General features: G+C 28.0%; 64 protein-coding genes. 35 read left to right on the plus strand and 29 right to left on the minus strand.

The window, feature by feature from the left end; genetic code table 11:
• On the minus strand, positions 1-734 hold a 734-nt coding region (locus ACTTA4_RS00005), incomplete at its 3' end, for an A/G-specific adenine glycosylase (protein ID WP_440632992.1).
• Between ACTTA4_RS00005 and ACTTA4_RS00010 the strand changes: the two genes are divergently transcribed.
• The 15 genes from ACTTA4_RS00010 (at position 735) to rnhA (ending at position 13,404) form a co-directional block, all read left to right on the plus strand.
• Entirely contained in the window at positions 735-1,223 is a 489-nt protein-coding gene (locus tag ACTTA4_RS00010; RefSeq protein WP_440632993.1) for a DUF721 domain-containing protein, read from the plus strand.
• A complete protein-coding gene (locus tag ACTTA4_RS00015; RefSeq protein ID WP_440632994.1) occupies positions 1,220-1,798 on the plus strand; it encodes a thioredoxin domain-containing protein in 579 nt (192 codons plus the stop codon). The genes ACTTA4_RS00010 and ACTTA4_RS00015 overlap by 4 nt, the downstream gene beginning before the upstream one ends.
• 8 nt (positions 1,799-1,806) lie before the next feature.
• A complete protein-coding gene (locus tag ACTTA4_RS00020) occupies positions 1,807-4,380 on the plus strand; it encodes a chromosome segregation SMC family protein (RefSeq protein ID WP_440632995.1) in 2,574 nt (857 codons plus the stop codon).
• 9 nt (positions 4,381-4,389) lie between these two features.
• Entirely contained in the window at positions 4,390-4,665 is a 276-nt protein-coding gene (locus ACTTA4_RS00025; protein WP_075506407.1) for an AtpZ/AtpI family protein, read from the plus strand.
• 9 nt (positions 4,666-4,674) lie between these two features.
• On the plus strand, positions 4,675-5,409 hold the full coding sequence (locus tag ACTTA4_RS00030) for a F0F1 ATP synthase subunit A (RefSeq protein WP_440632996.1): 735 nt from the start codon (positions 4,675-4,677) through the stop codon (positions 5,407-5,409).
• Positions 5,410-5,426: 17 nt separating this feature from the next.
• Positions 5,427-5,654, plus strand: a complete 228-nt coding sequence (locus ACTTA4_RS00035) for a F0F1 ATP synthase subunit C (protein WP_006997791.1) — start codon at positions 5,427-5,429, stop codon at positions 5,652-5,654.
• Positions 5,655-5,658: 4 nt separating this feature from the next.
• Complete coding sequence (locus ACTTA4_RS00040) at positions 5,659-6,249, plus strand: F0F1 ATP synthase subunit B family protein (RefSeq protein ID WP_440632997.1); 591 nt, start codon at positions 5,659-5,661, stop codon at positions 6,247-6,249.
• Positions 6,224-6,736: a F0F1 ATP synthase subunit B family protein gene (locus ACTTA4_RS00045; RefSeq protein WP_428080956.1), complete on the plus strand. Its 513-nt coding sequence runs from the start codon at positions 6,224-6,226 to the stop codon at positions 6,734-6,736. The genes ACTTA4_RS00040 and ACTTA4_RS00045 overlap by 26 nt, the downstream gene beginning before the upstream one ends.
• 39 nt (positions 6,737-6,775) lie before the next feature.
• Positions 6,776-8,236 carry a phytoene desaturase family protein gene (crtI, locus tag ACTTA4_RS00050; protein WP_440632998.1) on the plus strand — a complete coding sequence of 487 codons (1,461 nt, stop codon included), beginning with the start codon at positions 6,776-6,778 and terminating at the stop codon, positions 8,234-8,236.
• A 1-nt stretch (position 8,237) separates the two neighbouring features.
• Positions 8,238-9,089 carry a phytoene/squalene synthase family protein gene (locus ACTTA4_RS00055; RefSeq protein ID WP_440632999.1) on the plus strand — a complete coding sequence of 284 codons (852 nt, stop codon included), beginning with the start codon at positions 8,238-8,240 and terminating at the stop codon, positions 9,087-9,089.
• A complete protein-coding gene (locus ACTTA4_RS00060) occupies positions 9,076-10,140 on the plus strand; it encodes a lycopene cyclase family protein (RefSeq protein WP_440633000.1) in 1,065 nt (354 codons plus the stop codon). The genes ACTTA4_RS00055 and ACTTA4_RS00060 overlap by 14 nt, the downstream gene beginning before the upstream one ends.
• 81 nt (positions 10,141-10,221) lie before the next feature.
• Positions 10,222-11,088: a Brp/Blh family beta-carotene 15,15'-dioxygenase gene (locus tag ACTTA4_RS00065; protein ID WP_440633001.1), complete on the plus strand. Its 867-nt coding sequence runs from the start codon at positions 10,222-10,224 to the stop codon at positions 11,086-11,088.
• On the plus strand, positions 11,069-12,013 hold the full coding sequence (gene ispH, locus ACTTA4_RS00070; RefSeq protein ID WP_440633002.1) for a 4-hydroxy-3-methylbut-2-enyl diphosphate reductase: 945 nt from the start codon (positions 11,069-11,071) through the stop codon (positions 12,011-12,013). Before ACTTA4_RS00065 ends, ispH begins: the two co-directional genes overlap by 20 nt.
• Positions 12,014-12,979 (plus strand): homoserine kinase, encoded by a 966-nt coding sequence (locus ACTTA4_RS00075; RefSeq protein ID WP_440633003.1) that lies wholly within the window; start codon positions 12,014-12,016, stop codon positions 12,977-12,979.
• Positions 12,979-13,404 (plus strand): ribonuclease HI, encoded by a 426-nt coding sequence (gene rnhA / locus ACTTA4_RS00080; RefSeq protein WP_440633004.1) that lies wholly within the window; start codon positions 12,979-12,981, stop codon positions 13,402-13,404. The genes ACTTA4_RS00075 and rnhA overlap by 1 nt, the downstream gene beginning before the upstream one ends.
• Here rnhA and ACTTA4_RS00085 read toward each other — a convergent pair.
• From ACTTA4_RS00085 to ACTTA4_RS00125, 9 genes are all read right to left on the minus strand, one after another.
• Complete coding sequence (locus ACTTA4_RS00085) at positions 13,396-13,881, minus strand: peroxiredoxin (protein ID WP_440633005.1); 486 nt, start codon at positions 13,879-13,881, stop codon at positions 13,396-13,398. The genes rnhA and ACTTA4_RS00085 overlap by 9 nt on opposite strands.
• On the minus strand, positions 13,878-15,260 hold the full coding sequence (gene thrC, locus ACTTA4_RS00090; RefSeq protein ID WP_440633006.1) for a threonine synthase: 1,383 nt from the start codon (positions 15,258-15,260) through the stop codon (positions 13,878-13,880). The genes ACTTA4_RS00085 and thrC overlap by 4 nt, the downstream gene beginning before the upstream one ends.
• Entirely contained in the window at positions 15,260-15,913 is a 654-nt protein-coding gene (locus ACTTA4_RS00095; RefSeq protein WP_440633007.1) for an SURF1 family protein, read from the minus strand. The genes thrC and ACTTA4_RS00095 overlap by 1 nt, the downstream gene beginning before the upstream one ends.
• Positions 15,914-15,923: 10 nt before the next feature.
• A complete protein-coding gene (locus tag ACTTA4_RS00100) occupies positions 15,924-16,712 on the minus strand; it encodes a cytochrome c oxidase subunit 3 (protein ID WP_440633008.1) in 789 nt (262 codons plus the stop codon).
• Between the two features lie 9 nt (positions 16,713-16,721).
• Complete coding sequence (locus ACTTA4_RS00105; RefSeq protein WP_256998103.1) at positions 16,722-17,255, minus strand: cytochrome c oxidase assembly protein; 534 nt, start codon at positions 17,253-17,255, stop codon at positions 16,722-16,724.
• 118 nt (positions 17,256-17,373) lie between these two features.
• Positions 17,374-18,285: a heme o synthase gene (gene cyoE, locus ACTTA4_RS00110; RefSeq protein ID WP_440633009.1), complete on the minus strand. Its 912-nt coding sequence runs from the start codon at positions 18,283-18,285 to the stop codon at positions 17,374-17,376.
• Between the two features lie 30 nt (positions 18,286-18,315).
• Positions 18,316-19,950, minus strand: a complete 1,635-nt coding sequence (gene ctaD / locus ACTTA4_RS00115) for a cytochrome c oxidase subunit I (protein WP_075506423.1) — start codon at positions 19,948-19,950, stop codon at positions 18,316-18,318.
• A gap of 1 nt (position 19,951) precedes the next feature.
• The gene (gene coxB / locus ACTTA4_RS00120) at positions 19,952-20,767 is read right to left on the minus strand and encodes a cytochrome c oxidase subunit II (RefSeq protein ID WP_428080982.1); all 816 of its coding nucleotides are present in this window, start codon (positions 20,765-20,767) and stop codon (positions 19,952-19,954) included.
• Between the two features lie 60 nt (positions 20,768-20,827).
• Positions 20,828-21,529, minus strand: a complete 702-nt coding sequence (locus ACTTA4_RS00125; protein WP_440633010.1) for an RsmE family RNA methyltransferase — start codon at positions 21,527-21,529, stop codon at positions 20,828-20,830.
• A gap of 16 nt (positions 21,530-21,545) precedes the next feature.
• Between ACTTA4_RS00125 and ACTTA4_RS00130 the strand changes: the two genes are divergently transcribed.
• Entirely contained in the window at positions 21,546-22,208 is a 663-nt protein-coding gene (locus ACTTA4_RS00130) for a haloacid dehalogenase type II (protein WP_440633011.1), read from the plus strand.
• On the opposite strand, the gene ACTTA4_RS00135 is transcribed toward ACTTA4_RS00130, so the two are convergent.
• A complete protein-coding gene (locus ACTTA4_RS00135; protein ID WP_440633012.1) occupies positions 22,201-22,560 on the minus strand; it encodes a winged helix-turn-helix transcriptional regulator in 360 nt (119 codons plus the stop codon). The genes ACTTA4_RS00130 and ACTTA4_RS00135 overlap by 8 nt on opposite strands.
• A 126-nt stretch (positions 22,561-22,686) precedes the next feature.
• Here ACTTA4_RS00135 and ACTTA4_RS00140 point away from each other — a divergent pair, with 126 nt between their 5' ends.
• From ACTTA4_RS00140 to ACTTA4_RS00155, 4 genes are read left to right on the plus strand one after another with little or no spacing between them, the layout of a single operon-like run.
• The gene (locus ACTTA4_RS00140) at positions 22,687-22,923 is read left to right on the plus strand and encodes a CDGSH iron-sulfur domain-containing protein (protein ID WP_262589802.1); all 237 of its coding nucleotides are present in this window, start codon (positions 22,687-22,689) and stop codon (positions 22,921-22,923) included.
• A gap of 3 nt (positions 22,924-22,926) precedes the next feature.
• Positions 22,927-23,304: a DoxX family protein gene (locus ACTTA4_RS00145; protein ID WP_440633013.1), complete on the plus strand. Its 378-nt coding sequence runs from the start codon at positions 22,927-22,929 to the stop codon at positions 23,302-23,304.
• A complete protein-coding gene (locus ACTTA4_RS00150; protein WP_440633014.1) occupies positions 23,305-24,141 on the plus strand; it encodes a pirin family protein in 837 nt (278 codons plus the stop codon).
• Positions 24,142-24,144: 3 nt separating this feature from the next.
• Positions 24,145-25,116: a quinone oxidoreductase family protein gene (locus tag ACTTA4_RS00155; RefSeq protein WP_440633015.1), complete on the plus strand. Its 972-nt coding sequence runs from the start codon at positions 24,145-24,147 to the stop codon at positions 25,114-25,116.
• Here the strand turns inward: ACTTA4_RS00155 and ACTTA4_RS00160 are convergent.
• The gene (locus ACTTA4_RS00160; RefSeq protein ID WP_075506429.1) at positions 25,113-25,517 is read right to left on the minus strand and encodes a DUF2721 domain-containing protein; all 405 of its coding nucleotides are present in this window, start codon (positions 25,515-25,517) and stop codon (positions 25,113-25,115) included. The genes ACTTA4_RS00155 and ACTTA4_RS00160 overlap by 4 nt on opposite strands.
• A gap of 49 nt (positions 25,518-25,566) precedes the next feature.
• Here ACTTA4_RS00160 and ubiA point away from each other — a divergent pair, with 49 nt between their 5' ends.
• The 5 genes from ubiA to ACTTA4_RS00185 are packed head-to-tail and all read left to right on the plus strand — an operon-like array spanning position 25,567 to position 31,187.
• On the plus strand, positions 25,567-26,433 hold the full coding sequence (ubiA, locus tag ACTTA4_RS00165) for a 4-hydroxybenzoate octaprenyltransferase (protein WP_440633016.1): 867 nt from the start codon (positions 25,567-25,569) through the stop codon (positions 26,431-26,433).
• On the plus strand, positions 26,433-28,175 hold the full coding sequence (locus tag ACTTA4_RS00170) for an ABC transporter ATP-binding protein (protein WP_440633017.1): 1,743 nt from the start codon (positions 26,433-26,435) through the stop codon (positions 28,173-28,175). Before ubiA ends, ACTTA4_RS00170 begins: the two co-directional genes overlap by 1 nt.
• A complete protein-coding gene (locus ACTTA4_RS00175; protein WP_440633018.1) occupies positions 28,175-29,413 on the plus strand; it encodes a 3-deoxy-D-manno-octulosonic acid transferase in 1,239 nt (412 codons plus the stop codon). The genes ACTTA4_RS00170 and ACTTA4_RS00175 overlap by 1 nt, the downstream gene beginning before the upstream one ends.
• On the plus strand, positions 29,410-30,330 hold the full coding sequence (lpxK, locus tag ACTTA4_RS00180; RefSeq protein ID WP_440633019.1) for a tetraacyldisaccharide 4'-kinase: 921 nt from the start codon (positions 29,410-29,412) through the stop codon (positions 30,328-30,330). The genes ACTTA4_RS00175 and lpxK overlap by 4 nt, the downstream gene beginning before the upstream one ends.
• Positions 30,327-31,187 carry a lysophospholipid acyltransferase family protein gene (locus ACTTA4_RS00185; protein ID WP_440633020.1) on the plus strand — a complete coding sequence of 287 codons (861 nt, stop codon included), beginning with the start codon at positions 30,327-30,329 and terminating at the stop codon, positions 31,185-31,187. Before lpxK ends, ACTTA4_RS00185 begins: the two co-directional genes overlap by 4 nt.
• Here the strand turns inward: ACTTA4_RS00185 and ACTTA4_RS00190 are convergent, their stop codons facing one another.
• Positions 31,188-31,382, minus strand: a complete 195-nt coding sequence (locus ACTTA4_RS00190) for a DUF2093 domain-containing protein (RefSeq protein WP_440633021.1) — start codon at positions 31,380-31,382, stop codon at positions 31,188-31,190.
• A 23-nt stretch (positions 31,383-31,405) separates the two neighbouring features.
• On the opposite strand from ACTTA4_RS00190, the gene purD reads away from it, so the two are divergent.
• Together purD and rsmD are read left to right on the plus strand one after the other, a co-directional pair.
• A complete protein-coding gene (gene purD / locus ACTTA4_RS00195) occupies positions 31,406-32,671 on the plus strand; it encodes a phosphoribosylamine--glycine ligase (RefSeq protein ID WP_440633022.1) in 1,266 nt (421 codons plus the stop codon).
• Entirely contained in the window at positions 32,668-33,231 is a 564-nt protein-coding gene (gene rsmD / locus ACTTA4_RS00200) for a 16S rRNA (guanine(966)-N(2))-methyltransferase RsmD (protein ID WP_440633023.1), read from the plus strand. Before purD ends, rsmD begins: the two co-directional genes overlap by 4 nt.
• On the opposite strand, the gene ACTTA4_RS00205 is transcribed toward rsmD, so the two are convergent.
• Genes ACTTA4_RS00205 through ACTTA4_RS00230 form a run of 6 tightly spaced genes read right to left on the minus strand, consistent with a single transcriptional unit; the run spans position 33,228 to position 39,647 of the window.
• Positions 33,228-34,382, minus strand: coding sequence for a glucose-6-phosphate isomerase (locus tag ACTTA4_RS00205; protein ID WP_440633024.1), 1,155 nt, complete (start codon positions 34,380-34,382; stop codon positions 33,228-33,230). The genes rsmD and ACTTA4_RS00205 overlap by 4 nt on opposite strands.
• Entirely contained in the window at positions 34,382-34,693 is a 312-nt protein-coding gene (locus ACTTA4_RS00210; RefSeq protein ID WP_440633025.1) for a DUF3035 domain-containing protein, read from the minus strand. Before ACTTA4_RS00210 ends, ACTTA4_RS00205 begins: the two co-directional genes overlap by 1 nt.
• Complete coding sequence (lspA, locus tag ACTTA4_RS00215; protein WP_440633026.1) at positions 34,680-35,186, minus strand: signal peptidase II; 507 nt, start codon at positions 35,184-35,186, stop codon at positions 34,680-34,682. Before lspA ends, ACTTA4_RS00210 begins: the two co-directional genes overlap by 14 nt.
• Positions 35,186-37,915 (minus strand): isoleucine--tRNA ligase, encoded by a 2,730-nt coding sequence (gene ileS, locus ACTTA4_RS00220; protein ID WP_440633027.1) that lies wholly within the window; start codon positions 37,913-37,915, stop codon positions 35,186-35,188. Before ileS ends, lspA begins: the two co-directional genes overlap by 1 nt.
• Positions 37,912-38,835 (minus strand): bifunctional riboflavin kinase/FAD synthetase, encoded by a 924-nt coding sequence (locus ACTTA4_RS00225; protein WP_440633028.1) that lies wholly within the window; start codon positions 38,833-38,835, stop codon positions 37,912-37,914. Before ACTTA4_RS00225 ends, ileS begins: the two co-directional genes overlap by 4 nt.
• The gene (locus tag ACTTA4_RS00230) at positions 38,829-39,647 is read right to left on the minus strand and encodes a TIGR01459 family HAD-type hydrolase (RefSeq protein WP_440633029.1); all 819 of its coding nucleotides are present in this window, start codon (positions 39,645-39,647) and stop codon (positions 38,829-38,831) included. The genes ACTTA4_RS00225 and ACTTA4_RS00230 overlap by 7 nt, the downstream gene beginning before the upstream one ends.
• Before the next feature lie 130 nt (positions 39,648-39,777).
• Between ACTTA4_RS00230 and groES the strand changes: the two genes are divergently transcribed.
• Complete coding sequence (groES, locus tag ACTTA4_RS00235) at positions 39,778-40,068, plus strand: co-chaperone GroES (RefSeq protein WP_440633030.1); 291 nt, start codon at positions 39,778-39,780, stop codon at positions 40,066-40,068.
• A gap of 24 nt (positions 40,069-40,092) precedes the next feature.
• Positions 40,093-41,757: a chaperonin GroEL gene (gene groL, locus ACTTA4_RS00240; protein ID WP_075506444.1), complete on the plus strand. Its 1,665-nt coding sequence runs from the start codon at positions 40,093-40,095 to the stop codon at positions 41,755-41,757.
• A 65-nt stretch (positions 41,758-41,822) separates the two neighbouring features.
• On the opposite strand, the gene ACTTA4_RS00245 is transcribed toward groL, so the two are convergent.
• A complete protein-coding gene (locus ACTTA4_RS00245) occupies positions 41,823-42,419 on the minus strand; it encodes a class I SAM-dependent methyltransferase (protein WP_440633031.1) in 597 nt (198 codons plus the stop codon).
• Between the two features lie 53 nt (positions 42,420-42,472).
• On the opposite strand from ACTTA4_RS00245, the gene ACTTA4_RS00250 reads away from it, so the two are divergent.
• Both ACTTA4_RS00250 and typA read left to right on the plus strand, forming a co-directional pair.
• Complete coding sequence (locus ACTTA4_RS00250; protein WP_440633032.1) at positions 42,473-43,291, plus strand: hypothetical protein; 819 nt, start codon at positions 42,473-42,475, stop codon at positions 43,289-43,291.
• Positions 43,292-43,501: 210 nt separating this feature from the next.
• Positions 43,502-45,328 (plus strand): translational GTPase TypA, encoded by a 1,827-nt coding sequence (gene typA / locus ACTTA4_RS00255; RefSeq protein WP_440633033.1) that lies wholly within the window; start codon positions 43,502-43,504, stop codon positions 45,326-45,328.
• Here typA and yczE read toward each other — a convergent pair.
• A complete protein-coding gene (gene yczE, locus ACTTA4_RS00260) occupies positions 45,325-45,972 on the minus strand; it encodes a membrane protein YczE (protein WP_440633034.1) in 648 nt (215 codons plus the stop codon). The two genes, typA and yczE, sit on opposite strands and share 4 nt — an antisense overlap.
• Positions 45,973-46,016: 44 nt before the next feature.
• Here yczE and ACTTA4_RS00265 point away from each other — a divergent pair, with 44 nt between their 5' ends.
• Complete coding sequence (locus ACTTA4_RS00265; RefSeq protein WP_440633035.1) at positions 46,017-46,697, plus strand: DUF6134 family protein; 681 nt, start codon at positions 46,017-46,019, stop codon at positions 46,695-46,697.
• A 2-nt stretch (positions 46,698-46,699) separates the two neighbouring features.
• Here the strand turns inward: ACTTA4_RS00265 and ACTTA4_RS00270 are convergent, their stop codons facing one another.
• The 3 genes from ACTTA4_RS00270 to tldD are packed head-to-tail and all read right to left on the minus strand — an operon-like array spanning position 46,700 to position 50,400.
• Positions 46,700-47,671: an NAD(P)-binding protein gene (locus ACTTA4_RS00270; protein ID WP_440633036.1), complete on the minus strand. Its 972-nt coding sequence runs from the start codon at positions 47,669-47,671 to the stop codon at positions 46,700-46,702.
• Positions 47,668-48,984: a TldD/PmbA family protein gene (locus ACTTA4_RS00275; RefSeq protein WP_440633037.1), complete on the minus strand. Its 1,317-nt coding sequence runs from the start codon at positions 48,982-48,984 to the stop codon at positions 47,668-47,670. Before ACTTA4_RS00275 ends, ACTTA4_RS00270 begins: the two co-directional genes overlap by 4 nt.
• A gap of 3 nt (positions 48,985-48,987) precedes the next feature.
• Positions 48,988-50,400, minus strand: a complete 1,413-nt coding sequence (gene tldD / locus ACTTA4_RS00280; RefSeq protein WP_440633038.1) for a metalloprotease TldD — start codon at positions 50,398-50,400, stop codon at positions 48,988-48,990.
• A gap of 86 nt (positions 50,401-50,486) precedes the next feature.
• Here tldD and ACTTA4_RS00285 point away from each other — a divergent pair, with 86 nt between their 5' ends.
• Complete coding sequence (locus ACTTA4_RS00285; protein WP_440633039.1) at positions 50,487-50,834, plus strand: DCC1-like thiol-disulfide oxidoreductase family protein; 348 nt, start codon at positions 50,487-50,489, stop codon at positions 50,832-50,834.
• Here ACTTA4_RS00285 and ACTTA4_RS00290 read toward each other — a convergent pair.
• From ACTTA4_RS00290 to ACTTA4_RS00310, 5 genes are read right to left on the minus strand one after another with little or no spacing between them, the layout of a single operon-like run.
• The gene (locus tag ACTTA4_RS00290; protein ID WP_440618995.1) at positions 50,831-51,124 is read right to left on the minus strand and encodes a hypothetical protein; all 294 of its coding nucleotides are present in this window, start codon (positions 51,122-51,124) and stop codon (positions 50,831-50,833) included. The genes ACTTA4_RS00285 and ACTTA4_RS00290 overlap by 4 nt on opposite strands.
• Before the next feature lie 30 nt (positions 51,125-51,154).
• Complete coding sequence (locus ACTTA4_RS00295; RefSeq protein WP_440633040.1) at positions 51,155-52,357, minus strand: hypothetical protein; 1,203 nt, start codon at positions 52,355-52,357, stop codon at positions 51,155-51,157.
• 28 nt (positions 52,358-52,385) lie between these two features.
• Complete coding sequence (locus ACTTA4_RS00300) at positions 52,386-53,576, minus strand: class I SAM-dependent methyltransferase (RefSeq protein ID WP_440633041.1); 1,191 nt, start codon at positions 53,574-53,576, stop codon at positions 52,386-52,388.
• 1 nt (position 53,577) lies between these two features.
• Positions 53,578-54,462 carry a dihydrodipicolinate synthase family protein gene (locus ACTTA4_RS00305; RefSeq protein ID WP_440633042.1) on the minus strand — a complete coding sequence of 295 codons (885 nt, stop codon included), beginning with the start codon at positions 54,460-54,462 and terminating at the stop codon, positions 53,578-53,580.
• A gap of 45 nt (positions 54,463-54,507) precedes the next feature.
• Positions 54,508-55,008 carry a J domain-containing protein gene (locus tag ACTTA4_RS00310; protein ID WP_440633043.1) on the minus strand — a complete coding sequence of 167 codons (501 nt, stop codon included), beginning with the start codon at positions 55,006-55,008 and terminating at the stop codon, positions 54,508-54,510.
• A gap of 16 nt (positions 55,009-55,024) precedes the next feature.
• Here ACTTA4_RS00310 and ACTTA4_RS00315 point away from each other — a divergent pair, with 16 nt between their 5' ends.
• Together ACTTA4_RS00315 and ACTTA4_RS00320 are read left to right on the plus strand one after the other, a co-directional pair.
• Entirely contained in the window at positions 55,025-57,100 is a 2,076-nt protein-coding gene (locus ACTTA4_RS00315; protein WP_440633044.1) for a S9 family peptidase, read from the plus strand.
• A 100-nt stretch (positions 57,101-57,200) separates the two neighbouring features.
• Positions 57,201-57,647, plus strand: a complete 447-nt coding sequence (locus tag ACTTA4_RS00320; RefSeq protein ID WP_440633045.1) for an Hsp20 family protein — start codon at positions 57,201-57,203, stop codon at positions 57,645-57,647.
• The last annotated feature ends 24 nt before the right edge of the window (positions 57,648-57,671 follow it).

Genomic DNA, 57,671 nt, shown 5'->3' on the forward strand with positions numbered 1-57,671 from the left:
AATAAATATTGATTATTTTTTTTATAAACATTTAATTTATAATATGTTTCCTTGTTAATTTTCTTAAATTTCACTAAATCAAAATTTTTATTTTTAAAAGCTTTGCAATTATTAGATAATGGACATTTATTGCATGTAGGGTTTGTAGGTTTGCAAATTAATGCACCCAGTTCCATCAAAGCTTGAGCATAATCACTTGATCTTTTTGTCGATGTACCAAAAATTTTTTTTTGATCTTGTAAGAATTCTTTTTTAATTTGACTTTGTTTCTTTAAATATAAGTATCTTTTTAATACTCTTTCAATGTTTCCATCCAAAGGAATTATTGGTTTGTTAAATGCGATTGCTGAAATTGCACTTGCTGTATAATCACCAATACCTGGTAATGATTTTAATTCATAAAAATCTCTAGGTATTTTTTTATTGAATTTTTTAACAATTATTTGAGCAGTTTTTTTTAAATTTCTTACTCTTGAATAATACCCAAGACCTTCCCAAAGTTTGGTTAATTTTCTATCATTATATTTTGATAGCTTTTCAATATTAGGAATATTTTTAATAAATCTATTAAAATAAGGTATCACAGTAGCAACCTGAGTTTGTTGCAACATAAACTCGCTAACCAATGTAAAGTATTGTTTCTTTTCTTGTGAAACCTTATTTCTCCAAGGTAAAGATCTCTTATTTATATCGTACCAATTGAGAATTTTATTTGTTATTATTAGATCTTTCATATGCAATTTAAAAATAATACTAAGCAGAGAAATACTAGCATTCAAGGATTAAGATCTTTCAAAGACACTTTGCCAAAAAATCTAAAAAAAATTATTAATAAAAAAGGTCATATATATTCAGAAACACTCAGTAATTGGAAGTATTTAGTTGGGAATGAATTGTTTAAAGTATGTTTCCCAAAAAAATTCAAAAACTCAAATCGATTTGGTGTCAGTACTTTAGTTGTAATGGTTAAAAGGGGCCATGAAGTAGATGTGGAATATTCAAAAAAAAACATTTTAGATAAAATGAATAATTTTTTTGGCTACGATGTTGTTGAAAAGCTCAAATTTATTAGCTTTGATGACGAACAAAAAACTAGCAGTTTGAATGAAATTAATTCTAATAATGTGGCAATTAGTAAATATCGAGATAAAATCAAAGATGTTAAAAACGATAAGATTAAAAAATCATTAACAGAATTAACAAAAGTTTATAAAGAAAAATGAAAAAAATTATATTACTTGCCATAATTGTTTTGGGAAGCTTTTCAAATTTAAATGCTGAAGAAATAAAAAGAATTATTGTTGGAAATAAAGAAGCAAAAATAACTATAATTGCGTTTGAGTCACTAACTTGCAGCCATTGTGCTAATTTTCATAAAAACGTTTATCCAGAACTTAAAAAAGAATATCTGGACACAGGTCTTGCTAAAATAGAATTTAGACATTTTCCTTTAGATATTGCCGCCTTCAACGCTTCAAAAGTTGCTCAATGTAAAAATGATGGTAATGTTGATATTTTGGAAAGTTTATATGCTAACCAACAAAAATGGGTAAAGGGAAGCTCTATTGAAGAAGCAAATAAAAATCTTCAAATATTTTTAAAAAATGAAGGTTTCTCTATCGATTTTGAATCTTGTGTGAATAACAAAAATATTGAGGATTTTGTGTTAAATGACCGAATAGAGGGTGCAAAAAATTTCAAAGTAAACGCAACCCCTACGATAATAATAAACAACGAAAAATTCGAAAAAAAACTTAATTATAAAAATTTGAAAAAAGCACTAGAAAAAATGATATAAGTTAGTGCATGGAGTTTAAAAAAATCCAATTAAATGGATTTAAATCATTTGCCGAAAAAACAAATTTCTTAATAGAAGAAGGCCTTACTGGAATAGTTGGTCCTAATGGCTGTGGAAAGTCTAACATAGTTGAATCTTTGAGATGGGTGATGGGAGAGACTTCTGCAAAAAGTATGAGAGGTTCAGGAATGGAAGATGTAATTTTTTCAGGTACATCAAATAAAGCATCAAAAAATATTGCTGAAGTTTCCATAGAAGTAGAGAACAAAGAAAAAGAAGGTCCCATTCAGTATCGTGAATTAGAAAACATTCAAGTTAGACGAAAAATTGAAAAAGATAAGGGTTCTAAATTTTATATTAATGACAAAGAGGTAAGAGCAAGAGATGCTCAAATGTTTTTTGCAGATCTTTCAACGGGTGCACATTCTCCTTCTATGATTAGTCAAGGAAGAATTGGAGCTTTAGTCACAGCAAAACCTACTGATAGAAGAGCAATACTTGAAGAGGCAGCTGGAATTTCTGGTTTACATGTAAGAAGACATGAAGCTGAACTTAGACTTGGCGCGGCTGAAAATAATTTAAAAAGAGCTGATGAATTACGAAGGCAGCAAGAAAAACAATTGGCAAATCTTCAAAAGCAAGCAGAAGAAGCTACAAAATACAAATTAATTTCAGAAGAAATAAAAAAAATAGAGGCTGGTCTATATTATCTAAGATTATTGGATATCGATAAGGAGATAAGAATAGAAAATGAAATTAATACAGAGGCAGGAGGTGAAGTTGAAAGTTTCAACAATCAGATATCTGAACTTGAAAACTTAATAAAAACTTCAACCGATAAAGTTGCTCCACTTAGAGAAAAAAATATTGAGAATTTATCAAGAATACAGAGACTTAATTTGGAACTACAGAACCTAGATGAGGAAAATACTAGAATTCAAGATGAAATTGAAACAATTAAGAAATCAATAAAGACTTTAGACGAAGACATATCAAGAGAAAATGGAATTATTATTGATGCTAACTCTAATGAAAAAAGATTAAAGGAAGAAAAGTCAGACTTAATTGAAGTAGATTCAAAATATTTTGAAACAGAAAAGTTATCAAACGAAGATCTAGAAAATGCAAAAAATGAACTTGAAAGAGAGCAAAAAGAAGTTGACGAAGTTGTTAATAATTTAGCCGACGATACAATTAAAATAAGCATTGGTCCTATAAAGAATGTAAAAAATTCAATTACTAGAGCAAAAGAATTAATTGATAGTAATGAGATAAATCAAGCAGTTACATTACTAGATAGATGTAATATGGAATTAGACAATTTTATTAATGATTTAAAAAATGAAAAATCAAGAACAGAGCTATTAAGTGTAAATGAGAAATCTCAAAATATAAAAATACTTCAAGAAAAATATGCTGATGCATATAGTAAAAATCAGTCAATAAAGAATGAATCAGTAAAAAGAAATGAAAGAATAAAAACAATAGAGACTGAAATAGAAAGCTGGAAAAATCTTTTATCTAATTCAGAAAAGATGGTAAATGAATTAACTGAAAGAAAAAATAAATTATCTAAACAATTAAATGATTTAGAAAATCAGCCAAGAGTACAAGCAGAAAGAAAAGGTCAAATTACAGAAAATTTAAGAATTTCTGATGAAGAAAAAATAGAGAACGAAAAAATTATAGAAGAAACTGATAAAAAAATTGAAACTTTAAGAGTTCAACTAAATGAAATACAAGAGCAATCAATTCAAATTAGAGAGCGAAAAGCTAGCTCAGGTGCAACCATAGAAGGTTTACAAAAAAGAAAAAATGATTTGCTTGATAGGGTTAATACAGAATTAAATTTAACAGAAGAAAATATTTTAGAAAATTCAAATTTATTTGGAGTTGAAGAACTTCCAAATCATGTTGATCAAGAAGATGCATTAGATAAAAAAAAACAACAAAGAGATCAATTAGGTTCTGTAAATTTAAAAGCAGATGAGGAAACTAGTAAGTATGAAGAAGAAATAAAAAAAATGGAACAAGATCGTAGTGACCTAGTTACCGCAATTGTTAAACTTAAAGATAGTATTGATGAGCTAAATCAAAAAGGAAGGGAAAGACTTGTTGAGGCATTTGAAAAAGTTAACAGAAAATTTAATGAGGTTTATACAAAACTTTTTAATGGAGGAAATGCCAAGCTTGAATTAGTAGACTCTGATGATCCATTAGAAGCTGGTTTAGAAATGTTGGTCAGTCCACCAGGAAAAAGGCTTCAATCTATAACTTTATTATCTGGTGGTGAACAAGCACTAACTGCCCTATCTTTAATATTTGCAGTATTTTTAACTAACCCTTCTCCAATTTGTGTTTTAGATGAGGTGGATGCTCCTCTTGATGATGCTAACGTTACAAGATTTTGTAGCTTGCTAGAGGAGTTAATTAAAATTACTAACACTAAATTTATAATTGTTACTCACCACGCCTTAACAATGTCTAAAATGAACAGGCTATATGGAGTAACTATGCCGCAAAAAGGGATAAGCCAACTGGTAGCTGTAGACCTGCAAAAAGCAGAAAGTATGGTTGCTTAACCAAAATAAATGGCAAAAGACCCTTTTAAAACTCGCTTAGAGATTGCAAAAAGCAAGATTTCTAAGAAAAATCTTTATAACAAGAAGGATAATCCCTCACCTATTGGAACTGCATTCAAATTGAGCACAGAACTTGTTTCTGCAGTGGCTGTCGGGACAATTATTGGGTTTATTTTTGACAAGACCTTTGGTACTAAACCCTGGTTTATATTAATATTTTTTTTTGTTGGGGTGATCGCTGGAATAACAAACGTGATTAGATCAGCAAAAAAGATGCAAAAATAAGTTAGTACTATGGCAGCAAACCCGATGTCCCAATTCGATGTTTATAGAATTGGACCTGAAATTAAAGTTGGAGCATTTGATATATCTTTTACAAACGCAAGTTTGTTTATGATTATAAGTACAATTTCTATTTTATTAATTTTTAATTTAGGATCTAAGAAAAATTCAATCTTACCAAATAAAATTCAATTATTAGCAGAACTTAGCTACACCTTTGTTGCTAAAATGATTAGTGATACAGCTGGTTCTAAAGCAAAACCATATTTTGCATTTATTTTTTCATTGTTCATGTTTGTTTTATTTTGCAACATGTTTGGAATGATACCGTACACATTCACTGTAACTAGTCATATTATCGTTACATTTGTTCTTGCTGCATTTATCTTTATTGGCGTAACAGTAATTGGATTTATTAAACATGGTTTTGGATATTTAAAATTATTTGTACCAAGTGGAGTACCAGCAGTATTACTTCCTTTAATAGTAGTTATTGAAATTATTTCTTATTTAAGTAGACCAATAAGTCTATCAGTTAGATTATTTGCAAATATGATGGCCGGTCATACAATGATGAAAGTTTTCGGAGGCTTTGTAATTAGTCTTGGAATAGTTGGTGGATGGCTTCCACTAAGTTTTTCGGTTGCATTAACTGGTTTGGAGATATTAGTTGCTTTTCTTCAAGCATATGTTTTTGCAATTTTAACCTGCATCTATTTAAATGATGCATTAAATTTACACCATTAATAACAGAGGAGGATATAATGGAATTAGAAGCAGCAAAAATGATCGGAGCAGGTTTAGCAGCAATAGCTTTAGCTGGTGCCGGTGTTGGTATTGGAATAATTTTTGGAAATTATTTATCAGGTGCTATGAGAAACCCATCAGCAGCTCAGAAACAATTTCCTAACCTACTTTTAGGTTTTGCACTTGCTGAAGCAACAGGATTATTTGGATTAGTTGTTGCATTGATTATTTTATTTGCATTTTAAGTTAATGGTCAAAAAAATATATCTTCATCTAATATTTTTAAGCTTCTTTTTTATTAAAGAAGCTTTTGCCGCTGAAAGTGGAGGTATGCCTCAATTAAATCCAGAGTTTTGGGTTTCTCAGATTTTCTGGTTAGTACTTACTTTTGGGATAATGTATTTGGTTTTATCTAAATTAATTCTTCCAAAAATTAGTAACAACTTAGAGTCTAGAAAATCTCAAATTCTAGAAAATATTGAGGCAGCTGAAAAACAAAGAGAAGATAGTGAGACCAAACTTAAAGAATATGATCAAATAATTTTAAAAAGCAAAACTGAAGCTAATGCTATGTTTAATCAAGCAAGAGAAAAAGCAGTTAAAGATATAAACGCTAAAAGAGAAGTTCTTGATAAACAAATAGATGACGAAATAGCTAAAGCGGAAAAAGAAATCCAAGCTTTAAGAGATAATGCGCCTGATAAAATAAATAAAATTGCTATAGAAACGTCATCCGAGTTACTTCAAAAACTTATTGGTGCTGAAGTAAATAATAGCAGCATATCAGCAATTGTTGACGATCTATCTAGAAGAAATGGAGATAAATACTATGGCAATTGATGCAACTTTCTGGGTAGCAATATCATTTGTAATCTTCATCGGGGTTTTAGTTTACTTTAAAATTCCACAAAAAGTTTCTCAAATGCTTGACGGTATGATTTCTGATATCAAAAATGAGATAGATGAAAGTGAAAAATTGAGAACAGAAGCAAAAACTTTACTCGATAATGCTCAAAAAAAATTAGATACCGCTACTTCTGTAAGTAATGAAATTTTGGAAAATGCAAAAAAAGAGTCGGATAAATTAATAATAGATTTAAATGATAAATTTCATAAATCATCAGAAATTAAAAAAAGTTTGGCTGAAAATAAAATTAGCCAAATGAAAGAGGCTGCATTAAAAGAAATAAAAGATGCTTCAATCAAAATAGCGGTGGACTCAGTAAAAAAAATCATAACCACATCAGTTGATAAATCTAAACTGGATGCTGTATTTCAAAAAAATTTAGAAGAAACTAAAGAACAGCTAAAAAAAATAAACTCATAATACGGTTACAATTTCCTGAAAAAACTATAAATTACAGCAATGAATTCTATAGTTATTGGATCTGGATTTGGTGGTATTGCTGCAGCAATAAGACTAAGAGCCAAAGGACATAAAGTAAAATTAATAGAAAAACATTCAGATCTAGGTGGAAGAGCTAGAGTTTTCAAAAAAGATGGTTTTACCTATGATGCTGGGCCAACAGTAATAACAGCTCCATATTTAATTAACGAACTATTCAGTTTGTTTGATAAAAATCCTGAGGACTACATAAAACTAACCCCACTTAAAATTTGGTATCAATTTGTGTTTGAGGACCAAACTAAATTTAATTACTCAGGTGATGAAATAGAAATGAAAAAACAAATTGAAAATTTGAGTCAAGAAGATGTTAAGGGGTATGAAGATTTAGTAAATTTTACCAAAAAAATTTTTGAGAAAGGATTTTTAGAACTTGCAGATGTTCCATTTGATAGACCATTTTTTATGATGAAACAGTTGCCAGCATTATTAAAACTTAAGAGTTATAAATCAGTTTATTCATTAGTATCGTCTTATGTAAAAAATGAAAAATTAAGAAGGATGTTTAGTATGCATCCACTTTTGGTTGGTGGAAATCCGTTCACAACTACTTCCATTTATGGGCTAATTCTTTATTTAGAAAAAAAATGGGGCATTCATTATTCAATGGGTGGCACAGGAAATATAATTAAAGGATTTGAAAAGTTAATGAAGGAAATGGAAATCGAAATAATAAAAAATACTGAGGTAAGAGAAATTATTACTAAGAATAATAAAATTACTGGTGTTGTAGTCGACAATGAAGAGATTATCGAAGCTGATAACGTTATTTGTAATGCAGACCCTCCTGCTTTTTATGAAAAGATGACTAGTAAAAACTTAAAAAATTCAATGCTGTTTGATTGGAAACAAAAAAGGATGGATTACTCAATGGGTTTATTTGTTTATTATTTTGGAACCAAAAAAGTATATGAAAACGTTGAGCATCATACAATTAAATTTGGAAACAAATATAAAGAACATCTAGATGATATTTTTGATTATAAAAAATTAAATAACGATATTAGCTATTATCTCCATAGACCCTCTGCAACAGATAAGAGTATGGCTCCTGAGGGAAGTGATTGTTTTTATGTATTAGTGCCAGTTCCAAACAATCAATCAAATATAGATTGGCAAATAGAAGGAGAGAAAATGAAAAATCTTGTAGTTGATAAAATGGAAAATGATTTAATGCCAAATCTTAGAAATAATATTGTATCTGACTTTTATCTTACACCTGATTATTTTGAGAAAGAACTAAATACAAAATATGGATCAGGTTTTTCAATTCAGCCTAAATTCACTCAATCAGCTTATTTTAGATTTCATAATAAATCAGAAATTTATGACGGTTTATATTTTGTTGGTGCCGGAACTCACCCGGGTGCGGGCGTACCAGGAGTACTTTCATCTGCAAAAGTATTAGATAAATTGATTTAGAATGTTAACTAAAAATTATTTAGCAACCTATGCAAAATCATTTAATTGGGCTGGTTTTTTTTTGCCAAAAAAAACTTATGATAAATGTTCTGCGCTTTATGATTTTTGTAGAGAAGCAGATAATATTGCAGACGATCCAGGAAAATTAGAAGACAAAATAATTAAATTTGAAAACTTTAAGAAAGATTTTTTAAATAAAAACTATCAAAACATTGTCATTAAAAATATTTGGGAACTTATAGATGAATTTAACATTTCAACAAAAGTAATTAATGATTTATTTGATGGGATTAACTCAGATATAAAAGAAAGAGTAGAATTAAAATCAAAAAAAGAATTATTAATATACTCTTATAGAGTAGCAGGCACAGTTGGTTTAATGATGGCAAAAATTTTAAAAGTTAATAAGACAAATTCTTTAAGATCAGCTATCGATCTTGGAATAGCAATGCAGCTTACCAATATTTCAAGAGACGTAATTGAAGATAAAAATAATAAAAGAATTTATATCAATGAAAATTTCAACGACATCGTATCTACCATTTCTTTGTCTGAAAAATTTTATAAAAATTCTTTTTACTCAATTAAAGAAATACCTTTAAGTTTCAGATTCTCTATTTTAGTTGCAAGACGAGTCTACAGAAAAATTGGATACAAAATAATTAATAAAAATAATTTAGAAAATTATAAAAATTCTGGAAAAATTTATGTAACAAAAATTGAAAAAATCATTGAAACTTTTTTATCAATTTTTGATTTAATAATTTTAATATTTACAAATAAAAATGATAATAACATTGAACATGATCATTCATTAATTAATGAAGAGATAAATTTAAATGAAAGATTTTGATTACATAATTATCGGTGGTGGTTGTGCAGGCTTGTCTTTGGCTTATGAACTTGAAATTTCTGATAAATTAAAAAATAAATCTTTAGCTATAATTGAGCCTAGAGACCAATATAAAAGAGATAAAACTTGGTCATTTTGGAAAGTATTTCCACACAATTTTGATGATTGTGTCAAAAAAAGTTGGGATAATTTTTCCATAAACATTCCTAATGATACAAAGTTTATTGATTGTAAGCTAACACCTTATCAATCTATAGATAGTGGAAAATTTTATGACAAAATTCTTTCAAAGCTTAAATTAAATGAAAATATAAAATTTTTTAAAAATATTAATGATATTGAATTATCAAATTCAATAATTTTTAATAGCGTTCCAAATTATGAAAATAAGGCAAATAATTTGTGGCAACATTTTTGTGGTGTGGAAATAGAAACTGAAAAAGATTTTTTTGATGACCAAATATTTAACTTAATGGATTTTGCATGCGATCAAAAAAATGAGGTTCATTTTTTTTACACCTTACCTTTTTCAAAAAAAAGTGCACTTGTGGAAACTACCTGGATATCAAATTTAAGTAATGAAAATATAAAAGACTATGATAATCAAATAGATCAATACTTAAAAAACCATTTAAATATTAGAAATTATAAAATCAATTTTAAAGAAGAAGGCTCTATACCTTTATTTAGAAATAAAAATCTTAAAAAATTAAACGAAATATATATTGGATCAGCCGGTGATATGACAAGATTAAGCACAGGTTACACCTTTTTAAATATTCAGGAACACAGCAAATATATAGCAGAAAACATTGAAAATATTTCTAAAGCTAAATTGTTTAAAATTAAAAAAAAATATGATTTATTGGACAACATTTTTTTGAAAGTTTTAAGAAATAACTCTTCAGATATGGGGGAAATTTTCTTTAAAATGTTCAATAGTTCACCTAAGACTGCTATTAATTTCTTATCTAATAAAAGTAATTTTTTGGAAGATTTAGAAATAATTTTAAAAATGCCTAAATGGAAATTTTTAAAAGAATTATTTTAAATGACTAATCAATTAATAAAAAAAATTAACCTTAATCATTCATTTATATTTTTTTTGTTAATTAATTTATTTTCCGTCGTTATGTTTAAATTAAATTATTTAGATATTTCATCATCAATATGCTTATTTTTAATTTTAACTATTGGAGTTTCACACGGTGCATTAGATAATATTAAAGGTAAAAAACTTCTTAAATTATTTAATTTTGAAAAAATATATATTTTCTATATCTTTTATATTTTTATAGCAGTTTGCGTCATTATTTTTTGGTTACTCTTACCTGCAACCACACTGTTAGTTTTTCTTATAGTGGCAGCATTTCATTTTGGTAAAGAAGATACACAATTTTTAATAAACAAAAAATCGTACTTAATTCAATTATTATACCTTTTAAAAGGATCACTCATAATTCTTGCCCCGCTTTTTTTTCATTTTGATGATACTGTGAAAATATTCAAATCTTTACTTGTTGTTAATGAAAATTTTTATTTATTCTTAGAATTTTTAGAAGAAAAAAAGATAATCGAGATATCAATTATTTTGAGTTCATTATCAAGTATATTTTTATTTATTGATAAGTTTGAATTAAAAAAATTCACTATTTTTTTCGATTATTTCTCAATTATAATTTTAAATTACTACTTTACTCCTTTAACAGCTTTTACAATTTATTTTTGTTTTTTACATTCTGTGAGGCACTCTATTTCACTTGCGATAGACCTTGATGAAAACAATCTCCAAAATGGACTAAAATTATTTATTTTAAAGGCTTTACCACTTACTCTTTTAACAATCTTTATTTCAATAATTGTATTATTTTTATTAAATGACGTTAATTATATAGATGATGCAATCTTAAAACTAATTTTTATTGGTTTGGCGTCTTTAACCTTTCCACATATATTGCTGGAATATTTTTTAGAGAAAAATGAAAAACAAACAAATTAAAATTTTACTTTCTGCTCCAAGAGGTTTTTGTGCTGGTGTTGAGAGAGCTATAGAGATTGTAGAAAAATCTATTCAAAAATATGGATCGCCAGTTTATGTTAGACACGAAATCGTTCATAACAAGCATGTTGTTGATAATTTAAAAAATAAAGGTGCTATCTTTGTTGAAGAATTAGAGGAAATTAATGACAAATCTAGACCCGTTATTTTTTCTGCGCACGGTGTTCCAAAAAAAATACCAGAAGATGCTGAAAATTATAAAATGACTTATGTAGATGCTACTTGTCCACTAGTTTCTAAAGTTCATAGAGAAGCGGAAAACTTAAATAAAGCTGGTTATCATATTATTTTGATAGGTCATGAGAACCATCCAGAAGTAATAGGCACTATGGGCCAATTACCCAAAGGATCTATTGATTTAGTTCAAAATGAAGCTGAAGCAATGGAGTATAAAACCAATCCTAAAGAAAAATTGGCTTATATAACTCAAACAACACTATCTGTTGATGACACTAAAGAAATAATAAAAATTTTGAAAGATAGATATACAAACATTAAAGAGCCAGCAAAAGAGGATATTTGTTATGCAACAACTAATAGACAAATGGCAGTAAAAAATATTGCAAAAAAGTGTGATATGTTTTTTGTAATAGGTAGTAGAAACTCTTCAAATTCAGTTAGACTTGTTGAAGTAGCCAAAAAATCAGGTTGTCAAAATTCACAACTTTTTCATTCTGAAAGTGAAATTCCTTTTGATCAAATACAGAATTCAAATACTATTGGTATATCATCAGGAGCATCAGCACCCGAAATTCTTGTAAAAGATTTTATTAATGAATTAAAAAAAAAATTTTCTATAAATGTTGAAGAAGTAGAAATTATAAAAGAAAATGTAGTCTTTAAAGTTCCTAACAAATTAAATTAAATGGCTGTATATACAAAAATAAATCAGAGTGATATCAATATAATAAACAACAAGTTTAATATTGAAAAAATTTTAAGTTTCCAAGGAATTACTAAAGGAATTGAAAATACAAATTACATTTTAAAATCCAAAAATAAAAAGTTTATTCTCACAATTTTTGAGAAGAGAGTTCTTCCAAAAGAGATACCTTTTTTTATGAAATTAATGGATCAATTAAATGATTCAAAAATTAATTGCCCAAGACCACTTAAAACTAAAGACAAAAATTATTTAATTAAACTAAAAAATAAAACAGCCTGTATTGTCACTTTCTTAAGTGGAAAAGATAAAAAGAAAGTTAACGAAAGTGACTGCTATGCTATTGGAAAAGCAATAGCTAAAATGCATATGGTTACTAAGAAGATAAAATTTACTAGAAAAAATTCAATGGGTGTAAAATATTTAAAACCTTTACTCCAGAGTATTAAATTTAAATCAAATAAAGGATCAAATTTGAAAAAATTTTTATTTAATAATTTTAATGATATTAAAAAAAATTGGCCAAAAAAACTTCCTTCTGGGATTATACATGGTGATTTATTCGTAGATAATATTTTTTTTAATAAAAATAAGCTGTCAGGAATTATAGACTTTTACTTTGCTGCTAACGATTACTATATGTATGAAATAGCAATCTGTATTAATGCACTGTGTTTTGATGAAAAAAATAAAAAATTTGTAATTAATAAGAAGAAAGTTGATAAATTAATCAAGGGCTACAACAGTGTTAAGAAAATTAAATCAAATGAAAAAAACAATTTAAATATTTTGTGTAGAGGTGCTGCTCTTAGATATCTGCTAACTAGACTATATGATTATACAAATACTCCAAAAACAGCATTAATCAAAATTAAGGATCCAAACGAATATTATCAAAAACTTATTACCCACAACAATTTGAATAGTTTTAAAGATTATTTGATTTAATGATTAAAATTTATACTGATGGCTCATGTTTAAAAAATCCAGGAAATGGTGGATGGGCAGCAATAATATGTACTGATAATGAAGTGAAAAAAATAAGTGGAAGTGAAAAAGATACAACAAATAATAGAATGGAATTAATGGCGACAATCAATGCATTAAAAGAAGTAAATTCTGAAGATTTGATAGAAATCTACACAGATTCTAAATATGTTAAAAATGGAATTACTGATTGGATCCACAATTGGATTAAAAATAATTGGAAAACATCTAATAAAGAGGATGTTAAAAATAAAGATTTATGGGTTCAATTGCATGATTTGAATAATAATTCTAAAATTAAGTGGAACTGGGTTAAAGCTCATGCTGGAAATCCACTAAATGAAGAAGTTGATTTATTAGCTAAAAAAGCTGCAAGTCTAGATTAATTTAAAGAAATTTTCTGCTGCTGAGATTTCACAAGATCCTGTATCTGCTTCTTCCTGAAGTTTAACAACCTTCATGTTATCAACAAACATCGTGTATCTATTAGATCTAATTCCTAAACCTCTGCCACTTTTATCAACATCTGCACCAATTTCTTTTGTAAAATTAAGAAATGGGTCACCCATCATAAGAATTTTTTCACCTACATCATTTTGTTTACCCCAAGCATTCATCACAAAGGGATCATTTACTGAAATACAAATTATATGATCAATACCTTTTTCTTTATATTGATCATGCATCTTAATATATCCTGGCAAATGTTTGGCAGAACATACAGAAGTATATGCCCCAGGTAGTCCAAATATTACAACTTTTTTGTCTTTAAAAAAATCTTCTATATTTTTTTTTACAGGCTCTCCATCTTGAAGAACAAAAATTTCTGAATTTGGCAGGTTATCGTTTTCTTTTATTTTCATTTGGATCTATCTTTAATATGTTCTTTTACTTTTTCAATATCATTTTCAAGAATATCATAATTTTCTTTCTCATTTAATATAAATTGAAGTTCATTTGGTAACTCAGCTTTAATATTTATAGCACTTTGAATTGCATCAGGAAACTTACATGGATGTGCTGTTGCTAGCACAACATTATTACCATTGAGATTGTTTTTATCAAAAGCTCCATAACCAATTGCAGTATGAGGGTCTAAAACAATATTAAATTCTTGATAAACAGACTTAATAATATCAAGTGTTTCAGTCTCGCTCATTCTTGCTGATAAGAAATCTTGATTAATTAAATTTAACTTTTCTTTATCAATTGAATATTTTCCTTCTTCTTTAATTTTCATCATGTCTTTTGATGTTTGTTCTGAATTCTTATCATTCAAATCAAAAATAAGTCTCTCAAAGTTACTTGCAATCTGTATATCCATACTAGGAGAAATAGTTTCAGAAACAGTTTCAGCCTCGTAATTACCGTTTGAAATAGCTCTATGGAGAATGTCATTTTGATTTGTTGCAACAATCAATTTATTAATGGGCAAACCCATTTTTTTGGCTAAATAACCTGCGTATACATCTCCAAAATTCCCTGTGGGAACAGAAAAATTAGTGGGTTTAGTGTGATCTTCAATGAGATAATAGCTGTAAAAGTAATAAACACATTGAGCAATAATTCTTGCCCAGTTGATTGAATTTACACCTGACATATTAATATCTTGAGAAAATTTTGTGTCAGAAAACATTGATTTAACTAAGTTTTGGCAGTCATCAAAATTTCCTTTAATAGCGATATTAAATACATTTTCATGTTTTCCAGTAGTCATGATTTTTCGCTGAACAGAAGAAACTCGATTATCAGGATGTAGTACAAAAATATTTAAATTTTCTTTTCCTTTTATTGCATCTATAGCTGCTGCCCCTGTATCTCCAGATGTGGCAACTACAATATTAATTTTTTCTTTTTGCTTGCTTAAATAAAATTCATAAAAATTTCCAAGAAGTTGCATAGCAACATCCTTAAAGGCTAGTGTTGGGCCATGAAATAACTCTAAGACTGATCGATCTCCTATTTTTATGAAATCAATTACATTTTCTCTCCTAAAAACAGAATAAGATTTATCAATTATTTTAGACAATTCATCTTTATCCATAAAATTTCCTATAAAAGGGAAAATAATTTTTTTTGCTAAATCTGAATAATTAAGTGATCTCAATTCTTTAATTTCTTTTTCACTATAGTTTGGAAGTGAACTGGGAATAAACAAACCCCCATCATCAGCAAGACCTTTGATAAAAACATCCTTAAATTCGTAAGTTTTAGTAGTATCTCTAGTGCTGACGTATCTCATTAATAATTTTTTTTTCTAAAGTATAGATATATTAAAAGAATCGAAATCGCCATCGAAAACCAAGTAATTGCATACTTTTTATGATTGTTTGAAATTTTAGCAGTGATCACTCTTGGTCTTGGGTTTTCGTAGTTACCATTTAAATAAATAATATATTTTGAAAAGTTTTTTCCTGTAAATTTTAAAATATCTTCCCGATCTAGTGTAAACCAATAATTTTTATCTATTTCATTCTTGGGTTTGAAAGAGCTTGATTTTGATTGAAGCATTAAAGTACCAATAATATTTTTTTGATCAACAACATTAATCTCTGGTTTGTTTTTTTGGTCAAAAGATATCCAGCCTCTATTAATTAAATAATCTTCATTTCCTATTTTAATTGGGTTAATAACTTCAAATCCAGGTTTACCAGTTTCGTTAAGATTATAGAGATAAATTTGTTTTTCAAAATCAATTTGTCCTGATGTTTTTATTCTTAAATAATTTTTTTTTTCTACATTTTGAAGCTCAACAGGATCAATCTTTAAAGAATTTTCAATTTGATTGATTAGATCTAATTTCCAACTCAATCTATACAATTGCCAAAAGCCTAATGACAACAAAACTAAAATTATAAAATAAACAAAAACTGAAAATAGAAGCTTATTCTTCAAGGATTAAATATTAACTTCCCCAAACGTAGATAGCTGCAAACAAGAATAACCAAACAACATCAACAAAGTGCCAGTACCAAGCAGCTGCCTCAAAACCAAAGTGGTGTTCTTTCGTAAAGTGACCCAATCTTCCTCTCCATAAACAAACAGCAAGAAAGATTGTTCCAACAATTACGTGGAAACCATGAAAACCTGTCGCCATATAAAATACTGCACCATAAATATGTCCTGAATAATCAAATGTAGCATGATGATATTCGTAAGCCTGTAATAAAGTAAAAAAGAAGCCAAGTGCAACAGTTGCTGTTAATCCTTGAATAAATCCCTTTCTATCGTCTTCTAATAAAGAGTGGTGAGCCCAAGTTACTGTGGTACCAGATAATAATAAAACCAGTGTATTAATTAATGGAATGTCCCATGGATCAAAAGTTTCTATGTCTTGTGGAGGCCAAACATTTCCAACAAATTCATTTGGGAACAAACTTATATCAAAATAAGCCCAAAACCATGCAACGAAAAACATAACTTCAGAGGCAATAAATAATGTCATTCCATATCTATGATGGATTTGAACAACTGGAGTATGGTGACCTTGATATTCAGCTTCAATCACAACATCTCTGAACCACATATAAGCTGCATAAATCACAAGAGCCAATCCTAAATACATTCCCCAAGATACATCATTGTGCATATAAAAAATTGCTCCAATAGCTAGTACCAAGCATGCAAAAGATGTAAATATAGGCCAAGGACTTGGGTCTACTAAGTGATAATCGTGTTTTTTTTCAGCTGACATATCTTTTAATTATGATTGTTTATAATAATCTGTCGAGAAAAAAGTATACGACATAGTTACATCCTGTAAGTTTTTAACTGTTGGATCATTTACCAGTTCTGGGTCCAAATAAAAAGTCATAATATAAGTTGCCTTCTCACCAGCTTTAAGTTCCTGTTTTTCAAAGCAAAAACAGCCTAATTTACTATAATATTTACCAAAACTTGCAGGCGAAACGTTGAAACTAGCAACTCCATAAGTTGTTTCGTCTCCATAGTTCTCAACCTCAAACTCAATTCTATTTACCTGACCAACCTTAACATCAATGACATTTGATTTAGCCTTAAAATCCCAAGTAAGATTGTTTACATTCGTATCAAATCTTACACTTACAACTTTATCTAAAACTATTTTCGGGGCTTCTTTAGATACTTGGGTTGTTCCTCCAAAGCCAGTTACACGACAAAAAAGATCATACAAGGGCACTGCCGCAAAAGATAAACCTAACATTAAACAAAAAATACCTGCTAGAAGTAATGGAGTTAATGTTTTGCTCTTAATCATATCTGCCTATCAAATACGCCAACGTTATACAATGTAAAAACAAACAAAAAAACCATAAAAGCTAAAATTAATAAAGCAGTTATAATATTTTTTTTCTTTGTTTTTTTATCAGGTGTTATCATAAAATTTTATCAATTAAGAAAAATACAAAAACTAAAAACAAATACAATATTGAGTATCCAAAAATCGTTTTTGCTTTTTTTGCATCAAACTTGTTCTTCTTAAATTTGTAAAGTTCGAAACATAAGTAATTATAATAAATTGTCAAAATTAATGATGGAATTAAAAATACTAGACCAACAAAACTAATTGCGTATGGAAAAACAATAACTGGAAGCATTATTAATGAATAAACAAATATATTTAATTTTGTGCTTTCAACACCATTAGTCAATGGAAGCATTGGAATATTTGCTTTTTTATAATCATCAGATTTGTACAAACTTAGCGCCCAAAAATGTGATGGTGTCCAAAAAAAGATAATTAGAAAGAAAGTTAATGGCTCGAGTGAAAGTGAATTAGTAGCTATAGTCCAACCAATTACAGGAGGTAAAGCTCCTGCAGCGCCTCCAATTACTATGTTTTGAGGCGTTTTTCTTTTAAGCCAAACAGTATAAACAAGCACGTAAAATAAAATTGTAAACAACAATAAAGCTGCTGAAACTGTATTTGCAAAATAATCTAAAGCAACAACGGAAAATATTGATAAAGCAATACCAAAAATCAAAGCTTGGTTTTTATTTACCTTACCAGTTGGTATAGGTCTTAAACAAGTCCTTGTCATTAATGCATCTAAATCAGACTCGTACCACATGTTTAAAGCTCCAGCGGCACCAGCTCCAATAGAAACTAAAATAATTCCAATTATTGCATCTTTTGTTGGAATGACGTTTGGCGCCATTAACAATCCAACTGCACAAGTAAAAATTACAAGAGACATTACTCTTGGCTTCATAAGTTTAAATAACTCAGAGAAATTGAAAACGTATTCTTGACTTAAATTTCTATTTTTTAACTTAGACTTAATCATTTAATTTTAGACAAAAAATCTAAATACTTTTTAAGTAGTAGATTTTTCTGCACTCTCTTCATCTTCAAACTTCGGTAATTCATCAAAAGTATGAAAATTTGGAGGAGACGGTACTGTCCACTCTAAAGTTGTTGCTCCTTCACCCCAAGGGTTTTGAGCAGCAGCTTTTTTCTTATAAAATGCATAAATTAGATTTGCGAAAAATACTCCTAAACCAATTACAGAAATATATGATCCAATTGAAGATATATAATTCCAACCAGCAAATGCATCTGGATAATCTGCATATCTTCTAGGCATCCCCGCTAAACCTAAGAAGTGTTGAGGGAAGAAAATTAAGTTTACACCAATAAATGTTAACCAGAAGTGTAATTGACCTAACCATTCTGAATACTCGTAACCACTCATTTTTCCAAACCAGTAATAAAAGCCTGCAAAGATTGCGAACACCGCTCCTAAAGATAATACATAGTGGAAGTGGGCTACTACATAGTAAGTATCATGCATTGCTGTATCTACACCTGCATTTGCAAGAACAACACCTGTAACTCCACCAACTGTAAATAAAAATATAAACCCTAAAGCCCAGACCATAGGTGTCTTAAATGATATTGAACCACCCCACATAGTTGCTATCCAAGAAAATATTTTAATTCCCGTCGGAACGGCAATGATCATCGTCGCTGCTAAGAAGTAAGCTTTAGTATCTGTGCTTAAACCAACTGTATACATATGGTGAGCCCATACAACGAAACCAACTATTCCAATTGCTACCATTGCATATGCCATTCCTAAATATCCGAATACTGGTTTTCTAGAGAATGTTGAAACAATATGACTGATCATTCCAAAACCTGGCAAAATTAAAATGTATACTTCAGGATGACCAAAGAACCAGAATAAGTGTTGGAATAACACTGGGTCTCCACCTGTTTGAGCATCAAAGAATGCAGTTCCAAAATTTCTATCAGTTAATAGCATTGTGATTGCACCTGCTAATACTGGAAGTGATAAAAGCAATAAGAACGCTGTAACTAAAATTGACCAAGCGAATAAAGGCATTTTATGCAATGTCATACCTGGAGTTCTCATATTTAAAATTGTAGTAATAAAGTTTACTGCTCCTAGAATTGAAGACGCTCCTGCTAAGTGTAAACTTAAAATTGCAAAGTCCATTGCTGGACCAGGCTGCCCTGCTGTAGATGATAAAGGAGGATAGATTGTCCATCCACCACCAACTCCTGTTTGACCTGGAGGGCCATCCATAAATATAGACATGATCAATAAAATGAATGAAGTTGGTAGTAACCAAAATGAAATATTATTCATTCTTGGGAATGCCATATCAGGTGCACCAATCATGATTGGTACAAACCAATTTCCAAAACCACCAATCATTGCTGGCATAACCATAAAGAAGATCATGATTAAACCATGACCTGTTACTAAGACATTGTATAAATGATAGTTTCCACCCAAAATTCCATCACCTGGATGCATCAATTCCATTCTCATTAAAACTGAGAATGCAGTTCCGATCACACCTGCAACAATTGCAAATATAAGGTACATTGTACCGATATCTTTGTGATTAGTTGAATACGCCCAACGTTTCCAACCAGTTGGTGTATGATGATCGTCGTGTGATGCAGTTTGTGTATACATATTATTTACTCGCTAGTTTTTTAAATTGATCTTCTTCATTAATTTCTTTTGCAAATTTTATTTTAGCCCCAGTAAGCCATTCTTGATATTCTTCTTCGGAAACTACTCTTACTGTAATTGGCATAAAAGCATGTTTAATTCCACAAAGCTCAGAACACTGTCCATAATAAGTTCCAACTTCTTCTGCTTTAAACCATGTTTCATTTATTCTTCCAGGAACTGCATCTCTTTTAACTCCAAAAGATGGTAAAGCCCAAGCATGCAAAACATCATTTGCTGTAATTAAAACTTTAACTACTTTATTTACCGGAACAACTAATTCATTATCTACAGCTAATAATCTAGGCTGATTTTCTTTTAAGTCTTTATCTTCAATCATGTAAGAGTCGAAAATAATATTTTCATCTGGATATTCGTATCCCCAGTACCATTGATAACCAATTGCCTTAACTGTTACATCTGCTTTTGGTATTGAATCTTGTTTATATAGAATTTTAAATGATGGAACAGCCATCACGATTAAAATCAAACATGGAATTAAAGTCCATAAAACTTCAACAGCAACATTGTGAGTTCTTTTAGAAGGAACTGGATTTGCTGATGCTCTAAATCTGATACATGCATAGACCATCAAAAATAAAACGAAGACGCTTATTGCAATTATTATTGGTAGCAGTAATTTGTCATGAAAATTAACTATATCTCTCATAGACTCTGATGCTGCTTTTTGAAAACCTAATTGCCAATCTTTTGGCTGGTTAGCAAACGCAACTGCAGGAGTTAAAATTGAAAGAATTGTTATTAAAATTTTTTTCATTTTTTAACCCTATATAGAACGTCTTCAAAAAAATTACACTTTAGTTTTCGCGACAAAATATCAATTTATAGCGTATTTTATGATCGATATAGCTGAAATTACGGCTGTTTCAGATCTCAATATATTCTCATTAATTTTCAATGGTTGAACTCCACTAAATTTAAGAATCTTAGCCCTTTCCTGTTCAGAAAAATCTCCTTCTGGACCTATAATTATGCATGTTGGATTATCAGTGATCTTCTTTAAATCTATTTTAGTATTTTTAGAATTTAGATCAGTAAAAATTAAATCAACTTTGTTGTTATTTAAAAAATCATCTAATAATTTAGGATCCTCAATATCTGGAACATTAATTCTATTGGATTGTTCTGATGCCTCAATAATTACTTTCTCCAGTCGTTCTTTATTAATTTTACGAACAATCGTTCTATCAAATATTATTGGAATAAATTTTGTAACTCCTAACTCAGTTGCTTTTTGAATCATAAAATTAAAGTAATTTGATTTAATTGGAGAAAACGCAAGCCACAATTCTTTAGAATTTTCTTTTTGTCTTAATTGTTTTGTAACATTAAATTCAACAATACCTTTTGAGATATTTAAAATTTTTGCTTCCCATTCACCACTACTGTTAAATAAAGAAAAAATTTCATTTTCTTTAACTCTCATTACTTTGTTTACGTAATGCGATTGAGATTTATCAAGTGTATCAGTTAAATTATTAGATAAACTTTTAGAAAAATATAATCTAATGTTACTCATATTATTAAATTAGTTTATGAAAAATATTAAAGCAATAATTTTTGATGCTTACGGCACTTTATTCAATGTAAATTCAGCAGCAGAAAAATGTAAAGACAAAATTGGTGATAAGTGGGAAGCTTTTGCAAATTATTGGAGAACCACACAATTAGAATACACATGGCTTAGAAGTTTAATGAAAAGACATAAAGATTTTTGGCAAATCACTGAAGACAGTTTGGATAAATCAATGAGTGTATTTAAAATAGATAATTCAATGAGGGATGAATTATTAAATCTATATAAAATACTCTCTCCTTTTGAAGAAGTTCCAGAAGTATTAAAATCTTTAAAAGAAAAAAATTTCACACTAGCAATACTTTCTAACGGTACACCTTCTTTGTTAAATGAATTAGTACAAAGTAATAATTTAAATAATTTATTTGATGATATTTTTTCAATCGAAGAAGTTGGTGTTTTTAAGCCTGACTCTAAAGTTTATGATATGCCAATAAAAAAATATAAAATTGAAAAAAATGAAGTTGCTTTTTTAAGTGCAAATACTTGGGATGTATCTGGAGGAGGAAACTATGGATACAATTCTATATGGGTAAATAGAAATAATAATATCTTTGATAATCTAGATTATATTCCTAAAAATAAGATTACTAACCTTAACGAACTAATTAGTATTATCTAATTCTATTCTCTTCAAAATTTTTATTTAACTTCTGAGAAATAGTTCTGGTATTTTTTTTATTCCAATCAGAAAAAGATTTTAAAATTGGAATAACTGAAAGCCCAAATTCTGTCAGAGAATACTCAACTTTTGGAGGCACCACTTGGTAGACTTCTCTATTTATAATTCCATCAATCTCTAATTCTTTGAGTTGTTTTGATAACATTTGTTGTGTGATTGTTTTCAACTCTTTTTTAAGTTTATTAAATCTCACTATTTTATTGTTAAATAAGTAAAATAAAATTCTGATTTTCCATTTTCCACCAAGAAAATAAATTGCTCTTTCCGCTGGGCATTCAATATTGTTTTTCATTATACTCATCTAAACACCTAATTATATTTTTCAAGGTATGATTATACATACTAGTATGAAAATATTGCGTTCTTGCAGAATTTAACCAGATCATTATTTAGATTAAAAAATTAACAAAGGAGATTTGTGAGCAAAGGAATAAAAGCAGGAGATCAACCTATTTCTATTGATGTTGAAAAAGGAAAAAATTATTTATGGTGTTCTTGTGGACAAAGTAAGAGCCAACCATTTTGTGATATGTCACATAGGGGAACAGAATTTAAACCAGTTAAATTTGTAGCTGAAGAAAATAAAACTATTTATTTCTGCCATTGTAAACAAACTAACAATCAGCCATTTTGTGATGGTTCACACAACAAATAGATCATGACAAATATTTTAGATTTGGTTGGGAGAATATTTATCTCTTTAGTGTTTTTGTTAAGTGGAATTAATAAAATTGGAAATTATGAAGGAACCATTGGTTGGATGGAATCTTTGGGAATGCCGGGTATTTTTTTAATTCCAGCAATAATTCTTGAGATAGGTGCTCCAATATTAATAATGATTGGATATAAAGTAAAAATTTCTGCTGCTCTCTTAAGTTTATTTTGTATAGCAACTGCAATTATTTTTCACACAGATTTTAGTAATCAAATGCAATTTGTATCATTTATGAAAAATATAGCATTAGCTGGTGGATTTTTATTTTTGGTGATAAATGAGACAAAAGAGTTTAGTTTAGAAAGGAAATTAGCAAAATAAATGTCAAAAATTGAAGTAAGTAAAATTATAGATCCTATCCCAGCTTCGGATGGTGCAGGAGTAAAATTAAAAAGAAGTATTGGTGTTGAACCAAATTACTTTGATCCTTTCTTAATGCTAGATGAATTCGGATCTGAAAATAGTGAGGATTATATTGCTGGTTTTCCACCTCACCCTCATAGAGGAATTGAAACTGTTACTTATATGTTGGCAGGAGATTTTGAACACAAAGATAGCACTGGTGGTGAAGGAAGAATGACTGCAGGTGATGTTCAGTGGATGAAAACAGGAAGTGGAATTATTCATTCAGAAATGCCGGCAATGAAAGAAGGAAGACTTCATGGCTTTCAATTATGGATTAACATGCCTGCTAAATTGAAAATGAGTAAACCAGAATACATTTATATTGATGCAGACAAAATGAGTGTTCATAAAGATGATGAGAAACAAGTAAAAGTTATTGCTGGTAAATTTGAAAATGCTGAAGGACCTGTAAAAGGTCATAATGTGGAACCAGTTTATTTTGATGTGGAGTTAAACAAAGACAAACAATTTAATTTTAATATTCCATCAACTCACAATACATTTATTTACCTAATAGACGGTGAAATTGAAATTGGCAGTGAGAAACATAATAATGTTAAGGATAGTACTTTAATATTATTAACAAAAGGTGAAGAGCTTAAAGTAAAAGCAAAAACAGATGCTAAATTTCTTGTGATATCTGGAAAGCCAATAAATGAAGAAATTGCAAGAGGTGGGCCTTTTGTAATGAACACTAAAGCAGAAATCTTGCAAGCTGTACAAGATTATCATAATGGTACATTTGTAAAATAAATTATGAATTCAGTAATAATATCAAAAGCAGGTGGACCAGAAGTTTTAGAATATAAAGAACTTAAACTTGAAGATCCAAAAGCTGATGAGGTGACGATTAAAAACCATGCGATTGGTTTAAATTATATTGATACTTATCATCGATCAGGGCTTTATCCATTAACTCTGCCCTCTCAAATTGGCTTAGAGGGAGCTGGAGAAATAATTAAAGTCGGCTCAGATGTAAAAGATTTTAAAGTTGGAGATAAAGTTGCATACTGTGCGGCTCCTCTTGGTGCATACTCAACTCATAGAAACTATCCAACTAAAAACTTGGTAAAAGTTCCTGATAGTGTTGATTTGGAAACTGCGGCAACATTAATGACAAAAGGGATAACTACATTTTATCTTTTACATAAAACTTATCCTGTGAAATCTGGAGAAGATATTTTATTCCATGCAGCAGCTGGTGGTGTTGGTCAAATTTTTGGCCAGTGGGCTAAAAGTCTAGGATGCAATGTTATTGGTACTGTCGGTTCGGATGAAAAAATAGAAAATGCAAAACAAAATGGTTACGATCATGTAATCAATTACAACAAAGATAATTTTGCTGAAACAGTAAAAGAGATTACTGAAGGAAAAGGTTTATCTGTTGTTTATGATGGTGTTGGGAAAAATACTTTTGATGGTTCAATTGAATGTTTAAAATTAAGAGGAATGTTAGTTTCTTTTGGGAATGCATCAGGTCCTTTAGATCCTGTTAATGTTGCAAAATCAATTCAGCCAAAAGGACTTTATTTAACAAGACCAAGCATTATGCAATATACAACAACAAGAGAAGAGCTAGATGAGGCTGCAAATAAAGTATTTGAAATGGCTTCAAGTGGAAAAGTAAAAGTAAAAATTTCAAAAAAATATCCTCTAAAAGATATTGCAAAAGCACATAAAGATTTAGAGTCTAGAGTTCTTACTGGTCCTGCGGTTATACTTCCTTAGTTTACATCCACATCCATATCAGACATATGGAGTTTAAGGGCATTTGTTGAAATTTGAATTTCTCTTATAAAAAAAATAATTGATATGATCATGGATAAACAACATGAGCCAAAAATTACTCTCGCTGCAAATACCTCATCTAAGTAAAGTGCGAAAACTGTAAGCATGTTAAATAGAAAACCAAATGAGGCAAACAAAATTGTCCATCTAAGAAGTGTTATTCTGCCACTTAAATTAATAAACTGCTTCTTCCACTCTGGTGGAATATGTTTTTCATAAACATGCTCGTCATGAAGTTGACGAATTAAGATACTTAGAGAATGAAATCTGTTGCTATAAACACTCATAAGTAAAGGAATAGCTGGAAACATAAGTGCTGTGACTGTGTAATCTATATTCATACGAATCAAATTGATTATGAAACTAGCCTTTGTTATTTACAAGTAAATTATGAACCAATTAAACTTATTTATTGAATTAACGAGATTAAAAAAACCAATCGGTTTTATGTTGTTATTTTGGCCATGCATTTGGGGACTGACTTTGGTTTATGATTTTAATTCTTCTTTAAATAAATATTTTTTTTTTGGATCACTTTTTTTAGCTGGTTCAATTTTAATGCGGTCTGCGGGTTGCATAGTAAATGATATTGTTGATAAAAATTTTGATAAAAAAGTTGAGCGTACAAAAAATAGACCAATAGCATCTGGTAAAGTTTCTGTTAAGCTTGCTTTATTTTACTCAATTGTATTATGCGGATTAGCATTTTTAGTGTTAATTAATTTTAACAAATTTACTATTTACATGGCGCTACTATCAATGCCATTAGCATTTACCTATCCATTGATGAAAAGAATTACTTATTGGCCTCAATTATTTTTAGGAATTACTTTTAATTATGGCTTAGTTTTAGCCTGGATATCAATTTCAAATGAAGTCTCTTTGGTTGCTCTTGTCTTTTATACTGGAGCCATATTTTGGACACTCGGTTACGACACAATCTACGGATTTCAAGATATTAAAGATGACGAAATTATAGGTGTAAAATCAACTTCGATAAAATTTAAAAATGATCCAAAAAAATTTTTATTATTTTGTTATTTAATATTTGTTGTCTCATTAATATTTGTAGGAATAAATATGAATTTTAAATTATTTTATTTTATTTTTTTAGTTTTCCCAGCAACACATCTTATTTTTTTTCAAATTAAAAATTTAAACATATCAAACACCCTAGACTGTCTAAATAAATTTAAAAGTAATAACTTGTTAGGTTTAATTGTGTTAGTAAATATTTTTATAGGAAAATTTATTTAATGAAAAAATCAAAAATATTTGTAAGGCTTTACAACGACTATACTAGTAAATATATAAAAAAAATATTTTTAGCTGGAGCTTTCTCTATACTTGTTGCATTGAGTACTTCTGCAACTGCATGGCTATTAGACCCAGCAATTGAGAAAATATTTCTAAATAAAGATCAAACATTGATTATTATCATTCCTATAGCAATAATCTCAGCTTTTAGCATTAAAGGTATTTCCCTGTATTATGCAAAACTTCTAATGATTAAAGTATCAGAAGAAGTAAAAAAAATGATTCAGACTGATATGTTAAAATCATTCATAAGAGCTGATACTGAAATCATAGAAGATAAGCACTCAGGTAAATATGTCTCCAATATAAATTTTGACGCCACACTAATAACAAGAATGTTGGGTGAAGCATTTTTAAGTATTTTCAAAGATGGACTAACTTTAATTGGTTTACTCACAGTGATGTTTATGCAAAATTGGAAATTATCTCTAATTGCAATAATTATGATCCCATTGGCATCTTTAACTGCTAAAATTCTTGGGAAACGAATGGGTAAAGTTTCCACACAAGCTCAAGAGAAATCAGGAGATTTAAATAGATACTTAATCGACTTATTCAAAAATCACAAAGTTATTAAAATTTTTCAAAGAGAAAATTTTGAAAATATTAGATCTGAAAAATTTGTTAATGATTTAAAAGAAAAATCAGCAAAAATTTCTGCTGTTTACATCAGGTCAACCCCTATTATGGAAATTTTAACTGGTATCATGATTGCAATATTAATTTTTTACTCAGGAAAACTAATATTTAACGAAGAATTGGGGATAAATAATTTCTTTTCTTTTCTTGCTGCAATGATGTTGGCTTATCAACCAGTTAAAACTTTAACAAAAGTGAATGTTGCTATCAGCCAAGGTCTGTCAGCAGCGGAGAGAATAATTCCCATTATTGACTTAAAAAATAATATTGAATTAAATCCAGAGGCATCAAATTTAAATTTGATTAATGCTGATATAGTTTTTGACAAAGTTAATTTTGCTTACAAAGCAAACAACGAAAAACAGGTTTTAAAAAATATATCTTTAAATTTTAAAGGCGGTAAAATGACAGCACTTGTAGGATATAGCGGATCAGGGAAATCTACAATTCTAAATCTTATACCACGAATTTACTCTCCAAATGATGGCAAGATCGAAATAGATAATCAAAATATTTCAAAAATTAACTTATCCTCATTGAGAAAAGAAATATCTATAGTTGATCAAAATACTACATTATTTGATGATACAGTTTTAAATAATATCAAATATGCAAAACCAGACGCTAGTGATGAGGAAATATTTGAAGCATCTAAGCACGCTATGTGTGATGAATTCATTAAAAATCTAGAAAATGGATATAGTACTCTAATAGGAGAAAATGGTGTTAGGTTATCTGGTGGAGAAAAACAGAGACTGTCTATAGCTAGAGCATTTTTAAAAAAAAGCAAAATAATTTTACTTGATGAAGCTACCTCATCGTTAGATTCTAAAACTGAAGAAAAAATTCAAAATGCATTGAATAAACTGATATTAAATAAAACAACAATAGTTATAGCACATCGATTATCAACAATCCTTAATTCCGAAAAAATATATGTTGTTGATAAAGGTGAAATAAAGGACTCTGGAAATCATAAAGAACTTTTGTCAACCTCAAGTGTCTATAAAAACTTTTATGAAAGACAAATAAAACAAAATTAATGTTTTTTGTATACGGTATATTAACAAATGTTTTATTTTTATTATCACCTTTAATTTTTTTTTTTAGAATTTTAAAAAAAAAAGAAGATCTATATAGATTTCAAGAAAAATATTGTATTTATTCAAAAAGAAATTTTCAAAAAACGATATGGTTCCATGCTGTAAGTGTTGGGGAATTGATGAGTATAATTCCAGTTATAAATAAACTTGAAAAAAATAAAAAAATTAAAAAAATAATTGTAACCTCATCTACGACTAGTTCAGCAAAAGTTTTCAAAAGACAAAAATTTAAAAAAACAATACATAAGTTTTTTCCTTTAGATACTAATTTTTTAACTAAAAAATTTATCAATATTTGGAAACCTGAAGTAGCAATATTCGTAGACTCAGAGATTTGGCCAAACATGATTAAAAATTTAAATAAAAAGCAAATTCCAATAATTTTATTGAACGCAAGGTTGACAAAATCTAGTTTTGAGAAATGGTTGATTGTAAAAAGTTTTGCAAAAGAAATATTTGGCCAAATCTCAATTGCGCTTCCCCAAAATATTGAAACAAAAAAATATCTTAAAATTCTTGGTATTAAAAAAATGATTTCCGCAGGAAATATAAAATACTTTGGAGAAAAAATTCTGTTAGATAATAAAAGCTCAAAATTTTCGAAGCAGTTTAAAAAATTTAAAATTTTGTGCGCTGGTAGCACTCACAATTCTGAAGAAATATTAATAGCTAAATTACACATTGAATTAAAAAAAATTTTACCAAATTTACTCACAGTCTTAATTCCTCGACATATTAATCGATCAGAAAATATAATTAATGATTTAAATAAATTTAAACTTAATGTGGTGAAACACTCCACAAAACAAAAAATATCAAAAAAAACCGATATTTATTTAGTTGATACTTTTGGTGAAACAAAGAATTTTTATAATCTTTCTAACATTGCTTTTTTAGGCGGATCAATTGTAAATCATGGTGGACAAAATCCATTAGAGGCCGCTCGATTAGGTAATTATATTATTAATGGACCCAACATTGATAATTTTACAGAAATATACAACTATTTAAAAATAAATAAAATGTCCTATACAACCTCAAACATTTTAAAAATGAGAGATATAGTTTTATCAAAAATAAATAAAAAAAGGCCACTCAGTAAAAGAAAAAAAATTTTTGATAATGGAAATAAAATTTTAGATAACAACATACGTATTATCGAAAAATATATTCAATGATTTTACTAAAACCAAATTTTTGGCAAACAAAAAATTTTGTTTCTCTTTTACTATTTCCTTTAACATTAATTACTTTCAGTATTAATTTTTTGAAAAAATTTAATTTCAAAAAACATTTCAAAATAAAAACGATATGCATAGGAAATTTAACTGCAGGTGGTACAGGAAAAACATCTTTGGCGGTCGAGCTAAATGAATTACTTAGAGATAGATTTAAAATTGTATTTATTAAAAAAGAATACTCAAATCAAAAAGATGAATATAATTTGCTAAAAAAGAGAGGTAAAATTATATCATTAAAAAATAGAACAGATGCATTGAAGATAGCGGAAAAAAACTTTGATTTAGCTATTTTAGATGATGGTTTGCAACAAAAAAATATTGAGTATGATTTAAAAATCGTTTGTATTAATTCTTATGAAGGTTTTGGAAATAATTTTCTTTTACCAGCAGGTCCTTTAAGAGAAAATTCAAACGAATTGAAGCATTATGATATTGTTTTTATTAATGGTTTTAAACAAAATCGAAAAATAAAAAATAAAATTAAAAAAATAAACAGTAATTTAAAAATTTTTGATGCAATATATGAACCTATCAATCTTAAAGAATATAATTTAAACAACAGATTTTTATCTTTTTGCGGTATAGGAAACCCACATGAATTTGAAAATACGCTTAAAAAATTTAAATTTAAAATAAAAGAAAAATTTATTTTTCCTGATCACTTTAACATATCAGACAAAATAATTAATAATATGAAGGATATTGCTAATAAAAATAATTTAAAAATAATTACCACAGAAAAAGATTTTTTAAGATTAACTAAAAAACAACAAAAGGGTATTAATTTTTTAAAAGTTAAATTAAAAATTCAAAATATAAGTAAGTTAAAAAAATTTCTTACATCAAATATATGAAAAAAATTAACCATTTAATTCAATTCATTATTATAAAAATTTTTTTTACGATATTTGGAATAATTGGATACAAAGCATCTTCAAAGTTAGGATTTATAATAGGCAAATATCTTGGACCAATCTTTAGATCAAAAGAATTAATTATAAATAATCTTGAAAAAGCTAAAATTAATAAAAAAGATAACTTTGAAAAAATAGCTTCAAATGTTCTTGGAAATTATGGAAGAATATTTTCAGAATATGTACATTTAAAAAATTTTAAAAATGATAGTTTGCAAAAGTACTTTTCTATAGAGGGACTAGATCATTTAAAAAATATAAAAAAAAGTGGTGAAAAAGTTGTTTTTATTTCAGGTCATTTTAACAACTTTGAATTAATGGCAATGCAAATTGAAAAAGCTGGAGTTGATTGTGCTGCAATTTATCGGCCACTGAATAATCCTTATTTAAACTCAATTATGGAAACAATCAGAATTAGAGATATTTGTAAAAATCAAATTAAAAAAGGGAGAGCTGGCACTAGAGAAATTATACGTTTTTTATCAAAAGGTACCTCAATTGCTTTAATGATTGATCAAAGAGTGAGGGAAGGTGAAAAGATAGATTTTTTTGGAAATCCTGCAACCACAACAACAATTCCAGCGCAATTAATAAAAAAATATGGTTGTAGCGTTGTACCAATTTATATTGAAAGGAAAAAATCACATCATTTTAAAATGTATGTTTCAAAACCTATTAAGATAAACAGATCAAGAAGTATTTCTGAAATCACAAAACATTTGAATGATATTCTTGAAAAAATGATTTTGAAAAATATTGACCAGTGGATTTGGACGCACGATCGTTGGAAGGTATAATCAATTATTTTCTTTTTCTCGCTGTAATGAGGCCTCTATATATGAGTAATATGCTTCCTGTTTATCCACATTCCAATAAGTTAAATTTTCTAACATAATTTTTTTACCAGAGATAGCACATATTACATGATCACCTGGTTCCAACACATTGAAGTTGTTAGGTAGATATTTTAATTTAGCTAATTTATTTTTCATTTCTAAGATATATAAATAGTTATATGAAAATTGCAATTTTAGGTAGTGGAGGAAGAGAACATGCTCTTACGTTTTCAATATCTAAATCAAATAAAGTTAAAAAAATTTACTGTATACCAGGTAATGCTGGAACATCCTCACTAGCTGAAAACATTTCTATAGATATAAATAATTTTGAAACAGTATATGAGTTTTTAAAAAAAAATAATATCGATTTAGTTGTTGTTGGTCCTGAAGATCCGCTTGTAAATGGTATTGTGGACTATTTGGAAAAGTTAAATATAAAAGTTTTTGGACCAAATAAAGTTGCCTCACAACTAGAAGGTTCAAAAATTTTTACAAAAAATCTATGCAAAAAATATAAAATACCAACCGCAGAATTTGGTATTTTTAAAAATGCTGAAGAATCTTATGATTATATTGATAGTGCAAAGCACCCGTTAGTAATTAAAGCAGATAATTTAGCAGCTGGTAAAGGTGTTTATATTTGTAGGGAAAAAAAAGAATCATATTTAGCAGTAAAAGAGATATTTGACGGTAAGTTTGGAATTGCAAAAAATATTCTATTTGAAGAATTTTTAGAAGGTGAAGAAATGAGTTATTTCATAGTTAGTGATGGAAAAACATTCAAATATTTTGGATCAGCTCAAGACCATAAGAGAGTTGGCGAAGGAGACAAAGGTAAAAACACTGGGGGGATGGGTGCATACTCACCATCAAGATTATTTAATAAAGAATTAGAGCAAAAAATTTTAGAAAAAATAATAAAACCAACATTAAAAGGTATAAATGATTTAGGAACTAAATATAAAGGTTTTCTATATGCTGGATTGATGATTGTTAAAAATGAACCATTTTTAATTGAATACAATGTAAGAATGGGTGACCCTGAGTGCCAAACAATTCTGCCAACTTTAGACACTGATATTATTAAAATTTTTCAATCATGTATTAATGAAAAACTTAATGAAATAGAAATAAAATGGATAAATAAAAAAAGTCTGTGTGTCGTATTATGCTCAAATGGTTATCCAGACAAATATGAAAAAAATATAAAAATAGATAATTTTGAGAAGTTAAATCTAGACGAAAATAATTATTTATTTCATGCAGGAACAGAAATAAAGGACAACAAGATTTATGCTGTTGGAGGTAGAGTATTAAATTTCATATCACTTTCAAACACATACATTGAAGCCAAAAAAAATATCCACGAAAACTTAAAAAAATTGAATTGGGAAAAAGGTTTTTTTAGAAAAGATATTGGATACAAAGTTATTAATAAATGAGAATTATTGGTGGTAATTTTAAAGGTAAAAAAATCCTTGAACCTAAAGATAAAGAAACAAGACCTTTAAAAGATTTAACAAAAGAGTCTATTTTTAATATTATTAATCATTCAAATAAATTTTCTATAGAACTTGAAAAATCTTATGTCTTAGATTTATTTTCTGGAACAGGGTCTTTTGGTTTAGAATGTTTATCAAGAAAAGCAAAGCACGTGTGTTTTGTAGAAAACTATATAGGAATATTACCAATCTTAAAAAATAATTTATCGAATTTAAAAACAGTCAAAAATTATTCAATTATTGAGAAGAATATTTTAATTGATATTGAATTTTTAAAAAAAAAAGAAAAATTTGATATTATTTTTTTAGATCCTCCATACAAAGAAAAAGAAATTCATACTATTTTAAATAATCTTTATAAATTCAAAACTCTCAAACCAAATGGAATAATAATTATTCATAGACATAAAAAAGAAGAGGATAATTTTCCAGACAAATTTAAAATTATTGAAGAAAAAAAATATGGAATTTCTAAGATAATATTTGGAAAATTTATTTAAATTAAAATTTTCTTTGTTTCTGTTTTAATTAACTCTACAGCTGGTTGATCAAAAGGATTAATTTTAAGAGCTCTTCCCAATAAGATTGTTTCTAAAATAAAGAAAGTAAATAACTCACCTAGAGTATTTTCATCTCTTTTCAAAATCTCAAAACTCCTGAAAGGTATTTTCTTATTTTTAAAAACATTCTCTGAGGCTTGTTTTTGAGCATAAACGATATGATTAATATTTTTATTTTTTAAATAGCTTTGCATTTGTAAAATTTGACTATTATTTATCTTTAGAGAATTTTTTTCTTTAACATAAAAAAATGTAAAAAAATTATTCTTAAAACCATCTAAATATAATTGCATAACGCTATGATTATCTTTAGGCATATTTGAAACAATAGGAAGAATACCAAGACCTTTTTTACCTAAACTTTCAGCTACTAATTGTTGATACCAATTAAATAAATTAGAAGATTTTTCATCATAATTGATGATTATCGAATTAAATTTTTTTCTTTTTGCAAAGTATAGAATTTGATCAACATTATTAACTAAAGAATTTAAATAATTTTTATTTTTGATTAAATTGTTTAATTGTTTAAATTTACGTGAGTCTAAATCCATCAATTCTGCTGGTAACATTCCCACTTCTGATAAAACAGAATATCTTCCTCCTATAAAATTATTGTGATGAATTATCTCTGATTTAAATTTTTCAGCTAAAGTATGAAGATAATTTTTTTTATTTTCAGTAATAAAAATGTTTTTATTTTTTTTTTGAACAAAAATATTAGTATTAACAATTGTTTCAGTGGTATTACCAGATTTAGATATTATTAAATTTAAATATCTTTTTTTTTTGTCTTTTTTAGTATGTGATTTTAAATTATCTAAAAATTCAAATTTTTTTTTTATTTTATGTTCTAAAAAATCATATATTGCTTGAGTTCCTAATGAAGATCCTCCCATGCCTATAACTCTATAATTAATAAAATTTTTAAATTTAGAAATTGTCTTTTTATTAAAATTATTTTTGTATTCTTTTTTTAAAGATTTGATTACGAAATTCTCTTCATTAAGAAGGGTAATTAATTTTTTTTTTATATTTTTGTTTAATTTTTTTTTCTTAAAAAGCTTTAGTTTAATATTTTTTGTGAGCATTATTTATTTTTAATTTTGCTCAAAATAGATCCCTCTAGATCACTGTTAGATGCTTCTTGGTCAGTATTTCCATTATTGTCTGAAATTAAATTTTTAATATTATTCTCCTGTTTTTGGCTAGTATCTTCATTTTGATTAGGAATAGGAAGCTCATTAAATTCTGGAGGCATTACGAGTGGAGATTTTTTTTCTACCAAAAACTCATCGCTACTATTCTTTTTGGGATTTTTAAAACCTTTTTTAACTGTATTGCACCCAGACAAAATAATTAATGATATCCCTAAAATAAATAGTAAGTTAATTTTTTTCATTATTTGTCGCTTCAGGTTTGTTAATAATTTCAATTATTATCATTAAAATTATACCTATAGTTATAAATATATCTGATACATTAAAAATAAACCAATGAAAATTTCCCACATGAAAATCTATAAAATCTGGTACAGCTTTATAAATTATTCTATCAAAAAAATTTCCCAAAGCGCCACCCAGCACTAATAATAGTGCATATTTTCTTAATGGATCATTTTTTCTTATCATGAAAATAATAAAAATAATCACTAAAAATATTAAAAAAGTTAGACCATTGTATAAATAATCTTCATTAAATGAAAATAGTCCAAAAGCTATTCCTTCGTTCCAAATTAGATGAATGTTCAAAAATTTTGATGAGTATATTTCAGAATTGAAATTAAGCTTATCCTGATGAATTACAAATAGTTTTGATATTCTGTCTAAAAAAAAAATAATTAAAATTAAAATAGTTTCTAAATAATAATTTTTAAATATTTTATTTAAAGACATTAAGAATTTTGAGGACAATTAGATCTGGCACATCCTTTTTCATTTATTTTCCAACACATCGAGCATTTCGCTCCTTTCGCTTTTTCTGTAAGAACATTTGCGTCAATGTTATTTTCATAATTAACTTCAGCTTTAGAAGTTATGCAAAGCTCCGAAAAATCAATATCTTTTGTGATACTTTCTAAATTTTGATCCAAATGAATTTTAATCTCAGCTTCTAAACTTGATCCTATTACTTTGGCTGCTCTTTTTTCCTCTATACTTACATTGCATAAATTTCTAATTTTAATTAGCTCTATCCATTTCTGATTTAATTTTTCATTATAAAAATTTTTTGGAAAAGTTAAAAAGTTTTCTAAATGAATACTTTTTTGGTTTTTAAATAATAATTGATAAATTTCTTCAGTTGTGAAAGATAAAATTGGAGCAAACCATTTAAGTAAAGAGTTTAAAATTATGTTCAACAATAAAATAGTTGATTTTCGTTTAGGGTCATCTAAAGAGTCACAGTATAAAGTGTCTTTTCTTATATCAAAATAAAAAGCTGACAAATCTACAGTGCAAAAATTTAATAGTTCTTTATACAAATTGTGAAAATCATAATTCTCAAAATATTTTTTGAAATTATTATTTAAAGAATACAATTTATGTAGCATGTACTGCTCTAAATCAGGTAAATTATTTAATTCTATTTTTTCAAGATCAATTATCTCAAAATTGTCATTAAGATTTCCTAATAAATATCTAAATGTATTTCTAATCTTCCTATATGAATCTGCGTGTTGATCTAAAATTGAATAATCTATTCTTAAATCCTCCGAATAATTTGATGATGCTACCCAAATTCTTAAAATATCTGCTCCGTATTTTTTCAAAATATCTTCTGGAGCAATCACATTTCCTAATGATTTAGACATTTTTAAACCTTTTCCATCTACAACGAAACCGTGAGATAAAATTGAGTCAAAAGGAGCTCTACCCCTAGTTCCACATGACTCTAGTAATGATGAATGAAACCATCCTCTATGTTGATCTGAACCCTCTAAATACATAGATGCTGGCCACTTGAGATCATTTCTTTTCTCCAATACAAATGAATGAGTTGAGCCACTATCAAACCAAACTTCTACTATATCACTTAGTTTATCATAATCTTGGGCTTTGTACTTATCGCCTAAAAATCTTTGCGGATCGTCTGAAAACCAACAATCAGATCCCTCTTTTTCATAAATTGATGCAATATTTTCATTAACTTCATCATCAACTAAAATTTCTTTGGTTTTTTTATTTACAAAAATAGGTAGAGGCACACCCCATACCCTTTGTCTAGAAACACACCAGTCAGGTCTAGTTTCGATCATAGATTTTAATCTTTCTTTTCCCTTGCTTGGATAAAATGTTGTATCATCTATAGCTTTTAAAGCTTTGTCTCTTAATTTGTGACTTTCCATAGAAATAAACCACTGAGGTGTTGCTCTATGAACTAATGGTGCTTTTGATCTCCAAGAATGAGGATAAGAATGAACTAATTCACCATTTGATAATAAATTTTTTTGCTCTCTAAGTTTTTCAATTACTATTGGGTTAGCTTTAAAAATATGAATACCTTCAAATAATTTTACATTATTTGTATATTTCCCATCACCATCAACTGTCTCTATTGCTTTTATTCCATTATTCAAACATAAATTAAAATCATCAGGCCCATGACTTGGTGCACAATGAACTATTCCTGTACCCTGCTCTGTAGTCACAAATCTTGCTTCTAACATTGGGATTTCAGTTTCATAACCTAAGTTTAAAAAGGGATGGTTGCAAATAGTATCTTTAAACTCTTTTCCCTTAAACTTTTTAATCTCATTATAATTTTTAATTCCACATTCTTTTATGACTGACTCAAGTAAAGCTTGTGCAACAACTATTTTTCTGTTTTGAAAATCTCCTTCATCATTAACTTGCAATAAAACATAATCTAACGCTTCATTATAAGCTAATGCTTTATTAGCAGGAATTGTCCATGGTGTAGTTGTCCAAATTATAATTTCACTTTTTTCTAAATCTTTAATTTTAGACGACCTAACTGAAAACGATGTATATATAGTATCTGACTTATGGTCTTGGTATTCTACTTCTGCATCAGCAAGAGCAGTTTTTTCAACAGTTGACCATAAAACTGGTTTATATCCTCTGTATAAACTTCCTTCTTTAAGAAATTTTCCAAGTTCTCTTACTATTTGAGCCTCTGCATCAAAACTCATTGTAGAATAATAATTTTCCCAATCACCAACCACACCCAATCTTTTGAATTGGCCTTTGTGAATTTCGATCCATTTTTCAGCAAAAGATCTACACTCTTTTCTAAACTCAACTATAGGGACATCATTTTTATTTTTCTTATTTTTTTTATATTCCTCTTCTATTTTCCATTCGATCGGCAAACCATGACAATCCCATCCGGGTACATAAATTGAGTCTTTACCATCCATTTGATGAAATTTTACAATTATGTCTTTTAAAATTTTATTTAATGCTGTCCCCATATGAATATTGCCGTTTGCATATGGAGGGCCATCATGTAAGACAAATTTTTCTTTACCTTTGCTTGATTTTCTTAATTCATCATAAAGGTTTATTTTTTGCCAATAATTTAGAATTTCTGGTTCTCTAGTTGGCAGGTTCGCCTTCATTGAGAAAGCCGTTTTAGGTAGATTTATATCAGATTTACTCATTTAGTTTTTTTTGCAATATTTAAATCAGATTTAATTTGTTTTCTAAGTTGATCAACATTCTTAAATTTTTTTTCTTTTCTAATAAACTTTAAAAACTGCACTGATAAAAGCTTATTATAAAGATTTCCAGAAAAATTAAACAAATGAACCTCAAGTAAGATTTTTTTTTGATTAAATGTAGGTCTATAGCCAAGATTTGCTATACCACTCAATTTTTTCTGATTTTTTTTTCTTAATACTCTTACCGCATAAACTCCTGGCTGTGCTAAGACATAATCCTTAACATCTATGTTGCATGTTGGAAAACCAATTTTTTTTCCAACCTGTCTCCCCTTTTGAACTATTCCATCAATGGTCCACTCTCTTCCTAAAAATTTATTAGCTCTATTTAAATCACCTTTTTCCAGCAAGTTTCTTATTATCGTTGAAGATACTATTTTTTTACTTTTTAAAAGTGGCTTTGGTTTAATAACTTTATAATTATAATTTTTTTCATTTTGTATAAGTAATTTAACATCACCTTCTCTTTTGTTTCCAAATCTAAAATTATTACTTACAAATATAAACTTACAATTAAGTTTTTTATATAAAATTTCTTTTATAAATTTAATTGATTTTATTTTGGAAAAGTTTTTATCAAATTTTTTTGTAATTATAAAATCTACTTTTAATTCTTTAAGTAATTCTAATTTTTGATTTACAGATGAAATTTTAAAATTCTTTAATGAATTATTAAAATACATCTTGGGCATTGGATCAAAATTAATCACACCAATTTTTGAATTATATTTTTTTTTATATGATAAAGCTAATTTAAATAATTTTTGATGTCCTAAATGAAGACCATCAAAATTTCCAATTAATATAATTGAATTTTTGTGGTGATTATCAATATTGAAATTTTTATATAACTTTACCATTTTAATTCTGTTTGAGTAAAATTAACGATAGCTTCATACTCCTTTGAAACTTCAGTAACTCCTTTATTTTGTATCTCTTCTTTGTGAATTCCATTGCAAACCAACAAGGAATGGTAATTTAATAAGTTAGCACCCTTTATATCTGTATTTAAATTATCACCAATTGCCAAAACTTTCTTACCAATATTGTCTATAGACTGATTATAAACTTCCGCATGAGGTTTACCAAAATAAATTACTTCTCCACCCATTTTTTCAAAAACCATAGCAACTGAACCTGCGCATAATTCTCTAATATTTCCTCGATCAACAATTAAATCAGGGTTAGTACAAATCATTTTTTTTGTTGTGTGATTTTCAAGTAAGTTTTTGTAATAACTTAAATCATCCTCATGGTCATCGAACAAACCTGTGCAAAGTAAATATTCACTTTCTTTTAGTTCGGTTGATTTATTATTTTTAAATTCATTGAATAAATCAAAATCTCTAGGGGGACCTAAATGAAAAAAATTCTTAGATTTGAAAGATGTTTTTAAAAAATTTAAAGCTGCTTCACCCGAGGTATAAACATGTTTAGTCAAATCTTCGCTCATACCCATTTTTTCTAGAAATTTATTTACTGTAGTATTTGGTCTTGGAGCATTGGTTAATAGAACAAAACTTTTATTTTTCTTCTTAAGTTCATTTAAAGTTGCTATTGCTGAGTTATGCAATTTGACACCATTATGAATGACCCCCCACAAATCTATGTAAAAAAGGTCATAATTATCAGCAATTGACTGAAGGCCATCTAAGTCTAAATTTTTGGTCATTATTTTACCTATAAACCATAATATTTAGATTTTCCTAGCATAATTACTCTGAAAAGATTCTCTTATCTTGAAATAGGCTATGAAATATCTATATGAGGCTCATATTTATATAGAATTATAAAGGAGATTTATGAAGTTTAAACCGTTACATGACAGAGTACTAATCGAAGTTTTAGACAGTAGTGAAAAAACTGCTGGTGGAATAATTATACCAGATACAGCTCAAGAAAAGCCTCAAGAGGGAAAAGTTATTGCTGTTGGTGGTGGAGCTAAAACAGAAGATGGAAAAACAATTCCAATGGATGTTAAAGTTGGAGACAAAGTTTTATTTGGCAAATGGTCAGGGACTGAAGTCAAAATTGATGGCAAAGAATATAGCATAATGAAAGAGTCTGACATTATGGGTATTTCAAGTAAGTAATTTAATTTAAAAGGAGAAAACAAAATGGCAAAAGTTGTTAAATTTGATGCTGAAGCAAGAGCAGCTATGATTAGAGGAGTAAATATCTTAGCTGATACTGTTAAAGTAACTTTGGGTCCTAAAGGAAGAAACGTAGTAATGGATAAATCTTATGGTGCACCTAGAATTACTAAAGATGGTGTTTCTGTTGCTAAAGAAATTGATCTTGAAGATAAGTTTGAAAACATGGGCGCGCAGATGGTTAAAGAAGTTGCTAGCAAAACAAATGATGAAGCTGGTGATGGTACAACAACTGCAACTATTCTTGCACAAGCAATTGTTCGAGAAGGTGTAAAATACGTAACTGCTGGTATGAATCCTATGGATGTTAAGAGAGGAATTGATGCAGCGGTTGAAGTTGTAAAAGAAAACTTAGTAGCATCAGCTAAAAAAGTAAAAGACAGTGATGAAATTGCACAAGTTGGAACTATTTCTGCAAATGGTGATAAAGAAATTGGAACTATGATTGCAAAAGCAATGCAAAAAGTTGGAAACGAAGGTGTTATCACAGTTGAAGAAAATAAAGGAATTGAAACCGAACTAGACGTTGTTGAAGGTATGCAATTTGACAGAGGTTATTTATCACCATACTTTATTACTAATAGTGATAAAATGACTACTGAGTTAGATAATCCTTTCATTCTTTTACATGAAAAAAAATTAACAAACCTACAACCAATGGTTCCTCTATTAGAAGCTGTTGTTCAAGCAGGAAGACCGTTAATGATTATTTCTGAGGATGTTGAAGGTGAAGCTTTAGCAACTTTAGTGGTAAACAAACTTAGAGGTGGATTAAAAGTTGTTGCGGTAAAAGCACCAGGTTTTGGTGATAGAAGAAAAGCAATGCTTGAAGATATTGCTATTTTAACTGGAGGTCAGGTTATTTCTGAAGATTTAGGAATTAAGCTTGAGAATGTTAAACTTGATGACCTAGGTTCATGTAAGAAAGTTAAAGTGGATAAGGATAACAGCACAATAGTTAATGGAAGTGGTAAAAAATCTGATATCGAAGGCAGATGTGCTTCAATTAAACAACAAATTGACGAAACAACTTCTGACTATGACAGAGAGAAACTTCAAGAAAGACTAGCAAAACTAGCTGGTGGAGTTGCTGTAATCAAAGTTGGTGGTGCAACTGAAGTTGAAGTTAAAGAAAGAAAAGATAGAGTTGAAGATGCTTTAAACGCAACGAGAGCCGCAGTTGAAGAAGGTATTGTAACTGGTGGTGGTTGTGCATTACTTTATGCTGCTCAAGACCTTAATAAGGTTAAAGCAAAAGGTGATGATCAAAAGGCTGGTGTAGAACTTGTTAGAAAAGCACTTGAAGCTCCAATCAGACAAATTACTAAAAATGCTGGTGTAGATGGTTCAGTAGTTGTTGGTAAATTATTAGAGCAAAATAAAAAAACACATGGATACGATGCACAAAGCGAAGAATATTGCGATATGTTCGCTAAAGGAATTATAGATCCTGTTAAAGTTGTAAGAACTGCTCTACAAGATGCTGCTTCAATATCTGGATTATTAGTAACTACAGAAGCAATGATCGCTGATAAACCTGAGGAAAAAGATGCTGCTGGTGGTGGAATGCCTGGTGGTATGCCTGGTGGAATGGGCGGAATGGGCGGAATGGGCGGAATGGGCATGTAAACCTATTCAACCATTAAAATGATTTATAAAAAACCCGAGGTTGAAACTCGGGTTTTTTTTTACTTTCAAATTTTTTTTATTATGCACTGATGATGATAATTAAAAATATTATGTCTACTTATAATTCTTATAGTTTTCTCTTTCTCATAATATTTTACTGCTTTAGTTATACCATCTGACCACCATCCTTTTAGACCATAGTCATCAAGCACAATTAATCCATCAACATTAATAAATTTAAGAGAATTTTCTATATCTTTTTTAACAAATTCAAAAAGATGGTTTCCATCAATATAAATTAAATCAAATATATTTTTATTTTCTAAAAAAAATTCATCTGAAGTTTTTCTAAATATTTCTATTTTATTTTCCAATCTATCTTTCTCAAAACGTTTATTAACATCTAAGAAATATTGGTCTTGAATTTTTTGATTAGAGTTATTTGTATTACCATACCAAGATTTTTGATAAATTAAATCATTATAAGCAATCCAAGGGTCAACTAAAATTAATTTTTTTGGTTTAAGTTTTTCAAATAGTTTTTTTGAAAAATCTCCTTTATGAATACCTATCTCTAAAATGATAGGATTTTTTACAGAAAGATATTTTTGAATTAAATTTATTCTATTTTTTGAAAATAATTTCCTAAATATTTTTTTCATGATTAATATATATATAAAAGGTGTTATAATCTAATAAAGTAGTTTTTAAACAAATGATTATAGGTAAAAATTTTTTTATAGTTGAAATGCCAAAAGCAGGATCTTCTTTTCTAAGAAATTATTTTAAACAATATGAAAATATTGAACTTACTATTCATCATGAAACCATAAGTAATAATAAAAGACTTGAATTATTGAAATTAAAACAAAGGATAGGTTTAATTAGAAATCCCTATTCATGGTACATTTCATTGTGGAATTGGTCTTGTAAAAATAAAAAAGCTTCTCCATTGTATAGTGATTTAGTATCCAGAAGATTAAAGTTTAAAAGATTAATTTTTAATAGCAGAACTTTAAAATACATTATTGATCAAATATCAAAAGATACAAAAAATTTAGAAAATCTTTTTTTGAATCCAAAATCAAAAAAAAACTTTAATAAATTTGTTAATATTATGCTGAATTTAAAATTCAGAAATCTTGTAAGCTCAGATTATAGTTTTATCCCCCATAAAAACTTTGGATATATGACTTTTGTTTTTTTTTCTCATCATGTTCTTAAGAAAGATTATGAAGTACTTTTTGAGTCAAATAAAAAATTAGAAGATGTCATAAACTTTATTGATAGTAAAATTTATACTAATTTTTATTTCAAAACAGAAAAATTGAACGAAGATTTAAAAGGCTTTTTAAATAAAAATAAAATAAAAATTAAAAATTACAAAAATATAGATAAAAATAAAACTATAAAAATTTCAAATAAAATTTTGTTGAATTTTTACTCAAAAAGAAATTTAGATCTTATAGAAAAAAAAGAAGCTTTTATATTCAGAAAATTCAATTATAAAAAATTATCAAAGTTAAAAATTTAGAAAATTTTATGTCAAAGAGATATAGCGGAAAGTCATTCAAAGACTCGAGTGTAAAAAAGAAACCTAAATTAAACTTTAAAGAAAAAAGAAAACTTAAAAAAGATAAACAAAAAAAGCCTAATTAAACTTAAGTTATTTAAATTATTCAAGCCAGTCATGATTTTTTTTAAGTTTTAATATCAATTTAAATATGTATAAGAGCCACAATTTATGAGCAACAATATAAGAAACATCACAATCATAGCCCATGTAGATCATGGCAAAACTACTTTGATTGATAATTTAATGAAACAAAGTGGATCATTTAGAGAAAATGAGGTTGTTGATGAAAGAATGATGGATTCAGGGGAACTTGAAAAAGAAAGAGGAATTACAATTCTTGCAAAACCTGCATCTATAAACTGGAATAATTCAAGAATAAATATCATTGATACACCTGGCCACAGAGATTTTGCAGCAGAAGTTGAAAGAGTTTTGAGCATGGCTGACGGAGCTCTTTTATTAATTGACTCTGCAGAGGGAGTAATGCCTCAAACAAAATTTGTTTTATCGAAAGCATTAAAACAAGGTTTAAAACCAATTGTAGTTATCAATAAATTAGATAAAGCGGATCAAAGAGCTAATGAGGTATTAGACGAAACTTTTGATCTGTTTGTAAGTTTAGATGCTAATGAAGAACAACTAGATTTTCCTGTTCTTTATGCAAGTGGAAGATCTGGATGGGCAGATCATGAGCTAGATGGACCAAGAAAAAATTTAAATCCTTTATTAAACTTAATAGAGGAGCATGTTAAACCAGCTGAATTAGATAAGACTAAACCTTTTGCAATGTTATCTACATTGCTTTATTCAGACAGTTTTTTAGGAAGAAGTCTTGTAGGTAGAATTACACAAGGTACAGCAAGAGCAAATCAACCAATCAAAGCTATTAATTTAAATGGTGAAAAAGTTGATGAAGGAAAATTAACAAAGATTTTTAGATATGAAGGAACTAAAAAAGTTCCAATTGATGTTGGAGAAGCAGGAGATATTGTCGTTGTAGCAGGATTAGAAAAAGCAAATGTTGCTGATACAATTTGTAATTTGGAAGTTAATGATCCTATACCAGCAACTCCAATTGATCCTCCAACAATGTCGATTACAATAACTGTTAATACTTCTCCATTAGCAGGAACAGAAGGTAAAAAACTTACAAGTACACAAATTAGAGAAAGATTAGTTCAAGAAGCACAAAACAATGTTGGAATTACTTTTTCAGAAAATGATGGTAAAGACTCATTCGTTGTAAGTGGACGAGGTGAATTGATGTTGGAAATACTTCTTACTCAAATGAGAAGAGAAGGTTTTGAAATGACAGTGAGTCCACCAAAAGTTTTATATAAAACTGATAATCAAGGAAACAAACTTGAACCAATTGAAGAAATTACTATGGATTTAGATGAAGAACACTCTTCAAAAGTAATCGACTCAATGAATAGAAGAAAAGGTAAATTAATTGAACTAAAAGATACCGGTACAAATAAGAAAAGATTGATATTTCATGCACCTACGAGAGGTTTGATGGGATACACAAGCAGATTTCTAACTCTTACTAAGGGGGAAGGTGTAATTAATAGAATTTTCCATGACTACGGTCCTTTTGAAGGTGAAATGGAAGGTAGAAGAAATGGTGCATTGATTGCTATGGAACAAGGAAAAGCAGTTGCATTTGCAATCTTTAACCTTCAAGCAAGAGGAGAAATGTTTGTTACCCATAATGATCCTGTTTATCCAGGTATGATTGTTGGATTATCACCAAAACCAGGTGACATGATTATAAATGTCATGAAAGGAAAAAAATTAACAAATATGAGAACACAAGGAACAGATGAAAACGTCGTTCTTACTCCTGTTAGAAAAATGTCAATAGCTGAACAACTAAGTATGCTTAACAGTGATGAAGCATTAGAGATTACACCTGAGTCTTGTAGATTGAGAAAAGCAATTCTTGATCCTCATGAAAGAAAAAGAAGTGAGAAAACTAGCGCAGCTGCTTAGTTAAATATTTTTCCAACTAAAAATAATCCTAAAGCTACACAGGGTCCAATTCCAAAAGCAAAGATAAGAGTACCTACTCCAACGGTCCCACCTAAATACCAACCAATAATTACAACAGTAATTTCTAAAAAAGCTCTTACCAAGGCTATAGGTAAATTTGTTGTTTTTGTTAATCCTGTCATTAAACCGTCTCGTGGACCTGGACCAAGATTGGCAACTAAATATATACCACTACCAAGTCCTACTAAAATTACTGAAAGAACTGCTAATAAGTATTTTGTAAAAATAGATGAAGGTGGTTGAAAATAATTTAGAGTGAAATCAATCATGGCAGCAATTACGATGATATTAAATATTGTTCCAAGACCTGGTTTTTGTTTTAAGAAAATCCATAAAAAAAGTACTCCTAAACTAACAAAAAAAGTTGCTGCTCCAATGGATAAACTGGAGTTGAGTGAAATTCCTTCAGCTAATACTGACCAGGGTGAGTTTCCAGTTGTTGATAAAATTAACAAACCTTCTCCCAAACCAAAAATTGTTAAACCAAAAATTAAAAAAAATGATGTTGAAAATTTTGGTCTGAAATTCAAACTTTCGTTTGAGCTCCAATTTACTTTTGGAATATTTTTTATAGATAGGAACATTAAATACTGATACTCTTAAATTTCTTTTTATTTATATTGTTATCATGAAAAAATTTTATTTTATTCTTATATTATTTTTAATTACTTTTAACTCAAACGCACATGTTGGTCATTATAATAACTTTAAAAAAATTGAACTTGAAATATTAAGAAATAATGAAGTTATAGGATACAACAATTACTCTTTTTCTAGGAAAGACAATCAAACAACTGTAAATAATGAATATAAATTTACGGTAAAACTACTTGGAGCAACTATTTTTGAAGTAGAAGGTTTTGGAGAAGAAAAATATTTAGGAGATAATTTAATTTCCTTTAAATCTAAAACGCGTCAGAATAAAAAAGAAAAATTTGTAAATTTAATATTAAATAATCAAACTAATAAATTTGATATTCAAGGATCTTCTTTTTCTGGTGAAGCTTCTTTGAAAAATACAATTGGAAATTGGTGGAGCCATAAATTGTTACAGGCAGAAAGCCAAATAAGTCCTATTTCTGGAAGTATAAAAGAACAACTAGTTACATTTATCGGTAAGGAAAAAATCACTATCAATGGAAAAGAATTTAATACTGATCATTTTAAACTCACTTCTAAAGATATGACACTTCCAGAAGACAAAAGATTAAATTTTGATATATGGCTTGATAAAAAAACTTCGGTAATAGTTAAAGTTACCTATGAGAGAATGGGAAGTTGGGAGTATAGGATTAAAAATATTGATTAATTTTATCTGCTTATTTTCTTAAAAAGATCATTAGCACTTATCCATCCTGCTTCTAATCTGGGTCCAACAAACCAATCGGCACAAACTCCTAAATTAATTTTTGAGTTCCAATAACTTTTAATTTTTAAAGCTTTAGAATTAGATGAATACATCCATCCATGATTTAAAGAAAAAAGGATGTTGGTTTTTTTAATACCAGTCAGATCAAAAAATTTATTAATTAATATTTTTGAATTCAAATCTTTATTTTCTTTATTTTTCAAAATTTTTTTATTTGCCCAAATTGCTGTACTTTGAAGTGTCCAAAATTCATAAATACTTTTAAATCTTAACTTACTATTTTCTCTAGCAGCCCAACCTAAAATTTGATCATCAAACAAAAAACTACTTATATTTTTTTTTGTTTTTTTCATTTTTATCATTACTGTAATATTTGCATCCATTTTTAATTTTTTTTTAATAAATGAATGATTAATATATTTTTTTGCTAATTTAAGTAATTGAGGATGTGGGCACGTTAAAATAAGATTATCATAAAATTTATTGTCACCATCAGCAAAGGTAAGTTTCCATTTGTTTTTATTATAATCAATTTTTTTTAATTCTTTTTGAAAACTACAATTAATTTTTTTTAATAAATACTTACTAATATCGTTATTACCTTGCCTACCAATTATTTTTTGATGATTTTTATTTTCTTTTATTTTTTTATTTTGAAAAATATGTTGACCCTTCCAATTTTTTAATATTTTTTTTGCTATGAGTTTTGTTGTAAATTTTTTAAACTCAGTACTCTTGGGAGAGATATATTGAACACCATGATCAAAGCCTATTTTTTTATCTAATCTTTTAAACGATGATCTCCCACCTGGACCTCTTGCTTTGTCATAGAGGTCTACAGAGTGTTTTTTATTTAATAGATTTGAAATTGTGGCACCAGATATTCCAGATCCAATTACACAGTAAGTGCTCATTTACCTGCAACTGTCATTCCTTCTATCATCATAGTTGGTGAGTTAATGGAATATTCAAAATCTAAATCACTGGCTAAAGTTATATTTTTAAACATATCTTTAAAATTTCCTGCAATTGTTATCTCATTTACTGGAAATTTAAATTCGCCATTTTCAATTAGGAAACCTGTTGCACCCACTGAATAATCTCCTGTAACCAAATTACTTCCATGGCCTATTGTTTCGGTTACATAAATATGTCTTGAATTACTTTTTAATAAACCTTCAAAACTAATATTTCCATTATCGAAATATAAATTTGTTGTACCACCAGATCTTCCATTTGATTTTAAATTAAGTTTTTTTCCATTGTAAGTATCGACTAAATAATTTTTTAAAACACCATTTTGTACAAGATTTAAAGTATCTGATTTTACTCCCTCTGAATCAAAAATTTGAGACCCTACACCTTTGTTTATATCGGGTTTATCAATAACATTTATTGTTTCTGTAAATATTTGTTCATTGATTTTATCCTTAAGAAAAGATGTTCCTCTAGAAATCGCAGATGACGATATAGCTCCGGCAAAAGCTCCCAACATCCCTTTTGCAATTCTTTTATCAAATATAATACTTATTTTTTCACTTCCGATTTTATTTGGGCTTAATTTTCTTATAGTTTGTTCAGAAGCTTTTTGACCAAGTTCTTTTGCGCCCTTAATGTCAGATAAATGACGTTTGCTTGTAAATTCATAGTCTCTTTCCATACTATTTTCATCTTTAGCAACAGTAACACATGATGCACTAAATGAAGATGATTTGTATCCATCACAAAATCCATCACTATTTGCTAAAATAAAGTTAGATTTATTTTCAGTAAAACTAGACTCTGTATTTATGATTTTTTCTTCTGAAGATGCAACGCTCTCAAGTTCTTTTAAATATTCAATTTTTTTTTCATTATCAAAGTGTGTCTCATCATATAAATTTAAATTTTTTATTTCTTTAGCTAAAAGATCTTTATCTGGTAAAGAATTAAATTCATCTTCAGGGGTATTTTTAGTTGTTTCAAAACATTTTTCTATTAATGTTTTAATGTTATCGTCTAATAAGTTTGATGAAGAAATTGAAGATCTTTTTTTTCCCAAATAAGTCTCAATACTTATTGCTAATCCATCTGATCTATTAGACTCGTCTAAAGTATTATTTCTAAAATTTACAGTTTCAGAAATTGAATGACCTACTGTTACACTTGATCCAGTTGCGCCTAATTTTTTAGCTAAATCTAAGCAATATGATGCTTTTGATGTTAGATATTCTTGATCCTTAACCATAATTTAAAGTTTTGTTCCACCAACAGTCATTTTGTCTATTAAGATTGAAGGTTGGGCAACTCCAACGGGAACACCTTGTCCAGCTTTACCACAAGTTCCTATACCAGGATCCAACATCATATCATTACCAACCATAGAAACTTCTTTTAGAATTGAAGGACCATCTCCTATTAATGTAGCTCCCTTAATCGGTGAACCAATCTTTCCATTATTAATTTCATATGCCTCAGTACAATTAAATACAAATTTTCCAGATGTAATGTCAACTTGTCCTCCTCCAAAACTTACTGCAAAAATTCCTTTGTCTACTGATTTGATCATTTCTTCTTGAGTTTGGTTTCCACTCAACATCATTGTATTTCTCATTCTTGGCAAAACAACGTGTCTATAATTTTCTCTTCTTCCTGAGCCGGTCGATTTAGTATTCATCAATCTAGCATTTAATCTATCTTGCATAAAATTCTTTAATATCCCATTTTCAATCAATACTGTTTTTTCTGTTGGTGTACCTTCATCATCAATAGTTAAGCTACCTCTTCTATTATCAATTGTTCCATCATCAACAATCGTAACTCCCTCACTGGCAACTTTTTGACCCATAAGATCATGAAATGCAGAAGTTTTTTTTCTATTAAAGTCTCCCTCTAAACCATGTCCAATAGCTTCATGTATTAAAATTGCTGGCCATCCAGGTCCTAAAACAACTTTCATTTCTCCTGCTGGAGCAGGTTTACTTTCTAAATTTACTGACGCAATTCTAAATGCTTCTTCACATACAGTTTTCCAATTGTCATTTTTTAGATATTCATCATAAGATTGTCTTCCACCTATTCCATAAACGCCAGTTTCTTTTCTTCCATTTTTTTCTAACATTACAGATACATTAAATCTAATTAGTGGTCGGACATCAGTTAATACCTCACCACCTGATCTTATAATCTCAATAGATTTTTGTTCACCTGCAAAACTCGTAGTAACTTGTTTTACAGATTGATCTTTTTTTCTTAGATACTCATTTACTTTATTTAATACTTCTAATTTCGAATTTAATGTTTTTTGCTCTATGGGATTAATATCCTGATAAAATTTTTTATTAGATCTTGAAATATCTTGATTATAAGTACCTTTCATAGACTTCAGTGTAGATTTTAAATTTTCAGAAGATTTTTTTAATGAATCTTTTGATATTTCATTAGAGTGAGAATATGCAACAACCTCTCCTGTAATTGCTCTAAATCCAAAACCTAAATCCGAACTATAGCTTGAGCTCTTGACTTTATTATCATCTAATAAAATAGATTCGGATTTAGTGTCCTCCAAATATAGCTCACCATCATCACAATTTTGTAATGTATCAGATACTATTGAATCAGCATCTTTTCTTGTTAAATCAGATTTGTCAAAAAAATTACTCACTCGGTTTAAATAGTGCTTTATTATTAATTTTCAACTAATCATTTGGCGCATTTACATGCTTAATTTTAGAGTTAATATAATTTTCTATGAAGGTTTATTTTAATAACTCTTGCAAAATTTGTAGATCAGAAATCAATATGTATAAAAAAGAAAATATTGAAGATATTAATTGGATAGATATTACCGATAACAAAGAAGCAGAAAAAGAAACTTCCAAAAATGACAAAGAACTTTTAAGAAGATTGCACATTAAAGAAAACGATCAAGTAATTGAAGGTGCAGAAGCTTTTCTTTATGTTTGGAAGAGAATACCAAAATATAAATTCTTATATAATTTTTTTAAACTTCCTATCATTTTTACTATTTTTAAGTATGGATATGAAATAGCTGCATTTTTTTTATATTTGAAAAATAAAAAACAATTAAAAAATTAATTAAGAAAAAATATCAAAATTTGACTCAATAGAGACATTGAGAGGATAAACATAATTAAAACAACAGAATACATGAGAGTAATAATCTTATTTCTTTTTCTTCTTAATCTTACAAAATTTTTATCATCCAAATCTGATATGTCTCTTTCTCCATCAACTTCATAATCATAACTCCATCTCCAAGTTGATTGTCCTAACCTTTCGTCTTGACTATTAAAATATCTGATCCAAGCAAGTATATAGCTTAACAGAACATACAAAATCACCATTGCAATTATTCCAAAAAACATAACTAATAATACTTAAATTAAATGTAATTATTAATTGTTATTTTTATCTCTTTTTCTTGCAATTAATTGGGTTAAAGAGTCCACCATCGTGTCCGAAGCTTTAAATATCTCATTGTTTTTAAATTCGTGAGAGATGTTTTTTTCAGAATTAGTTTTATCTTCAATAACTATACCTTCATTAGGAGAATTATTTTTAATATAAATTAATAATAACCATTCCTCATCAGGAGCCTCATCCCACTTAACAAATATCTCACCTGTTTCAAATCTTCTATCAATACATCGAAAGATAGACATATGTCTTGTGATGTGTCTTTTATTTAATTGGAAAACTAAACTACTGGCACTCCTATAAAAGCTTTCAAGAGCAAATTCAATTTTTTGTCTTGCTAATGTATATTCTTTTTCTTTCCTTAATAATGTTTCCCTATCCTCATTACCTTGAATTTTAACACCTAACGCCTCTACTCTCTCTCTAATTTTTTGATCTCTTATTATTCGATATTTTTCTTTTAATTTCTCAATTCTCTGCTGAAGTCCTGCATAATCTTCTCTCTTTTCTTTTAATGATATTTTTTCTAGTTTTTCTAATTCTTTAACTTCTCTTACTCTAAATTTTTCAATCTGCTTTTCTAATTTTAATTGTTGTAAAAATTTCTTTTGCTTTTCAGCTTGTTCAATTCTTAATAAAGCCTGTTCTTTTCTTAGGAATAATTTAATCTCTTTTGTTCTTTGTTTTTCTAATCTAATCTCTTCCTTTAATACCTGTTCATTAAGCTTTAATTTTAATTCTTGTTCCTTCTGCTTCTTTTGTTGTAAGGCTAGTTTTTCCTGTCTCTCTCGCTCTTGTTTTTCAAGTTTTATTCTTCTCTGCTCATCTTTTTTAAGAGTTTTATAATTACTGATTGTTTCAGATATTTTATCAAAAAATGCCTGAATATATTTTTCTATATTGAAATTTATTTTGAATTTAAATTCAGGTTTTAGTGAATTTTGAAAATTAATTATTTTTAAAAGAAAACTTTTTTCTTTAGGTTTATTTAGAATTTTTTTTTTTGTTTTTTCTTTTACTTTTGAAGTATTTTTTTTTTTAGCTTTAACTTTATTTTTTTTGTTAATTTTAGATTTTATTTTTTTTACTTTAGAAATTTTTTTAGATCTTTTTGATTTTAATTGAGATTTTTTTTTACTTTTTTTAATAGATTTATTTTGTTTTTTTTTTATTTTTTTCATTTAAAGGAATTTATTTTTTATCAATAAATTATTGATAAATATAGTCTCTTGTAACTGGTGTGGAAGAATAGTTTTTGGTTAGCTGAAACTGATATACAACTTGGTCTCCCCATTTAAAAGCCATTTCACAACCCGCTAAATAGAATTCCCACATTCTAAAAAAACGCTCATCAAACATGTTAATAATTTTATCTTTATTATTTATACAATTTTCTTTCCAATGCCTTAACGTATGAGAATAATGCATCCTTAATACCTCAATATCAGACACAATTAAGCCAGCTTTTTCAATTGGAGTGGTAACTTCACTTAAACTTGGAGTATAACCACCTGGAAATATATATTTTGTTATCCATGGATGAGGGTCTCTTGGAGGATTGACTGATCCAATAGTATGAATTAGTGAAACTCCATCATCTTTAAGAAGTTTTTCAACTTGTGAGAAAAATTTTTTATAAAACTTTCTTCCCACGTGTTCAAACATTCCAACACTTACAATCCTATCAAATTTTTCATCGAGCTCCCTATAATCCATTAACCTAAATCTTAATTGATTTTCTAAATTAAGTTCTTTAGCTTTTTGTTTGCAATATTTTAATTGATTTTCTGATAATGTTATTCCAGTGACTTCACAATTAGCTGATTTTGCAATATCAACTGCTAAAGATCCCCATCCACATCCAATATCAAGAACTTTTTGGTTTGGCTTTATATTTAATTTCTTAATTATGTGTTGAATTTTATTATTTTGGGCATCCTCTAAAGTATCATTTTCATTTTTGAAATAAGCACATGAGTATTGTCTTTTAGGGTCTAAAAATAAATCATAAAGATCATCTTTAATATCATAATGATGTGAGACATTCATTTTGGATTTTTTTATAAAATTGAAATTTGTTAGATATCTATATGAACCCCTCAATCTGTTAATTAAGTAACTAAAAAAATTTAATTCTCCTCTTCCAAAATTCATCAAAGATAAATCTAAAAAATCTGTGAGACTTCCATTCTCAATGACTATATCTCCATCAGTATAAGCTTCCCCAAAGTAAAGGTCGGGATGAAATAAAAGTTTATAATGAAGTTTTTTATTTAATATTTTAACTTTTATGGGATTTTCCTTCTCCGGATTTCCAATAATATAACTTTTAGAATTTGCATCGACCAATATAAATCCATCTTTCTTAAAAACACTATTTAAGAACCTTGCTAACTGCATTTTATGCTGCCATTGATGATTTTAATGAAAAACTAAATTTTTCTAAATTATTTAAAAGATCCACCTCTTCATCTTTATTAAGAATTCTTAAAGGTGGGAGTAAATTTTCATAAAAACTATCTTTATTCTTATAAAAAGTGTGTAAGCCAGAAATTAGGTTATATTTTTCAAATGTCTCTCTTACATCGCATAATTGGGTATTAACTTCTTGCTCTCTTCCATCTTTAAAGTCATCATATACTTTTCTAGCAAGTTTAGATGTTGCGTTACAAGTTGCTGTAATTATTCCTGTACAACCTAATTCAAGTCCCTTCAATAATTTAGATTCAGATCCTGGCATAACAGAAAAATTATCTAATTTTAAATTTTCAAAAAGATTATATGAGCTATCTTTTACACCAATAATTTGTTCTGGAAAATTTTTTACCAATTTTTCAACACACTCTACACTAAATTTATATCCACAAAGCTTTTCAAAATTATATAAAATAATTTTAGCTTTTGGTGATGCTTCAACCAATTTAGTATAAAAATTAATAACATCATCATCGGTATATTTATAAAATGCAGGTGGCATTATTAAAAATTTTTCTAAATTTAATGACATTGCAACTCTCATTAAATTTATTGTTTCTCCTAAAGAATTTAATCCTGTTCCAATAATAAATTTATCTTTGTATTTATTGGTTGATATTTTATTTAACAATTTAATTTTTTCCGCAACAGGAATTAGTTGAGCCTGGCCAGTGCTGCCAAAAATTGCAACACCATGGCAACCGTTATCAATCACCATCTCCGCATGTGTGATAGTTTTATCAATGTTTAGAGTTAAATCTTTATTCAAGATAGACATTGATGCTGCATATATTCCATTGATATTGCTCATAAATAAAATTTATATAAAAAAAAAATATAGTAAAGTTTAAATTATCTAAGCTATATCTCTCAAAACTATTTCTTTAGCTTCATTTACTAATGTAGATAACCTGGAAGTTTCAGGTGAGATATCTGGATGAATTTTTTTTTGTATTTTGATGTAGGCTTTATTTACATCCTCTTTAGTTAAATTTTTTGAGGGATTTAAATTAAGTATACGATACGCTTCTTCAGTAGACATTGTATTTAAATTTGATGCAGTGTTATTAAATGAAAATCTCCCAGAATTTCTTAAAGTTTGAATTAATCTGTACAACGAAATTAATTGAAAAATTGACATACCTTTTAGTTTTAAAAGAGCTAGACTTGCAAGGGTAAATGGCAAAGTAAGTAAAAATTTACCTCCTATTGCAAACAAAACTGCAAAGATGATCAAAACTATGAATAAGAATAATCTTAAACCTTTGGATATTTTTTTTGACGCAACTTGAGTAAAAAGTCTTAATAAAAAATATAAACCAACTAAAATTAATAATGTATAAATTATAAAATTCATATATTTCCAGTTAAAAATGAAAGTACCATATCTAAAAAAAAAACCAGAGCTAAAATCTTGTCACAATGTGGAATGGGAAGATAACTATAGCTGGATACATCAAGAAAATATTTTAGAAGTCTTGCAAGACAAGACTAAGCTTCTTCCAGAAGTAAAAAAATATTTAGAAGATGAAAATGAATATACTGATTATCATCTAAAAAATACGAAAAATGTTCAAAAAATATTATTTGATGAAATTAAAGGTAGAATAAAATTAGATGATGAAAGCTTACCTTTTAAAGATCATTCATATGAGTATTGGACAAAGACTACTGCCAAAGGAAATTACTCTATAAAATTAAGAAAAAAAATTGGTTCATCAGAAATTGAAGAAATTTGGAATGGAGATAAAGAAAAAGAAAAATTAAATGTTGAATATTTCGGTGTTGGAGATTTAGAGGTAAGTAACAATGATCAATATCTTGGGTACTCACTAGATACCAAAGGTTCTGAATATTATACAATTTATGTAAGAAATATTAAAAATAATAAAATAATTTCAAAAGAAATCAAAGAAACATCAGGAAGTATAATTTTCAGCTTGGATGATAAGTATCTTTTTTATTCAAAGTTAGATGAAAATCATAGAGCTAGAAAAATTTATAGACATAAAATTGGAAATTTTGAAAGTGAAGATGAACTAATCTTTGAGGAAAAAAGTGAAGCTTTCACTGTTAGTATTGGATTAAGTTCTGATGAAAAATATTATTTCATAAATACTTCTGATCATAATACTTCAGAGCAATATTACTTTCACGTAAATGAAGTAAAACCAAATCCAAAATTAATAATTAAACGAGAAAAGGGAATTCTTTACTCTGTAAATTCATGGAATGGAAAATTTTATAATCATACAAATAAAGATGCAGAGGATTTTAAAATAGATATTTCAGAAACATTAGAAAATCAGAATTGGGAGACATTTATTCCTGCAAAAAAAGAAGTGTTAATTGGTGGACTTTCATTTTTAAATAACTGGATAATTAGATCCGAAACATCAGAAGCTCTGGATAAATTATTTGTTATTAACACTTTAACAAACAACGAAGAGGAATTAATTTTTTCTGATGAAAAAGTATGTGTTCCTGGTGTTTCATTAACACAAAAAAATAGAGACACAGATGAGATTTATGTTTCATATTCTTCACCTAAAACACCATCAAGAGTTTACAAATACAATTTAAAAACTAAATCTAAAATACTTGTAAAAGAACAAGAAATACCATCGGGCCATAATACAGATGATTATATAGTTGAGAGAATAGAGTTTAAATCCCATGATGGAAGAATGGTTCCACTTACAATTACAAGACACAAAAATACAAAAATAGACGGAACAGCAAATTTGTTACTATACGGATACGGATCGTATGGTAGTTCGATGAGTCCAAGTTTTTCTTCAACAAGGCTGAGCTTAATAAATAGAGATATTATTTGGGCTACTGCACACATTAGAGGTGGAATGGAAAAAGGAATGAAATGGTGGAAAGAAGGAAAGTTAACTAATAAAAAAAATACATTTGAAGATTATATTTATGCTGCAAAATATTTGATTGAAAATAACTATACTTCAAAAGGAAAAATAATCGGAATGGGTGGATCTGCTGGTGGTTTATTAATGGGAGCTGTTGTTAATCAAGCTCCAGAATTATTTTTAGGTATAATTATGGCTGTTCCTTTTGTAGACTCATTAACAACCAATCTTGATCACTCTTTACCACTCACAGTTGGTGAATTTGATGAATTTGGTAATGCTAAAGAAAACAAAGAGCACTTTGATTATATATTTTCATATGCTCCTTATAATAATATAAAAAAAATGGATTATCCTCATATGCTAATAACAACTAGTTTAAGTGATAACAGAGTTTTATTTGATGAACCCGCAAAATTTACAGCTAAACTTAGAGACTATAAAACTGATAATAATTTATTACTTCTAAAAACAGAAATGAATGCGGGTCATGGAGGTAAATCTGGTAGAGATGGAGCAATAGAAGAAATTGCACTCGACTACGCATTTGCATTAAAAATTTCAGAAAAAATTTAGTTTTTAAGATATTGAAATTTTTTTAATCATACCTAAATAAACTAGGTAAGTCGCCTTATGGGGCTTGCATAAAATAAACTTGCTTAAAAAGGAGGATATTATGACAAGTAAGGATCTATCTATATTTAACTCACTAAGACCTTTTTCAATTGGTTTTGACGATATGTTTGATCAATTTGAAAACATGTTGGGTAACGGAAGTTTGACAATGCAATCAAACTACCCTCCATACAACATCAGAAAAACTGGAAAGGATAATTATGCAATTGAAGTTGCATTAGCTGGTTTTAATAAAAATGATGTTGAGGTTGAGTTTGAAGATAATTTATTAACGGTAAGAACAAAACAAGTTGATAAATCTGAAAACAATGAAGTTAATGGAGAAATAATTCACAAAGGTATTTCTCAAAGACAATTTGCAAGATCATTCACTATAGCTGATGATGTAAAAGTTAACGGTGCTGAACTTAAAGATGGTCTTTTAACAATATCTTGTGAAAGAATTATACCAGAGCACAAAAAGAAAAAACTTATAGAAATTAAATAAGTTTACCCTTACTTGCGAGGATTT

It is taken from the genome of Candidatus Pelagibacter sp. HIMB1485 (assembly GCF_052048055.1).
Taxonomy (GTDB): Bacteria; Pseudomonadota; Alphaproteobacteria; order Pelagibacterales; family Pelagibacteraceae; genus Pelagibacter.

Bases quoted from the DNA above. Each gene is read 5' to 3' on its own strand.
- ACTTA4_RS00320 (WP_440633045.1), top strand. From the start codon at position 57,201: ATGACAAGTAAGGATCTATCTATATTTAACTCACTAAGACCTTTTTCA.
- groES (WP_440633030.1), top strand. From the start codon at position 39,778: ATGAAGTTTAAACCGTTACATGACAGAGTACTAATCGAAGTTTTAGAC.
- ACTTA4_RS00285 (WP_440633039.1), top strand. From the start codon at position 50,487: ATGAAGGTTTATTTTAATAACTCTTGCAAAATTTGTAGATCAGAAATC.
- crtI (WP_440632998.1), top strand. From the start codon at position 6,776: ATGAATTCTATAGTTATTGGATCTGGATTTGGTGGTATTGCTGCAGCA.
- ACTTA4_RS00085 (WP_440633005.1), bottom strand. From the start codon at position 13,881: ATGAAAATAAAAGAAAACGATAACCTGCCAAATTCAGAAATTTTTGTT.
- ACTTA4_RS00060 (WP_440633000.1), top strand. From the start codon at position 9,076: ATGAAAGATTTTGATTACATAATTATCGGTGGTGGTTGTGCAGGCTTG.
- ACTTA4_RS00075 (WP_440633003.1), top strand. From the start codon at position 12,014: ATGGCTGTATATACAAAAATAAATCAGAGTGATATCAATATAATAAAC.
- ACTTA4_RS00300 (WP_440633041.1), bottom strand. From the start codon at position 53,576: ATGCAGTTAGCAAGGTTCTTAAATAGTGTTTTTAAGAAAGATGGATTT.
- ACTTA4_RS00225 (WP_440633028.1), bottom strand. From the start codon at position 38,835: ATGGTAAAGTTATATAAAAATTTCAATATTGATAATCACCACAAAAAT.
- ACTTA4_RS00190 (WP_440633021.1), bottom strand. From the start codon at position 31,382: ATGAAAAATAAATTAGCTAAATTAAAATATCTACCTAACAACTTCAAT.
- ACTTA4_RS00205 (WP_440633024.1), bottom strand. From the start codon at position 34,382: ATGCTCACAAAAAATATTAAACTAAAGCTTTTTAAGAAAAAAAAATTA.
- ACTTA4_RS00145 (WP_440633013.1), top strand. From the start codon at position 22,927: ATGACAAATATTTTAGATTTGGTTGGGAGAATATTTATCTCTTTAGTG.
- ACTTA4_RS00315 (WP_440633044.1), top strand. From the start codon at position 55,025: ATGAAAGTACCATATCTAAAAAAAAAACCAGAGCTAAAATCTTGTCAC.
- ACTTA4_RS00030 (WP_440632996.1), top strand. From the start codon at position 4,675: ATGGCAGCAAACCCGATGTCCCAATTCGATGTTTATAGAATTGGACCT.
- ACTTA4_RS00170 (WP_440633017.1), top strand. From the start codon at position 26,433: ATGAAAAAATCAAAAATATTTGTAAGGCTTTACAACGACTATACTAGT.
- typA (WP_440633033.1), top strand. From the start codon at position 43,502: ATGAGCAACAATATAAGAAACATCACAATCATAGCCCATGTAGATCAT.
- ispH (WP_440633002.1), top strand. From the start codon at position 11,069: ATGAAAAACAAACAAATTAAAATTTTACTTTCTGCTCCAAGAGGTTTT.
- rnhA (WP_440633004.1), top strand. From the start codon at position 12,979: ATGATTAAAATTTATACTGATGGCTCATGTTTAAAAAATCCAGGAAAT.
- ACTTA4_RS00175 (WP_440633018.1), top strand. From the start codon at position 28,175: ATGTTTTTTGTATACGGTATATTAACAAATGTTTTATTTTTATTATCA.
- ACTTA4_RS00035 (WP_006997791.1), top strand. From the start codon at position 5,427: ATGGAATTAGAAGCAGCAAAAATGATCGGAGCAGGTTTAGCAGCAATA.
- ACTTA4_RS00155 (WP_440633015.1), top strand. From the start codon at position 24,145: ATGAATTCAGTAATAATATCAAAAGCAGGTGGACCAGAAGTTTTAGAA.
- ACTTA4_RS00150 (WP_440633014.1), top strand. From the start codon at position 23,305: ATGTCAAAAATTGAAGTAAGTAAAATTATAGATCCTATCCCAGCTTCG.
- ACTTA4_RS00290 (WP_440618995.1), bottom strand. From the start codon at position 51,124: ATGTTTTTTGGAATAATTGCAATGGTGATTTTGTATGTTCTGTTAAGC.
- ACTTA4_RS00045 (WP_428080956.1), top strand. From the start codon at position 6,224: ATGGAGATAAATACTATGGCAATTGATGCAACTTTCTGGGTAGCAATA.
- ACTTA4_RS00100 (WP_440633008.1), bottom strand. From the start codon at position 16,712: ATGTCAGCTGAAAAAAAACACGATTATCACTTAGTAGACCCAAGTCCT.
- ACTTA4_RS00135 (WP_440633012.1), bottom strand. From the start codon at position 22,560: ATGAAAAACAATATTGAATGCCCAGCGGAAAGAGCAATTTATTTTCTT.
- ACTTA4_RS00270 (WP_440633036.1), bottom strand. From the start codon at position 47,671: ATGAGCACTTACTGTGTAATTGGATCTGGAATATCTGGTGCCACAATT.
- ACTTA4_RS00105 (WP_256998103.1), bottom strand. From the start codon at position 17,255: ATGATTAAGAGCAAAACATTAACTCCATTACTTCTAGCAGGTATTTTT.
- ctaD (WP_075506423.1), bottom strand. From the start codon at position 19,950: ATGTATACACAAACTGCATCACACGACGATCATCATACACCAACTGGT.
- ACTTA4_RS00305 (WP_440633042.1), bottom strand. From the start codon at position 54,462: ATGAGCAATATCAATGGAATATATGCAGCATCAATGTCTATCTTGAAT.
- rsmD (WP_440633023.1), top strand. From the start codon at position 32,668: ATGAGAATTATTGGTGGTAATTTTAAAGGTAAAAAAATCCTTGAACCT.
- ACTTA4_RS00020 (WP_440632995.1), top strand. From the start codon at position 1,807: ATGGAGTTTAAAAAAATCCAATTAAATGGATTTAAATCATTTGCCGAA.
- ACTTA4_RS00310 (WP_440633043.1), bottom strand. From the start codon at position 55,008: ATGAATTTTATAATTTATACATTATTAATTTTAGTTGGTTTATATTTT.
- ACTTA4_RS00210 (WP_440633025.1), bottom strand. From the start codon at position 34,693: ATGAAAAAAATTAACTTACTATTTATTTTAGGGATATCATTAATTATT.
- coxB (WP_428080982.1), bottom strand. From the start codon at position 20,767: ATGAAAAAAATTTTAATAACAATTCTTTCAATTTTAACTCCTGCAGTT.
- lspA (WP_440633026.1), bottom strand. From the start codon at position 35,186: ATGTCTTTAAATAAAATATTTAAAAATTATTATTTAGAAACTATTTTA.
- lpxK (WP_440633019.1), top strand. From the start codon at position 29,410: ATGATTTTACTAAAACCAAATTTTTGGCAAACAAAAAATTTTGTTTCT.
- purD (WP_440633022.1), top strand. From the start codon at position 31,406: ATGAAAATTGCAATTTTAGGTAGTGGAGGAAGAGAACATGCTCTTACG.
- ubiA (WP_440633016.1), top strand. From the start codon at position 25,567: ATGAACCAATTAAACTTATTTATTGAATTAACGAGATTAAAAAAACCA.
- ACTTA4_RS00055 (WP_440632999.1), top strand. From the start codon at position 8,238: ATGTTAACTAAAAATTATTTAGCAACCTATGCAAAATCATTTAATTGG.
- ACTTA4_RS00125 (WP_440633010.1), bottom strand. From the start codon at position 21,529: ATGAGTAACATTAGATTATATTTTTCTAAAAGTTTATCTAATAATTTA.
- ACTTA4_RS00250 (WP_440633032.1), top strand. From the start codon at position 42,473: ATGATTATAGGTAAAAATTTTTTTATAGTTGAAATGCCAAAAGCAGGA.
- ACTTA4_RS00015 (WP_440632994.1), top strand. From the start codon at position 1,220: ATGAAAAAAATTATATTACTTGCCATAATTGTTTTGGGAAGCTTTTCA.
- thrC (WP_440633006.1), bottom strand. From the start codon at position 15,260: ATGAGATACGTCAGCACTAGAGATACTACTAAAACTTACGAATTTAAG.
- ACTTA4_RS00265 (WP_440633035.1), top strand. From the start codon at position 46,017: ATGAAAAAATTTTATTTTATTCTTATATTATTTTTAATTACTTTTAAC.
- cyoE (WP_440633009.1), bottom strand. From the start codon at position 18,285: ATGATTAAGTCTAAGTTAAAAAATAGAAATTTAAGTCAAGAATACGTT.
- ACTTA4_RS00010 (WP_440632993.1), top strand. From the start codon at position 735: ATGCAATTTAAAAATAATACTAAGCAGAGAAATACTAGCATTCAAGGA.
- ACTTA4_RS00130 (WP_440633011.1), top strand. From the start codon at position 21,546: ATGAAAAATATTAAAGCAATAATTTTTGATGCTTACGGCACTTTATTC.
- groL (WP_075506444.1), top strand. From the start codon at position 40,093: ATGGCAAAAGTTGTTAAATTTGATGCTGAAGCAAGAGCAGCTATGATT.
- ACTTA4_RS00185 (WP_440633020.1), top strand. From the start codon at position 30,327: ATGAAAAAAATTAACCATTTAATTCAATTCATTATTATAAAAATTTTT.
- ACTTA4_RS00245 (WP_440633031.1), bottom strand. From the start codon at position 42,419: ATGAAAAAAATATTTAGGAAATTATTTTCAAAAAATAGAATAAATTTA.
- ACTTA4_RS00230 (WP_440633029.1), bottom strand. From the start codon at position 39,647: ATGACCAAAAATTTAGACTTAGATGGCCTTCAGTCAATTGCTGATAAT.
- ACTTA4_RS00040 (WP_440632997.1), top strand. From the start codon at position 5,659: ATGGTCAAAAAAATATATCTTCATCTAATATTTTTAAGCTTCTTTTTT.
- yczE (WP_440633034.1), bottom strand. From the start codon at position 45,972: ATGTTCCTATCTATAAAAAATATTCCAAAAGTAAATTGGAGCTCAAAC.
- ileS (WP_440633027.1), bottom strand. From the start codon at position 37,915: ATGAGTAAATCTGATATAAATCTACCTAAAACGGCTTTCTCAATGAAG.
- ACTTA4_RS00160 (WP_075506429.1), bottom strand. From the start codon at position 25,517: ATGAATATAGATTACACAGTCACAGCACTTATGTTTCCAGCTATTCCT.
- ACTTA4_RS00275 (WP_440633037.1), bottom strand. From the start codon at position 48,984: ATGGTTAAGGATCAAGAATATCTAACATCAAAAGCATCATATTGCTTA.
- ACTTA4_RS00295 (WP_440633040.1), bottom strand. From the start codon at position 52,357: ATGAAAAAAATAAAAAAAAAACAAAATAAATCTATTAAAAAAAGTAAA.
- ACTTA4_RS00025 (WP_075506407.1), top strand. From the start codon at position 4,390: ATGGCAAAAGACCCTTTTAAAACTCGCTTAGAGATTGCAAAAAGCAAG.
- ACTTA4_RS00065 (WP_440633001.1), top strand. From the start codon at position 10,222: ATGTTTAAATTAAATTATTTAGATATTTCATCATCAATATGCTTATTT.